Source organism: Modicisalibacter coralii, assembly GCF_004117855.1.
GTDB classification, from domain to species: domain Bacteria; phylum Pseudomonadota; class Gammaproteobacteria; order Pseudomonadales; family Halomonadaceae; genus Modicisalibacter; species Modicisalibacter coralii.
In genome coordinates, this window is sequence record NZ_QWBW01000007.1 from 57,197 (window position 1) to 114,867 (window position 57,671).

Annotated in this window: 49 protein-coding genes and 1 other RNA gene (1 of these 50 cut by a window edge); 19 read left to right on the top strand and 31 right to left on the bottom strand. The window is 67.8% G+C overall.

The annotated features are described in order from the left end of the window. The 5 genes from hrpA to D0901_RS02355 all read right to left on the bottom strand — a co-directional run. Positions 1–2,697: the 5' portion of an ATP-dependent RNA helicase HrpA gene (hrpA, locus tag D0901_RS02335; RefSeq protein ID WP_233440340.1), read on the bottom strand. It extends 1,233 nt beyond the left edge of the window; only the first 2,697 of its 3,930 coding nucleotides appear in the window; the start codon lies at positions 2,695–2,697; its stop codon lies beyond the left edge, outside the window. A 290-nt stretch (positions 2,698–2,987) separates the two neighbouring features. After that, positions 2,988–4,643: an AMP-binding protein gene (locus tag D0901_RS02340; protein WP_129138682.1), complete on the bottom strand. Its 1,656-nt coding sequence runs from the start codon at positions 4,641–4,643 to the stop codon at positions 2,988–2,990. Between the two features lie 160 nt (positions 4,644–4,803). Further along, a complete protein-coding gene (locus D0901_RS02345; RefSeq protein ID WP_129138683.1) occupies positions 4,804–5,619 on the bottom strand; it encodes a class II glutamine amidotransferase in 816 nt (271 codons plus the stop codon). Then, a complete protein-coding gene (locus tag D0901_RS02350) occupies positions 5,612–7,435 on the bottom strand; it encodes a vWA domain-containing protein (protein ID WP_129138684.1) in 1,824 nt (607 codons plus the stop codon). Before D0901_RS02350 ends, D0901_RS02345 begins: the two co-directional genes overlap by 8 nt. A gap of 9 nt (positions 7,436–7,444) precedes the next feature. Continuing rightward, positions 7,445–7,873: a hypothetical protein gene (locus D0901_RS02355; RefSeq protein WP_129138685.1), complete on the bottom strand. Its 429-nt coding sequence runs from the start codon at positions 7,871–7,873 to the stop codon at positions 7,445–7,447. Between the two features lie 53 nt (positions 7,874–7,926). Here D0901_RS02355 and D0901_RS02360 point away from each other — a divergent pair, with 53 nt between their 5' ends. Further along, positions 7,927–10,056: a S9 family peptidase gene (locus D0901_RS02360; protein WP_129138686.1), complete on the top strand. Its 2,130-nt coding sequence runs from the start codon at positions 7,927–7,929 to the stop codon at positions 10,054–10,056. A gap of 109 nt (positions 10,057–10,165) precedes the next feature. On the opposite strand, the gene D0901_RS02365 is transcribed toward D0901_RS02360, so the two are convergent. From D0901_RS02365 to ffs, 8 genes are all read right to left on the bottom strand, one after another. After that, positions 10,166–10,615, bottom strand: a complete 450-nt coding sequence (locus D0901_RS02365) for a YcgN family cysteine cluster protein (RefSeq protein ID WP_129138687.1) — start codon at positions 10,613–10,615, stop codon at positions 10,166–10,168. After that, positions 10,615–10,905: a YcgL domain-containing protein gene (locus tag D0901_RS02370; protein ID WP_129138688.1), complete on the bottom strand. Its 291-nt coding sequence runs from the start codon at positions 10,903–10,905 to the stop codon at positions 10,615–10,617. Before D0901_RS02370 ends, D0901_RS02365 begins: the two co-directional genes overlap by 1 nt. Before the next feature lie 3 nt (positions 10,906–10,908). Continuing rightward, positions 10,909–12,063, bottom strand: coding sequence for a ribonuclease D (gene rnd, locus D0901_RS02375; RefSeq protein ID WP_129138689.1), 1,155 nt, complete (start codon positions 12,061–12,063; stop codon positions 10,909–10,911). Between the two features lie 33 nt (positions 12,064–12,096). Next, positions 12,097–12,702, bottom strand: a complete 606-nt coding sequence (gene recR / locus D0901_RS02380; protein WP_129138690.1) for a recombination mediator RecR — start codon at positions 12,700–12,702, stop codon at positions 12,097–12,099. 109 nt (positions 12,703–12,811) lie between these two features. Next, the gene (locus D0901_RS02385; RefSeq protein WP_129138691.1) at positions 12,812–13,138 is read right to left on the bottom strand and encodes a YbaB/EbfC family nucleoid-associated protein; all 327 of its coding nucleotides are present in this window, start codon (positions 13,136–13,138) and stop codon (positions 12,812–12,814) included. Between the two features lie 44 nt (positions 13,139–13,182). Then, the gene (gene dnaX, locus D0901_RS02390; protein ID WP_129138692.1) at positions 13,183–15,279 is read right to left on the bottom strand and encodes a DNA polymerase III subunit gamma/tau; all 2,097 of its coding nucleotides are present in this window, start codon (positions 15,277–15,279) and stop codon (positions 13,183–13,185) included. A 127-nt stretch (positions 15,280–15,406) separates the two neighbouring features. Beyond that, the gene (locus D0901_RS02395) at positions 15,407–15,679 is read right to left on the bottom strand and encodes a hypothetical protein (protein ID WP_129138693.1); all 273 of its coding nucleotides are present in this window, start codon (positions 15,677–15,679) and stop codon (positions 15,407–15,409) included. A gap of 340 nt (positions 15,680–16,019) precedes the next feature. Further along, positions 16,020–16,116, bottom strand: an RNA gene (gene ffs, locus D0901_RS02400) — signal recognition particle sRNA small type. 250 nt (positions 16,117–16,366) lie between these two features. Here ffs and D0901_RS02405 point away from each other — a divergent pair. After that, entirely contained in the window at positions 16,367–17,590 is a 1,224-nt protein-coding gene (locus D0901_RS02405; protein WP_129138694.1) for a carboxylate--amine ligase, read from the top strand. Between the two features lie 32 nt (positions 17,591–17,622). Beyond that, positions 17,623–19,647, top strand: coding sequence for a hypothetical protein (locus D0901_RS02410; protein WP_129138695.1), 2,025 nt, complete (start codon positions 17,623–17,625; stop codon positions 19,645–19,647). 125 nt (positions 19,648–19,772) lie between these two features. On the opposite strand, the gene D0901_RS02415 is transcribed toward D0901_RS02410, so the two are convergent. The 3 genes from D0901_RS02415 to D0901_RS02425 are packed head-to-tail and all read right to left on the bottom strand — an operon-like array spanning position 19,773 to position 22,728. Continuing rightward, entirely contained in the window at positions 19,773–21,287 is a 1,515-nt protein-coding gene (locus tag D0901_RS02415; protein ID WP_129138696.1) for a tripartite tricarboxylate transporter permease, read from the bottom strand. Continuing rightward, positions 21,287–21,739 (bottom strand): tripartite tricarboxylate transporter TctB family protein, encoded by a 453-nt coding sequence (locus D0901_RS02420; RefSeq protein WP_203234782.1) that lies wholly within the window; start codon positions 21,737–21,739, stop codon positions 21,287–21,289. Before D0901_RS02420 ends, D0901_RS02415 begins: the two co-directional genes overlap by 1 nt. Before the next feature lie 2 nt (positions 21,740–21,741). Beyond that, a complete protein-coding gene (locus tag D0901_RS02425) occupies positions 21,742–22,728 on the bottom strand; it encodes a Bug family tripartite tricarboxylate transporter substrate binding protein (protein WP_129138698.1) in 987 nt (328 codons plus the stop codon). 212 nt (positions 22,729–22,940) lie between these two features. Between D0901_RS02425 and D0901_RS02430 the strand changes: the two genes are divergently transcribed. Genes D0901_RS02430 through D0901_RS02450 form a run of 5 tightly spaced genes read left to right on the top strand, consistent with a single transcriptional unit; the run spans position 22,941 to position 27,460 of the window. Then, a complete protein-coding gene (locus tag D0901_RS02430) occupies positions 22,941–23,564 on the top strand; it encodes a helix-turn-helix domain-containing protein (protein WP_129138699.1) in 624 nt (207 codons plus the stop codon). Then, on the top strand, positions 23,561–24,226 hold the full coding sequence (locus tag D0901_RS02435; protein ID WP_129138700.1) for a response regulator transcription factor: 666 nt from the start codon (positions 23,561–23,563) through the stop codon (positions 24,224–24,226). Before D0901_RS02430 ends, D0901_RS02435 begins: the two co-directional genes overlap by 4 nt. Beyond that, positions 24,223–25,587 carry a sensor histidine kinase gene (locus tag D0901_RS02440; RefSeq protein WP_129138701.1) on the top strand — a complete coding sequence of 455 codons (1,365 nt, stop codon included), beginning with the start codon at positions 24,223–24,225 and terminating at the stop codon, positions 25,585–25,587. The genes D0901_RS02435 and D0901_RS02440 overlap by 4 nt, the downstream gene beginning before the upstream one ends. Further along, positions 25,584–26,696 carry an ABC transporter substrate-binding protein gene (locus tag D0901_RS02445; protein ID WP_129138702.1) on the top strand — a complete coding sequence of 371 codons (1,113 nt, stop codon included), beginning with the start codon at positions 25,584–25,586 and terminating at the stop codon, positions 26,694–26,696. Before D0901_RS02440 ends, D0901_RS02445 begins: the two co-directional genes overlap by 4 nt. Continuing rightward, complete coding sequence (locus tag D0901_RS02450; RefSeq protein WP_129138703.1) at positions 26,693–27,460, top strand: TlyA family RNA methyltransferase; 768 nt, start codon at positions 26,693–26,695, stop codon at positions 27,458–27,460. Before D0901_RS02445 ends, D0901_RS02450 begins: the two co-directional genes overlap by 4 nt. A gap of 42 nt (positions 27,461–27,502) precedes the next feature. Here D0901_RS02450 and mscK read toward each other — a convergent pair whose 3' ends face one another. Next, complete coding sequence (mscK, locus tag D0901_RS02455; protein ID WP_425256166.1) at positions 27,503–30,853, bottom strand: mechanosensitive channel MscK; 3,351 nt, start codon at positions 30,851–30,853, stop codon at positions 27,503–27,505. Between the two features lie 154 nt (positions 30,854–31,007). Between mscK and D0901_RS02460 the strand changes: the two genes are divergently transcribed. The 7 genes from D0901_RS02460 (at position 31,008) to D0901_RS02490 (ending at position 35,948) form a co-directional block, all read left to right on the top strand. Then, positions 31,008–31,958 (top strand): phospholipase A, encoded by a 951-nt coding sequence (locus tag D0901_RS02460; protein WP_233440332.1) that lies wholly within the window; start codon positions 31,008–31,010, stop codon positions 31,956–31,958. Positions 31,959–32,015: 57 nt separating this feature from the next. Continuing rightward, positions 32,016–32,357 carry an ElaB/YgaM/YqjD family protein gene (locus D0901_RS02465; protein WP_129138705.1) on the top strand — a complete coding sequence of 114 codons (342 nt, stop codon included), beginning with the start codon at positions 32,016–32,018 and terminating at the stop codon, positions 32,355–32,357. Next, complete coding sequence (locus tag D0901_RS02470) at positions 32,357–32,752, top strand: phage holin family protein (protein WP_129138706.1); 396 nt, start codon at positions 32,357–32,359, stop codon at positions 32,750–32,752. The genes D0901_RS02465 and D0901_RS02470 overlap by 1 nt, the downstream gene beginning before the upstream one ends. Next, the gene (locus tag D0901_RS02475) at positions 32,739–33,032 is read left to right on the top strand and encodes a YqjK-like family protein (protein ID WP_129138707.1); all 294 of its coding nucleotides are present in this window, start codon (positions 32,739–32,741) and stop codon (positions 33,030–33,032) included. The genes D0901_RS02470 and D0901_RS02475 overlap by 14 nt, the downstream gene beginning before the upstream one ends. 239 nt (positions 33,033–33,271) lie before the next feature. After that, entirely contained in the window at positions 33,272–34,045 is a 774-nt protein-coding gene (locus D0901_RS02480; RefSeq protein ID WP_129138708.1) for a phosphatase PAP2 family protein, read from the top strand. Next, positions 34,042–35,685, top strand: coding sequence for a phosphoethanolamine transferase (locus D0901_RS02485; RefSeq protein ID WP_129138709.1), 1,644 nt, complete (start codon positions 34,042–34,044; stop codon positions 35,683–35,685). Before D0901_RS02480 ends, D0901_RS02485 begins: the two co-directional genes overlap by 4 nt. A 53-nt stretch (positions 35,686–35,738) precedes the next feature. Beyond that, on the top strand, positions 35,739–35,948 hold the full coding sequence (locus tag D0901_RS02490; RefSeq protein WP_129138710.1) for a hypothetical protein: 210 nt from the start codon (positions 35,739–35,741) through the stop codon (positions 35,946–35,948). A gap of 1 nt (position 35,949) precedes the next feature. On the opposite strand, the gene D0901_RS02495 is transcribed toward D0901_RS02490, so the two are convergent. The 4 genes from D0901_RS02495 to D0901_RS02510 form a co-directional block, all read right to left on the bottom strand. Beyond that, positions 35,950–37,809, bottom strand: a complete 1,860-nt coding sequence (locus tag D0901_RS02495) for a DUF3413 domain-containing protein (RefSeq protein WP_129138711.1) — start codon at positions 37,807–37,809, stop codon at positions 35,950–35,952. A 133-nt stretch (positions 37,810–37,942) separates the two neighbouring features. Beyond that, positions 37,943–39,247 carry an ergothioneine biosynthesis protein EgtB gene (gene egtB, locus D0901_RS02500; protein ID WP_129138712.1) on the bottom strand — a complete coding sequence of 435 codons (1,305 nt, stop codon included), beginning with the start codon at positions 39,245–39,247 and terminating at the stop codon, positions 37,943–37,945. A gap of 129 nt (positions 39,248–39,376) precedes the next feature. Beyond that, positions 39,377–39,781, bottom strand: a complete 405-nt coding sequence (locus D0901_RS02505; RefSeq protein ID WP_129138713.1) for a nucleoside-diphosphate sugar epimerase/dehydratase — start codon at positions 39,779–39,781, stop codon at positions 39,377–39,379. A 40-nt stretch (positions 39,782–39,821) separates the two neighbouring features. Next, complete coding sequence (locus D0901_RS02510) at positions 39,822–41,015, bottom strand: BaiN/RdsA family NAD(P)/FAD-dependent oxidoreductase (RefSeq protein ID WP_129138714.1); 1,194 nt, start codon at positions 41,013–41,015, stop codon at positions 39,822–39,824. Positions 41,016–41,201: 186 nt separating this feature from the next. Between D0901_RS02510 and D0901_RS02515 the strand changes: the two genes are divergently transcribed. After that, entirely contained in the window at positions 41,202–41,624 is a 423-nt protein-coding gene (locus D0901_RS02515; RefSeq protein WP_129138715.1) for a SpoIIAA family protein, read from the top strand. 3 nt (positions 41,625–41,627) lie between these two features. On the opposite strand, the gene D0901_RS02520 is transcribed toward D0901_RS02515, so the two are convergent. Further along, positions 41,628–42,155: a hypothetical protein gene (locus D0901_RS02520; RefSeq protein WP_129138716.1), complete on the bottom strand. Its 528-nt coding sequence runs from the start codon at positions 42,153–42,155 to the stop codon at positions 41,628–41,630. 257 nt (positions 42,156–42,412) lie between these two features. On the opposite strand from D0901_RS02520, the gene fnr reads away from it, so the two are divergent. Both fnr and D0901_RS02530 read left to right on the top strand, forming a co-directional pair. Next, positions 42,413–43,168, top strand: a complete 756-nt coding sequence (gene fnr, locus D0901_RS02525; protein ID WP_129138717.1) for a fumarate/nitrate reduction transcriptional regulator Fnr — start codon at positions 42,413–42,415, stop codon at positions 43,166–43,168. A gap of 266 nt (positions 43,169–43,434) precedes the next feature. Next, on the top strand, positions 43,435–45,084 hold the full coding sequence (locus D0901_RS02530) for an FMN-binding glutamate synthase family protein (protein WP_129138718.1): 1,650 nt from the start codon (positions 43,435–43,437) through the stop codon (positions 45,082–45,084). 31 nt (positions 45,085–45,115) lie between these two features. Here D0901_RS02530 and D0901_RS02535 read toward each other — a convergent pair whose 3' ends face one another. The 6 genes from D0901_RS02535 to D0901_RS02560 form a co-directional block, all read right to left on the bottom strand. Next, a complete protein-coding gene (locus D0901_RS02535; RefSeq protein WP_129138719.1) occupies positions 45,116–45,712 on the bottom strand; it encodes a DUF4202 domain-containing protein in 597 nt (198 codons plus the stop codon). Positions 45,713–45,847: 135 nt separating this feature from the next. Further along, positions 45,848–46,753: an ectoine hydroxylase gene (gene thpD, locus D0901_RS02540; protein WP_129138720.1), complete on the bottom strand. Its 906-nt coding sequence runs from the start codon at positions 46,751–46,753 to the stop codon at positions 45,848–45,850. A gap of 180 nt (positions 46,754–46,933) precedes the next feature. Beyond that, positions 46,934–48,778, bottom strand: coding sequence for a protein kinase domain-containing protein (locus tag D0901_RS02545; protein WP_129138721.1), 1,845 nt, complete (start codon positions 48,776–48,778; stop codon positions 46,934–46,936). 19 nt (positions 48,779–48,797) lie between these two features. Beyond that, entirely contained in the window at positions 48,798–50,429 is a 1,632-nt protein-coding gene (locus D0901_RS02550; RefSeq protein ID WP_129138722.1) for a dihydrolipoyllysine-residue acetyltransferase, read from the bottom strand. Between the two features lie 25 nt (positions 50,430–50,454). Next, on the bottom strand, positions 50,455–51,432 hold the full coding sequence (locus D0901_RS02555; RefSeq protein ID WP_129138723.1) for an alpha-ketoacid dehydrogenase subunit beta: 978 nt from the start codon (positions 51,430–51,432) through the stop codon (positions 50,455–50,457). Beyond that, complete coding sequence (locus D0901_RS02560) at positions 51,425–52,636, bottom strand: thiamine pyrophosphate-dependent dehydrogenase E1 component subunit alpha (protein ID WP_129138724.1); 1,212 nt, start codon at positions 52,634–52,636, stop codon at positions 51,425–51,427. The genes D0901_RS02555 and D0901_RS02560 overlap by 8 nt, the downstream gene beginning before the upstream one ends. A gap of 379 nt (positions 52,637–53,015) precedes the next feature. On the opposite strand from D0901_RS02560, the gene D0901_RS02565 reads away from it, so the two are divergent. Then, positions 53,016–54,950, top strand: a complete 1,935-nt coding sequence (locus D0901_RS02565) for an aconitate hydratase (RefSeq protein WP_129138725.1) — start codon at positions 53,016–53,018, stop codon at positions 54,948–54,950. 45 nt (positions 54,951–54,995) lie between these two features. Here D0901_RS02565 and D0901_RS02570 read toward each other — a convergent pair whose 3' ends face one another. The 3 genes from D0901_RS02570 to D0901_RS02580 form a co-directional block, all read right to left on the bottom strand. After that, positions 54,996–55,478 carry a LabA-like NYN domain-containing protein gene (locus D0901_RS02570; protein WP_129138726.1) on the bottom strand — a complete coding sequence of 161 codons (483 nt, stop codon included), beginning with the start codon at positions 55,476–55,478 and terminating at the stop codon, positions 54,996–54,998. Positions 55,479–55,499: 21 nt separating this feature from the next. After that, positions 55,500–56,336, bottom strand: coding sequence for a transglutaminase-like domain-containing protein (locus D0901_RS02575; RefSeq protein WP_129138727.1), 837 nt, complete (start codon positions 56,334–56,336; stop codon positions 55,500–55,502). A 127-nt stretch (positions 56,337–56,463) separates the two neighbouring features. After that, on the bottom strand, positions 56,464–57,573 hold the full coding sequence (locus D0901_RS02580) for a cobalamin-independent methionine synthase II family protein (RefSeq protein WP_203234778.1): 1,110 nt from the start codon (positions 57,571–57,573) through the stop codon (positions 56,464–56,466). Positions 57,574–57,671 lie beyond the last annotated feature (98 nt).

Consider the following 57,671-nt stretch of genomic DNA (forward strand, 5'->3'; position numbering starts at 1 on the left):
CTCGAGGCGATGGCGCGGCAGTTGCGAGAGCATCGCGGCGGGTACGGTCAGGGTCACCCCATCGTCCTCGGCGCCTGGCGCGAAATGATAGCCGAGCGGATAACTCACCCCGCCCAGCGTCAGGGTATCCGGATATTGCGCCTCGCTGACCTCGTCCGCCGCGCGGGCCATCAGCGCGGCCTTGTCGAGCTTGAGCACGTCCGGGTCGTCACGCTCCGCCTCGCGCCGCCAGTGCTCGAACCCCTTGCCGTTGACGACGTCCTCGGGGAGCCGCTGATCGTAGAAATCGAACAGCGTTTCCTCGTCGACGAGAATATCACGCTTGCGCGCCCTGTCCTCCAGATCCTCGACCTCGCCGATCAGCGCGCGATTGTGCGCGAAGAACGCCGCCTGGGTGCGGTACTCGCCCTCGACCAGCGCGCGGCGGATGAACAGTTCACGGGATTCGCGCGGGGCGATGGGCCCGTAATGCACCTTGCGCCGGGCGACGATCGGCAGGCCGAACAGCGTGACCTGCTCGAAGGCCACCACCTGGGCGCGCTTCATCTCCCAGTGCGGCTCGCTGTAGCTGCGCTTGACCAGATGGCCGGCCAGCGGCTCGACCCACTCCGGCTGGATACGCGCGACGTCGCGGGCGAACAGCCGCGAGGTCTCGACCAGTTCGCCGGCCATCACCCATTTGGGTGACTTCTTGGCCAGCCCCGAACCGGGATGGATCAGGAACTTGCGGTTGCGCGCCCCGAGGTATTCGCGATTCTCGACCAGTTGCCCGAGATTCGACAGCAGCCCGGCGAGCAGCGCCTGGTGGATCGAGGCGTAGGCCTGGCGGCTCGCCTCGCGCGCCGGGGCCTCGCCGTCGGTGTCGCGTCGGGTGAGCTGGGTAGCGCCGGGCACGACGATGTCCATGTCGCGCAGCAATTGACGCAACTGGCGGAAGGTGTCGTGCCACTCGCGCAGGCGCAGGTAGCTGAGGTACTGCTCGCGACACCAGCGACGCAGCTGGTTGCCCGAGAGTTCCTCGCGGGCGGCCTCGAAGCCGTGCCACAGGTTGAGCCAGGCGACGAAGTCGGAATCCGGGTCGTTCCACTGGCGGTGTTTCTGGTCGGCGGCCTGGCGCTTGTCGGCGGGCCGGTCCCGGGGGTCCTGGACGGCCAGCGCGCTGACCACGATCAGCACGTCGCGCAGGCACTGCTGCTCGGCCCCCGCCAGCACCATGCGCGCCAGACGCGGATCGATCGGCAGCCGTGCCAGACGGCGTCCCAGTTGGGTCAGGCGATTGTCGGCATCCACCGCGCCGAGCTCGAACAACAGCCGGAAACCGTCGCGCACGAAGCGCGAGTCGGGGGCGTCGACGAACGGGAAGGCCTCGATGTCGCCGAGCCTGAGCGAGAGCATCGACAGGATCACCGACGCCAGGTTGGTGCGCTGGATCTCCGGTTCGGTATAGGCGGGGCGCGCCAGGTAGTCCTCTTCGCTGTAGAGGCGCAGGCACACCCCCTCGCTGATGCGCCCGCAGCGTCCCTTGCGCTGATCGGCGCTGGCCTGGCTGCCCGGCTCGATGGGCAGGCGCTGGACCTTGGCGCGATAGCTGTAACGGCTGATGCGCACCAGCCCCGGGTCGATGACATAACGGATGCCGGGCACGGTCAGCGAGGTCTCGGCGACGTTGGTGGCGAGCACGATGCGTCGCCCGGCATGGGACTGGAAGACCCGGTTCTGCTCGGCGTTGGACAGCCGCGCGTAGAGCGGCAAGATCTCGGTACCCTTGAGATCGGCACGCCGCAGGGTGTCGGCGGTCTCGCGGATCTCGCGCTCGCCGGGCAGGAAGATCAGCACGTCGCGCGGGCCGCTGTACCAGCGTTTCTCGCGCTCGATCGCCTCGATCTCCTCGACGGCGTGGAGGATGCCCTCCTGGAGGGTGCGATCCTCCTCGTCCTCCGTCTCGCGCACCAGCGGGCGATAGCGCACCTCGACCGGATAGGTGCGCCCGGACACCTGGACCACCGGCGCCGGCTTGCCGTCGCGGGCGAAGTGCCGCGAGAAGCGTTCGACGTCGATGGTCGCCGAGGTGATGATGATCTTGAGGTCGGGACGCCGCTCGGTGAGCCGCTTGAGGTAGCCGAGCAGGAAGTCGATGTTGAGGCTGCGCTCGTGAGCCTCGTCGATGATGATCGCCTCGTAGCGCTCGAGATCCGGATCGTGCTGGGTCTCGGCGAGCAGGATGCCGTCGGTCATCAGCTTGACCAGGGTGGTATCCGCGGTGTGATCGGTGAAGCGCACCTGATAGCCGACCTGCTCGCCCAGCGGCACCGCCATCTCCTCGGCCAGACGACCAGCCACCGAGCGCGCCGCCAGCCGGCGCGGCTGGGTGTGACCGATCAGCCCGCGCCGCCCCAGGCCGAGCTCCAGGCACAGTTTGGGCAACTGCGTGGTCTTGCCCGACCCGGTCTCGCCGGCCACCACCACCACCGGATGCTCGCGCAGCGCGGCGAGGATCGATTCCCGCTTCTCCGCCACCGGTAACGACGGCGGGTAGTCGAGGGTCAGCGGCAACTGGCGGCGGCGTTCCAGCAACGCCCGGGAAGCGGCCAGGCGCGCATCGACATCGCGCAGCGCACGATCGATCGGCTTGCCGCCGCGGGCGCGACCCGCCAGCTTGGCCAGGCGACGGCCCTGATCATGGGCATCGCGCAACATGCAGTGCGGCAACTGGCGGCGACGGGTTTCCAACGCCTTGAGAGAATCGGGCTTCGAAGCGGTAGCGCTCAAGTCATCCTCGCTGAGTTCAACAGACGGCCGGCCCGCCCGGCACTCTCGACGCGGCATCGTCACGTGGCGACGCAGACACCTCGTCCACCGCCGTGGACGAGGTGTCGATGCCGGGGCATGCTGCCGGATCGTCGGTGCGACGGTCCGGATTCTCGGAAACGGGCAAGCCCCCTATTGTATCGCCTAGGGGCCGCCGGGGGCCAACTCGTCGGTCGCTCTCAGGAATCGCGCAGTTCGCGACGCAGCACCTTGCCCACGTTGGTCTTGGGCAATTCGTCGCGGAACTCGACGAAGCGGGGCACCTTGTAGGCGGTGAGCTCGCGCTTGCACCACGCGCGCAGTGTCTCGGCATCCAGGCTCTCGTTGCGCGCGACCACGAACAGCTTGATCGCCTCGCCGCTGTTGTCGTCGGGGATGCCCACGGCCGCGACCTCGGCCACGTCGGGGTGGGCCGCGACCACGTCCTCGATCTCGTTGGGATAGACGTTGAACCCCGAGACGATGATCATGTCCTTCTTGCGATCGACGATGCGGATGTAACCGTCCTCCTGGAAGACGGCGATGTCGCCGGTGCGCACCCAGCCGTCGGCATCGAGCGTCTCGGCGGTGTCCTCGGGGCGATTCCAGTAGCCTTTCATCACCTGCGGCCCCTTGACGCAAAGCTCCCCGGGCTCGCCGAGCGCCAGGGTGTTGCCGTCGGTATCGACGACCTTGACCGATGTCCCCGGCACCGGCTTGCCGATGGTGCCCAGTTGTGGCGACGCCGGCGGGTTGAAGGAGACCACCGGCGAGGTCTCGGTCATGCCGTAGCCCTCGGTGATCGGGCACCCGGTGACCGCCTCCCAGCGCTCGGCCGTGGCCTTGGTCAACGCCATGCCGCCGGAGATGGTCAGTTTGAGCGCCGAGAAGTCGAGGGCCCGGAAATCGTCGCGATTGCACAAGGCGTTGAACAGCGTGTTCAGACCCACGAAGCCGGTGTACGACTGCGCCTTGAGCGTCTTGACGAAACCGGCGATGTCGCGCGGGTTGGGAATCAGCACGCTGTGGTTGCCGGTTTCCATCAGGAACAGGCAATTCACCGTGAAGGTGTAGATGTGATAGACGGGCAGCGGCGCGATCACCGTCTCGCAGCCCTCGCCCAGTACGTCGCTGATCACCGCGCGGGCCTGGAGCATGTTGGCCACCAGATTGCGGTGGGTGAGCATGGTGCCCTTGGCGGTGCCGGTGGTGCCGCCGGTGTACTGCAACGCGGCGATATCCTCGGGAGCCCGCGCGACCGGCTGAAAACGGGTCTTGTGACCGGCGGCCAGGGCCTGGCGAAAGCGCTGGGCCCCGGGCAGCGAATAGCGCGGCACCAGCTTCTTGACGTGGCGCACGACAAAATTGATCAGTTCCCGTTTGGGGAAGCCGTGCAGGTCGCCCATCTCGGTCACCAGCACGTGGCGGATCTCGGTCTTGTCGAGAACCGCCTCGAGCTTGGACGCCATGTTGGCGAGGATCACGATCGCCTTGGCACCGGAGTCGGCGAACTGGTGACGCATTTCACGCTCGGTGTAGAGCGGGTTGGTATTGACCACCACCAGCCCCGCACGCAGCGCTCCGAATACCGCCACCGGGAACTGCAGCACGTTGGGCAACTGGATGGCGATGCGGTCTCCGGGTTCGAGGTCGGTCTGCGTCTGCAGCCAGGCCGCGAAGTCCGCCGACAGCCGATCGACGTCCCGGTAGCTGAGAACCTGGCCCATGCAACTGAACGCCGGCTTGTCGGCAAAGCGTTCGACCGAGGCCTCGAAGACATCGGTGACCGAGGCGTATTCGTCGAGGCCCTCGAGAGGCGGGCCGGAGAGGATGGCATCGCTGGCGTGCTGGTTCATGAAGATCTCCGCAGGTTCGCTCGACGAGGTCGATACGCTGTCTTTTTGTGCGGCTCTCGGGCAGTCCCCCGCTCACTCATCGGGAGAGGCGAAAACCCGGGCCGGGATCGCGTTGCCACCTTAGCGCAGGCACCACGCGCTGTAAAACGATCGATTGAAACTACCGTTCACTTACTGTCTCCTTCCCCGATGCCTCTTTCGCAGCATAGCGAGCCACGATCTCACCGTCCCGCCACACCAGCAAGTCGCCGGGCGCCATGCGCGTCCAGTCCTCGTTGGCGGTCAACGGCTCGGTGGCCATCACCGAGACGATGTCGTTCGGCGTGGTGTGCTCGTTGAAGTCGACAGTCAGCTCGGTATCGCTGAGCTGGGCACGACCGAACGGAGCACGCCGGGTGATGTGCGCCAGCTTGGTGGAACAGTAACCGAACAGATGGCGGCCATCGGAGAGCAGCAGGTTGAACACGCCCAGCCCGCGCAGCCGCTCGCACAGGGCATGGAGTGTCGCCCACAGCGCATCGGGCGAGGCCGGAGGCTCGGGGAAGCGACGTCGCAGCTCGCCGAGCAGCCAGCAGAAGGCGTGCTCGCTGTCGGTGCTGCCCACCGGGCGATAGAACGACAGCGGCAGGGCCTGCCAATCGCCTAGCTGACCATTGTGAGCGTAGCACCAGGGCCGCCCCCACATCTCGCGGGTGAAGGGGTGGGTATTGGCCAGCTCGATGGCGCCGACATTGGCCTGCCGAATGTGGCTGATCACCACATGGGACTTGATCGGATAGTCACGAATCAGGCGGGCGATCGGCGAGTCCACCGAAGGATGGGGGTCGCGAAAGTCGCGATAGCCGCCCTGCTCGTAGAAGGCGATCCCCCAGCCGTCGCGATGCGGCCCGGTGCCGCCGCCGCGACGCAAGAAGCCCGCGAAGCTGAAGCAGATGTCCGTGGGCACGTTGGCACTCATGCCCAAGAGCTCACACATGGGGCTCCTCCCGGCGGGTGGTGCGCTGGCGATGGCGACGCCGGCGCAGCCCCACCAGCAACAGTATCGCCACCAGCAGACCCGCGATCAGCAACGCCCAGGCCAGCGGATCGTGGCGATGCGACGCCACGTAGTCCCTGAACGGTGGCGGGGCCGCCTGCCATAACGACCGCACCCCGGACGGCAGCGCATCCAGCCACTGGTCGACGCTGTCGCCGAGCCGGTCCAGCGACGAGGATGGCGGAGCGGCCTGCCGTTCCTCTTCCTCGTCGAGCGTCTCGATGTGGCCGCCCGGCCGATCGAGACTGACGCCATGCAGCGACGTGGCCGCCCCGGGATTGAGCGTCACCTCGGGCAGCGTAAAGCGGCGGGTCTCGCCATCCAGCGTGACCCGCGCCCAGACCGTCAGCGGGACCGCCACGTCCCTGGCCACATCGGGCAGATCGATCCGCCAATTCCTGTCGCCCTGTGGCACAACGTCGAGCATCTGCCCCTGGAGGGTCGCCGTCAGTTGGGTATTGTCGACATCGAGCCGGGGATGCTCGGCGTGCAGGTCGACCCGCGCGTTGTCACCCACGACCCGGGCGGTGATCGGCGACAGCACGTTGACCGCCTGGCGCCGCTCGCGAATGAAGTCGTCATTCTCGGCGACCACCACCAGGCGCGCGTTGCCCGCCTGTTCGGGCGGCGCCAGCACGCCGCGGTAATGATCGCCCTGGGCGGTCAACGGCACCGTCTGGCGAACCCTGCCGTCGATGTCGCGCAGCTCGGCACGCAGCGAGACCGGCGAACCGCTCTCGTCTTCGCCGACCCCGCCATCGGGCCGGGTCAGCCAGGCCTCGATGGGCGTCTCGAAACCCTGGTACAGGGTGGTCGGCAGCTCGCGGGTGCGCAGGGCCAGCGGCGACTCGACGCTGATCCGGCTGTCCGGCCCCACCTCGCCCTCGACACGCCATTGCCCCGCGATGGGCGCCGGCATGTGGATGATGTCGAACAGCGGCTGGTGCTGCCAGCGGACGTCATCGGGATGGTCATCGGCGGTGTAACGCGTGCCGTCCGGGGCGATCAACGCCAGCGGCGGGGCCTGCGGACCGTGAAAGAGCAGCGACGAGAAGGCGTCGACCCGCTCGTCGATGGGGAAGCTCCCCGCCTCCAGGGGCACCTGGTCGCGCGGGAAGATACGGTCGAAGACATCGAGGAAGGCGCGCAGCAGCGCTTCGGGATCCTCGGCGACGGCGGTCAGCCCCTGCGTCTTCTGGGCCAGGTTCTCGAGCAGATCGAGATCGACGTTCGGCGAGAAGGCGATGGTGTGGACCACCACGTCGTCGTCATGCAGCACCGGCGCGAGCTTGTCGATCAGGCGCTTGCGCGAGGCCTCGTCGCGCGCCGCCTTGTCCGCCCCGCCCGGGGTATCGACCATGCCGTCGGTAAGCAGGATCAGGTGCCGCTTGCCGTCGGCCGGCGGGGCATCGGCCGCCTGACGGACCGCCCGCTCGATGTCGGTATACTGCTGATAGTCCAGCAGGGCCGGCTTGAGCGAGAGCGCACGCTGGCGCCAGGCGTCATCGATCGTCGTCGGCGGCAAGGGGTTGGCCACCTCGCTGCCGAAGGTCCAGAGGCCGCCACGGGCGCCCGAGGGCAACAGGGTGACGATCAGCTCCAGTGCACTGGCACTCAGCCGGTTGGGGTCGTTCTGCTTCATGCTGCCGGAGACGTCGAAGACCAGGCGCACGTCGGCAGTATCCGGCGCCTGCGCCCGGGCCGTCGCGTTGACCAGCAACGACAGTGCCAGCGCCGCCGTCATCAACCATTGCATGGCGTTTCCTCAGCCGATCACCGGCTCCTGACGTCGCGTCGAGGCCGCCGTTCCGCCCCCATCATCGTCACTGTCGTCGTGTCGTTGCGCCTGCCGGCGGCCGAGCCAGAACGCCAACCCAGCGGCAGCGGCCCCGCCCAGCGCGATGCCCAGGATCAACAGCGGGACGGCCGACGCCAGCGCCGCGCCATCGTGCTGCAGCACGGCGATCCCGGCTACCACCACCGCCGGGGCCATGCCATGATAGGCGGCATCCTTGTCCAGCAGCGGCAGCGTGAAGCTGCAGGGCATCCAGATCAGTCCGGCGACCAGTCCGGTCACCACGAAACGCGGCAGGCGGGGCAGCCAGCGGATCGCCAGGTAGCCAGTGACCAGCACGACCAGCGACAATGCCACGTAGCTCAACCACAGCAGCGGCATCGAGTCGGATATCAGCATCGCCTTAGATTCTCCCTCTATACAATTCGTTTCATCATGGTACACCGCGTCCAATGAAAGCACAGCCGCCAAGCTCACCGCCCGTCAGCACCTTCCAACGTTCCGAGGACCCGCAGTGGCATTGGCTCGAGCAGCGCGACGACCCCGCGGTGCGCGCCTTCCTGGAAGCCGCCAACCGGGAATGCGACGCCTGGTTCACGCCGCTGGAGCCCCTGGTCGACGCCCTCTACCAGGGGCATCTGACACGCCGCGAACTGGCGGTCACCGGCCTGTCCACGCCGCTGGAACGTTTCACCTACTGGAGCGAGACCGCGTCCGACGCCGACTATCCGGTCTGGTGGCGTCACCCCAATGACAACGCCGAACGGCGAGAGTGCCTGCTCGACCTCGAATCCCGCGCCGGCGAACACCACTTCCTCGAACTCGGCGACATGGCCATCTCCCCCGACGAGCAATGGCTGGCCTGGACCCAGGACACCCGCGGCGACGAGTACTTCGATCTCTACCTGCGGCATCTCGCCAGCGGCGAGGAGCGCTGCCTGCTCGCCGGCATCGGCCCGGAGCTGACCTGGGCCGAGGACGATCGCACGCTGTTTTTCACCCGCTACGACGCCACCCAGCGCCCGGCCAGCGTCTGGCGTCTCGACAGCCGCGCCGAGGATGCCGAAAACGCCAGCGTGGCGATCTTCGAGGAAACGGACCCGGAATTCTGGGTGGGCCTGGGCAAGACCCGTTCGCGGCAATGGCTGGTGCTCGAGACCGCGTCCAAGGACACCAGCGAGTGCCACCTGATCCCCGCCCGATCGCCGGAGACACCACCGCGCTGCGTGCGAGCGCGAGAGGCCGGGGTCGAATACGGCATCGACCACCGTCCGGGGCGGTTCTACATCCTGCACAACCGGGAGGCGCCCCACTTCCGTCTGGACGTGGCCGACGAGGACGTGGCCGACGAGGACGTGGCCGACGAGGACGTGGCCGACGAGGACGTGGCCGGCGAGTCCTCTCCCGGCGAGTGGCGCCCCCTGCTGGCCCATCGCGACCAGCACACGCTGGAAGGCGTCGATGCCTTCGCCTGGGGGCTGGTGGTCACCGAGCGCGACCACGACGAGGCCCAGGTACACCTGCGCGTCATCGACCTCGACGCCGACGGTCGTATCGTTCGCGACCATCGACTACCGCTGCCCGAGGCGCCCTGCAGCCTGGCGCTGGGCGATACGCCGGACTTTCACGCCCGACGCCTGCGCCTGCGCGAGGAGTCCTTCACCCTGCCGGTACGCTGGATCGAGCACGATCTCGACAGCGACGCCCGGCGCCTGCTCAAGGCACAGCCGATCCACGGCGACCTCGCCCCCGAGCAATTGCATTGCGAGCGTCTCTGGGCCACCGGCCACGACGGCGAACGCATCCCGGTCTCGGTGGTGGCACGCGCCGACCTCTGGGGCCAGGCGCCGCTGCCCACCCTGCTCTACGGCTACGGCGCCTACGGTGAAGTGCTCGACCCCTGGTTCTCGGTGGCCCGGCTCGAACTGCTGTCGCGGGGCGTGGCCTTCGCCGTGGCCCATGTGCGCGGCGGCGGCGATCGTGGCGAACCCTGGTACCTGGCCGGCAAGCTGGAACACAAGACCAACAGCTTCCGCGACTTCCTGGCCGCCCGTGAGGCGCTGGTCGCCACCGGCATGGCCGACGGCGAGCGGATCGCCGCCTACGGCGCCAGCGCCGGCGGCCTGCTGGTCGGGGCGAGCCTCAACCTCGACCCCGGCGCCTTCCGTGCGGCGGTGCTCGACGTGCCCTTCGTCGACGTGCTGCGCACCATGGAGAACCCCGACCTGCCGCTGACCACCGCGGAGTACAGCGAATGGGGCAATCCCGACGAGCCCGCGGCACGCCGACGCATCCGCGCCTACTCGCCGCTCGACAACCTCTCCGAGCAGGCCTATCCGGCGATATTCCTGCAGGGCAGCTGGCACGACTCGCGGGTGCCCTACTGGGAACCCGCCAAGCTCTACGCCAGGCTCACCGAGCTGGACGCGTCACGTCCGTCCGACCCGCGCCGCCCGCTGCTGCTGCGGACCGACATGACCTCGGGCCACGGCGGTGCCTCGGGACGCTTCAAGGCCTGGCGCGACAACGCCCGCCAGGATGCCTTCCTGCTCTGGGCGCTGGGGCTGGCGAACGTCGAATGAGGGACGCACGCCCGAAACACGACCGGACGCGGGCCATCGGCTCGCGTTCGGCGGCGGGCGAAGCGATCGCGACAGGACCCGGTAAGGAGCGTCGAGGTCGACGAGCCCGTCAATCCTCGCAGGGCAGCACGTCGATGATGTGATCCTCCCACTCGGCTTCCGGGACCGTCGTCTCGGACACCGCAAAGGGCGCCACGCTGATGCCGGCCCGCCGGACACTGTCGGGATCCCCCGACACCAGCGGATGCCACTCGGCCAGCCCGCGCCCCTCGCTCAGGCGCCGGTAGGCACAGGATTCCGGCAGCCAGCGGAATTCCTCGATGCGCGCCAGGGTCAGCGGCACGCAGCCGGGCACCCGGGCGCTGCGATTGGGATAGTCACTGCAGTGGCAGGCGCCGATATCGAGCAGCTGGCACGCCACGTCGAGGGTCGCGATGTCGCCGCTCTCCTCGTCCTCCAGCTTGAGCAGGCAGCAGCGTCCGCAGCCGTCGCACAGCGCTTCCCACTCCGCGCCGTGGAGTTCCGCGAGCGGGTAGCGCTCCCAGAAGCGCTCGCGCATCAGTAGCGGCCCTCGGTGGGCGTGCGATAGAGATCCAGCAGGTAGGCGTCCTTCGCCGGCGGCAACTGCAGGTAGTAGCCCTTCTCGGCGATGGCCGCGATGACCCGCGCGGTGTCGACACGCGCCAGCTTGCGCTCGGTGCCGAGCAGCAGGGTCATGACCGGTTGCGGCTTGCCGAAGCGCTCGAGCAGTTCCTCGGGCACCGGCTCGAGACCGCGGCGCTTGTCCACGTAGAGATACATTTCCTCTTTCCGCGGGCTGCGGAAGATCTCGCAAAGGGTCTTGTCCATAGCTTACTCGTTGACCGGGTTCTGGGCCGTGTCGGCCGCGGATTCGAGCGCGGCGACCAGCGCATCGCCGAGCAGTTCGCCCCGCCAGCCCTCGGGCAGCGGCAACGGCTGGCCTTCCAGATCGGCGACCACCAGGGCCTCCAGGTCGCGGCGCCGAGCCAGCACCTCGGGGGCGATGCCCAGATCCTCGGCGATCGCGCCCACCGCACGCTTGAGCGCCTTGAGACGACGCTTGAACGGCGCCGACAGCGGCGACGGCAGCGCCGGCGGCAGTTCGGCCTCGTCGAGCTGGGCGGCGTCGCGCACCAGGCCCAGCAGGCTATCGCCCTCGCGCTTGACCAGGCTCGGCTTGACGCCCTCCACCGCGGCCAGTTCGTAGCGGCTACCGGGCATCGACTCGGCGATGGCGAACAGCACCTTGTCGCTGACCAGCCAGTTACGCGGCAGGTCGCGGCGGCGCACCTCGGCCTCGCGCCATGCCGTCAGGCGCTGATAGGCGGCGATCGCCCGCGCGCCCAGACGCCACAACTGGCGATGCCGGCGATACCATTCGGCATCGCCCTGGGCACTGCGCAGTGCCTGGTCGACCAGCGCCGCACAATCCGCCTCGAGCCACGCCAGACGCGCGTCGGCGAGCAGGGCCTCGCGCTGAGCCGCCCAGACCCGCGGCAGATAGATCACGTCGAGTGCCGCATAACGCTGCTGGGCCTCGGAGAGCGGCCGCGCCAGCCAGTCCGAACGGGTCTCGTCCTTGGGCAGGACGTCGCCGGTCCAGTGCTCGACCAGACGCTGATAGCCCATCGACGGGATCTCCGAGATCAGCGCCTGGGCCACCTGGGTATCGACCAGCGGCTCGAGTACCACCCCGCTCCAGTTGTGGAGCACCTCGAGATCCTCGCTGCTGGCGTGCAGCAGCTTGGTCGGCCCCTCGGGCCCCAGCAGGCGCTGCAGAGCCGGCGTCGCCGCGACGGCCTGAGGGTCGATCAGGTAGGCGACGTCACCGCGGGAAAGCTGGACCAGCGCCGGCACCGGATGAAAGCTGGTCTCGCGGAAGAACTCGGTGTCCACGGCCAGCCACTCGGCATCGGCGAGGCGGCTGCAGACGGTATCGAGTTCCTCGGGGGTGTCTATCCAGTGACTGGTCGGTTCTAGGGACATGGGATTCCTGGAGTTGGGGCGCGACAAGGCGATTCACTCGCCGCGGAACGGCAGACGGCCGTTGAAGGCGCGACTGAGCGTGCCGCCGTCGACGTACTCGAGTTCGCCGCCCATCGGCACGCCGTAGGCCAGCCGCGACAGACTGAGGCCACGCTCGCGGATCTGCTCGGCGATGTAATGGGCGGTGGCTTCGCCCTCGACGGTCGGGTTGGTGGCCAGAATGACCTCCTCGACCCCGCCCTCGTCGAGGCGGGTGTCAAGCTGGTCGAGGCCGATGTCCTCGGGACCGATGCCGTCGAGCGGCGAGAGGTGGCCGTGGAGAACGAAGTAGTGGCCGTGGTAGCCGCCGGCATCCTCGATCGCCAGCATGTCGGCGGGCGACTCCACCACGCACAGCAACGCCGGGTCGCGCCGGGGGCTGCGGCACAGCGCGCAGACGCTCTCCTCGGTCAGGGTCCGGCAACGCTGACAGTAGCCGACCTCCTCGAGGGCCCGGCCGAGCACCTCGACCAGGCGGCGCCCGCCGTCGCGGTCACGCTCGAGCAGGTGCAACGCCATGCGCTGGGCGGTGCGCGGCCCGACGCCGGGCAACACGCGCAACGCCTCGAGCAGACGGTCGACAAGCGGCGAAAAACTCATGGATGGTCTCTTTCCGATACGGGCATCGAGGGGCGTCCTTGGCGGCCTCCGTCACCGCCGATGGCGTGCTCGGCGGCGACGCGAGGACGAGACGCGGGGCAGCAGCGGCTCAGAACGGCATCTTGAAACCCGGCGGCAGGTTCATCCCCTCGGTGGCTTCTTCCATGCGGGCACGGGAGTTGTTCTCGACCTTGCGCACGGCATCGTTGACCGCCGCGGCGAGCAGGTCCTCGAGCATCTCCTTGTCCTCCTCGAGGATGCTCGGGTCGATGTCGACCTTGCTGACGTCATGGCGACCGTTCATGGTCACCTTGATCATGCCGGCGCCGGCTTCGCCGGTGACTTCGGCACGGGCGATCTCCTCCTGCACCTGCTGCATCTTTTCCTGCATTTCCTGGGCCTGCTTCATCAGGTTGCCCATTCCGCCCTTGAACATGCTGCACCTCGTCGTGGAGTGTTGGCCGCCTTGGCGGCGATGGTTCAGTCCGATGCGGACTGCGGCGATACGCTCTGCTCGATCAGCCGCGCACCGAAGGCCTGTTCCAGTTCCTGGATATGCGGGTCATGGCGCAAGGCTTCAACCGCCTCGGCGTGACGTTCGCGGGCCTCGCGATCGCTGCGCGCCTTGGGCGTCTCCACCCCCGGCGGCAGTTCGCCCGGCTCGATGACCACCCGCCGTTCGACGCCCGCCGCGGCCAGCGCCTGGCGCACGCGCTCAATGTGGACCTCGGCGAGCATCGCCGCCTGACCGGGATCGAGACGCAGCGTCAATTGCCCACCGTCGTCGCCGTCGACCAGACAGTGCGCCGCCAGGTTGCGCGTCAGACCGGCGAGCCCCAGGCGCGGAAACAGCGCCAGCCAGTCGGCCTGGGTCAGCGCCTCGCCGGGCGACAGCGCCGCTTCGGCCCCGGCGGATACCCCGGCGTTCGCCTCGGCCCCGGCGCTCTCGGCATGGCCGGTTTCGGCATCGAGCGGCGCCTCGGGGCGCATCGCGACCTCCGGCTCGCTCTCGTCACTCGGCGGCGCCGGTACAGCGCTCGCGTGGGTTACCGGCGCCTCATCCATGGCGACGCCGGCCTCGCTGACATCGCTTGCGTGGTCGCGCGCCTCGACAAGCGCATCGGGAGGAACGTCCCACGGCGGCGGCGCCTCGTCGACATCGGGGCCCGCCCCCGCGTCAGGGAACGCTGGCGACCCCGTGTGAGCCTCGGGCTCGGGCTCCGCGGGCGGCGCGTATCGCGACTCGCTGGGAGCCGCCGGGTCGGCGGCGCCCTCGCCGCCATTCGTCGAAGCTGGCGACAGCGGCGCCGCGGGGGGGGCATCGAGGACCTCAGGGGCGACGTCCGGGGCCGGTTCATCGGCCACCGCCTCGGCGGCCGGCGCGGGCTCGACGCCCCCCGACGGCGGCGGCGCGTCGGATGGCGCGGGCGGCGTATCCGATCCGGAACGCTCGCCACGCAACGGCAGCGGGGTCTGCGGCGGCTTGGGAACGCCCTGCGGGCGGAACGCGAGCATGCGCAGCAGGGTCATCTCCAGCGCGGTGCGCGGGTCGGGCGCGTGTTCCAGGTCGCCACGTCCCTGCAGACCGATCTGGTAGTAGAGCTGGACATCCTCGGCGGTGAAACGGGCGGCGAGCGCCAGCAGGGTGTCGCGATCGCCATGCCCGTTGTCGAGTGCCTCGGGCACCATCTGGGCGATCGCCAGACGGTGCAGGATGCCGGTCAGGTCGTCGAGCACGCCGGCAAAATCGGGGCCCTGCTCGGCGAGGCTCGCCACTTCGGCGAGCGCACGCGCCGCATCGACCTCGGCCAGCGCCTCGACCAGCGCCAGCAGATGGCGATGATCGAGAGTGCCCAGCATCGCCGAGACATCGGCGTGGCGCACCGCGCCCTGACCGAAGGCGATCGCCTGGTCGGTCAGGCTCATGGCGTCGCGCATCGACCCCTGGGCGGCCTTGCCCAGCAGCCACAGCGCCGGTTCCTCGTAGCTCACCGACTCTGCCTCGAGCACTCGCTGCAGGTGGTCGACGATACGCTCGGGCGGCATGTTCTTGAGCGAGAACTGCAGACAGCGCGACAGCACCGTCACCGGCAGTTTCTGGGGGTCGGTGGTCGCCAGCAGGAACTTGACGTGAGGCGGCGGCTCCTCGAGGGTCTTGAGCAAGGCGTTGAAGCTGTGCGTCGACAGCATGTGCACCTCGTCGATGAGGTACACCTTGTAGCGCCCCTGGGTGGGGGCATACTGGACGTTGTCGAGCAGCTCGCGGGTATCCTCGACCTTGGTGCGCGAGGCCGCATCGACCTCGATCAGGTCGACGAAGCGCCCCTCGTCGATGTCGCGGCAGGTGGTACAGACGCCGCAGGGCGACGAGGTCACACCCTGCTCGCAGTTGAGGCACTTGGCGAGAATCCGCGCCAGTGTCGTCTTGCCGACGCCGCGCGTGCCGGTGAACAGATAGGCGTGGTGCAGGCGGCCCTGATCCAGGGCATTGACCAGGGCACGCTGGACGTGCTCCTGACCGACCAGTTCATGGAAGGTGCGCGGCCGCCATTTGCGGGCCAGTACCTGATAGCTCATGCAGCGCGGAAGTCCTTGCGGCTGGAGACCGGGCCGGTACGTGACCGCCCGTTGAGAATGCGTGGACGCACAAAACGTTCATTCTAGCGGTTCGCAACGGGAGCGGAAAGGCGCCGGACACCACCGTTCAATGGCAGACCCGCGGCAGCCACCTGTCCAGCCAGCCGCCACACTGGGTACCCACGCCCGACCAGTCCTCGCCGACCCGACAGACGAAAAGCACATCATGGTAGTCGATCAGCGCCATCAGGCCCCGACGCAGCTCGGTGGCACTTTCCGGGGTCCTGACGAGGCATTGACCCTGCATGGCCCAGCAGTGCTCGTAAGCCGCCAGGCGCTCATGGAATTCGTGGTATTCGCGGGACTGATAGAGATCGTAGCTCACTGAATAAATGGCCATACCGGGACCTGCGTACCTGTAATAACCGTTGGTTTGCTATAAGAATGCTCAGTTGCCGGACGACAACGCAGCACCCTAGCACCCCGGCGCACAGGGTCAACGCGCGGGGCGAACCGAGCCTCTGTTCACAGGGCCTGGCGCCGGCAACCCGTGGACCCCTGCACGGATGAAGGGTGCCGCCTCGGCGGTGGGGGAAATTGTCGCACCCAGGGCACGACGCAACGCCGCCAGAGGATGGCGAGCGAATCAGGGAGAGGGGGAAAAGCCAGGCACCCGGGGACTCGAACAAACGGCCCGCAGAAGAACGGGGCACGGAATCCGGGGCCTGAAATGGAGGCGGCCCCGCCAGCCACATCCCGGCACACGCAGCCACCACTACCGTTGCTCCCTTCCGGGCCTGGCGGGGTTTGCGGTTTAGCGTTGCGGGAGGACCGACGGGGCCACCACAGTCATCGACCAGCGTTGAAAACACGAAAAATTCGTCAGCACGGTCGAAACACTCGGGCTTCAAGGCCTTGAACACGATTGCATTCAAGCACTTGCCTCGAGCGCCGCAGCACTATAACAGCGCCGGACCGGGCCCGCAAGCCTGTAGAACATCGCTGATCGAGCGCAGGCAGCCGGCGGATTTCGTCTAGGCTGTGGGGTAAGGTGACAGACGCAACTCGACTGCAAGGAGACATTGTCATGAACAAGGACCCCAACAAGGGCTACGTCGCACTGCTTGGCTGGAGCCTGAATGCCGTCGAGGCCGCCGAGGACTTCGATCGACGCTACGTGGTGGTCGCCCCGGACTGGGCGGAGGACTACTGCAAGCAGCATGACATTCCGTATCTGTCATGGAACTTCGAACGCCTCAACGACCGCTCCCTGGAGATCGCCGAAACGCTCCGCGACATGGGCGTCGACGTGGCGATCCCGCTGTTCGAGGAGACCGTGGAATGGGCCGGCGCCATCAACTCGGTGCTGCTCGACAACCCCCGGCTCTACGGCCAGGCCCTGCTGCTGCGCGACAAGGCACTCATGAAGCGGCGCGCCCAGCTGGGCGGGATCCGCGTGGGCATCTTCGAGGAGGCCCACGACAAGGAGGACGTGATCCGCTTTCTCAAGCGCGTCAACCAGACCCTGCTCAAGCTCGACGGCGATCCCAACGACCCCATTCACCTCAAGGCCTTCGACAAGGCCGGCTGCCTGGGCCACCGGGTAATCCGGACCCCGGACGAAGTCGACACCATCCCCGAGGAGGAATTTCCGGTCCTCATGGAATCGCACCTCGACGGCTGGGAGTTCGCCGTGGAAGCGTGGATCCACGACGGCAAGATCGCCTTCCTCAACATCTCCGAATACGTGACGCTGGGCTACTCGGTCTTCGTCCCGGCCACGCCGGAACTCGAGAAATATCGCCCCCAGATCACCGCGCAGATCGAGAAGTTGATCAAGGCCTTCGACATCGACTTCGGGCTGATCCATCCGGAATACTTCGTCACCAGCGATGGCGAGATGTACTTCGGCGAAGTCGCCTATCGACCGCCCGGCTTCAAGGTCTTCGAGCTGCTCGAACGCGCCTACGGCTTCAACGCCTATCAGGCGACCATCATGGTCTTCGACCCCAAGACCACCGAGGACGAGGTCAAGGCCTTCTTCCCCAAGGAGGTGGTCGATGCCAAGGGCCATGCCGGCTGTTTCGGCGTCTACCCGCGCCGGCGCGTGGTGAGTCGCCTGGAAATCCCCGAGGAGACCGAGGATCACCCCTACTTCGAGTCCCACGAACTGACCGCACCGCTCGAGGAAACCGTGACCAAGCGCACGGCGTTCGGCACCCACTGGGGGCTGGTCTACTTCTTCGGTGACGACCCTCATACCATGCGCGATCTGCTCAAGCATCAGGAAGAGCTCGACTTCTATGTATAATCGCGCCATATCCTCGGGGACAAGGAGTCCGTGTGACGACCCATAACGGCGACCAAGACACGGAGGCCGGCAAGCTGGACGGCTTGCTGGCCAAGCTGGACGAGGCGACCGAGTTACTGGCCAACGCCCGGGACTTCGCCAAGCCCGGCAAGGTCCGGCGGGTCTTCGACACCGCCAAGCGCGTGATGCTGCAGGACGGGGGTTGCGCCGCCATCGAGCGGCGCGCCCGGGCCCTCGAGGAAGCCGGTGTCTTCAACGGCTCCGACTGGGCCTACCCCCAGATCCTGATTCCATCGCTGACACCGCATTCCCTCAAGAGCGGTGACCCCGACACCGTGGTGCTCGAGGCGCTCAGCGAACTGCGCCTGCTGGCGGTGGCACGCGCGGCCTACGAGCATCCGCAGATCTCGGCCGAACAGGCGCATCACTACCTGACACAAGTGCTGGCGATCAATCTCGAGCTACTGTTCACTGCGCCCAGCGAGGCGGAACGCGAGACCCAGGGGCGGCTGGCGCTGCTGACCCGCGCCCTGTTCGCCCACCTGGCGGACACCATCGGCTACGAGCACGTCATCGACCAGTTGATCGACGAGATCTGGCGCATCCTCCAGCAGCGCCCCATCCAGGTCGATGCCGTCAAGCGCATGATCACCCAGATCGCCGTCTGCCAGGCCAACCCCGACATCGACCTCGGCACCAGCGGCCAGGGCGCCGACCGCCTGGTCAGCAGCCTGTTCGGCCCCACCCAGGCCTGCCGCGAGGACCCCGGGCTCGAGGTCTATGCCGAACGCCTCCAGCCGATGGACGCCAACGCCCTGCAGTACGAGGCCACCGGCTTCGCCCGGGCGATGCACGACACCGGCCTGGTCTCGGCCTATCATCCGGTGCTGCTGCGCCACCTGCTCGACCATGGCGACCACCTGCTCGCCGAGGCGCTGGGCCTGTCGGCGACCGGCCGCGACTGCCTGCTGTGCTACCGGCAACTGGTCCAGGCGCTGATCGAGGAAGGCGTGCATCCGGCCACCCCGCAGGCCGTCTATGGCCTGGCGCTGATGCTCGAGCGCGGCATCCTCTACCAGCCGCCGGTGGCGCCGGCGCTGTGGCGCCAGATCGGCCTGCCGCTGTCGGCCTGGTCGCAGGAACGCATGCGCATGGCCTACGGCGATGCCGTCTCGCCACGGGCCCGGCTGCTCGAAGGGGTGCTGTGCATGCTGGGCCTGCCGCTGGGCGTCGGCCAGGGCAACAACCCCACCTGCCAGTCGGCAAGGGCACTGTCGATGTGGGCCTACAACGACCCCGACTATCTGCTGCAGATGGTCGCCTGGGCAGCCCGTGACGACGAGATCATCATGCACTTCGAGGGCATGCCGCTGTCGTCGATGGCCAGCCTTTCCGGGGTGGCCACCAACCTGCCGATGGACCTCGACCCGGTCTCGCTGCTGGTGGTGCCGCATCTCGACCGCATCTACGCCGAGATGGGTCGGCGCTGCATCGGCCGCGAGGGCGACCCCCACCGCTGGGTCAACCCGGAGTTCCACGGCTGGTGGGCCGGGCGCGGCTTTCGTATCAACGTCGACGTCGAGACCGGTCAGCTCGATCAGCTCGAGGATTTCCTGCGCCACTTCTACGCCAGCTACCACCCCTTCTACAACGGCAATCAGCCGCTGATCCATCCGCAGCCGGCGGGCATCGCGGTCACCGACAGCGCGGCGCGGTTCATCGGCTGGCACGCCATCACCCTGCTGCGCGTCAACCTCGACCCGCAGGACACCATGCGCGCCTACTTCTTCAACCCCAACAACGACAGCGGCCAGGACTGGGGCGACGACGTCAAGGTCAGCACCGCCGGTCACGGCGAACGCTTCGGCGAGGCCTCACTGCCCTTCGAGCAGTTCGCCTCGCGCCTCTACATCTTCCACTACGACCCGCTTGAGCGCGGTGAGCTGGCCAACGTCACCCAGCAGGAGCTCGACCGGGTGATCGGCTACATTCATCGCAGCTGGGGCGCCAACCGGGTCCCCGCTGCCGATCTCCAGGCCCATTCCGGCCCCGCCTGACGCCGCCGGCCAGGACGCGCCGCGGGCCGCATGTCGCGCGCCAAGAACCCACCATGCAAAGACCCCGCCGGGAAAACCCGGCGGGGTCTGTCATTCGGCGTCGAATGACGCCATCGATTCGGCGCTCAGTCGGGCTGGTTGCCGGCCTTCATGCGACGCCGCAGGATCGGCCCGACGATCACCGGCAGGACCAGGCCGGCGATGGCGACCGCCCACAGGGTGATCGACAGCGGGCTGCTCCACAGGATCGTCCAGTCACCGTCGGAGATCTGCATCGCGTGACGCAGGTTCTTCTCCATCTCCGGGCCCAGCAGCATGCCCAGGATCACCGGCACCAGCGGGATCTCCAGCTTGCGCAGGAAGTAGCCGGCCACGCCGAAGGCCACCATGAAATACAGGTCGACAGCCGAGTGGCTGATCGAGTAGATCCCCACGAAGGCGACCATGGTCACCATCGGCAGCAGGTACATCGGCGGCACCGAGAGCAGCTTGACGAACACCCCGACCAGCGGAATGTTGAGCACCAGCAGCAGGAAGTTGCCGATCAGCAGCGCCGCGATGACACCCCACACCACGTCGGCGTTCTGGGTGAACATCAGCGGCCCGGGCGTGATGTTGAAGGAGATCAGCATCGCCAGCAGCACCGCGGTGGTACCGCTGCCCGGCACGCCGAGGGTCAGCATGGGCACCAGCGCCCCGCTCGAGGCCCCGTTGTTGCCGGATTCCGGCGCGGCCACGCCACGCGAATCGCCTTCACCGAAGCGGTTCTTGCTGCCCAGGATCTTCTTCTCGAGGGTGTAGCTGATGAAGCTGCCCAGCGAGGCGCCGGCACCCGGCAGCACGCCGGAGACGAAACCGATCACGCCGCCGCGGAACGAGGTGGGCAGGATCTCGCGGATGTCCTTCCATTTCAGCGAGAGCTTGTTGACCTTGATCATCTCGCGACCGGCGCCGGCCTTCTCCTCGATGAACACCAGCAACTCGGAAACCGCGAACAGACCGACGATGGCGATGATGAAATCGACGCCCTCGTAGAGCTCCAGGGTACCGAAGGTGAAGCGCTGCACGCCGGTCGACAGGTCGATGCCCACGGTGGCGATCATCAGCCCCAGCGCGGCGGCGAGGATGGTCTTGACCGGATTCTTGCCGGTAATGCCGCCCAGTGTGGCGAAGGCCAGCACGAACAGCGCGAAGTACTCGGCCGCGCCGAAGGTCAACGCGAACTTGGCCAGCAGCGGCGCCAGCAGGATCAGGCCCACGGTGGCGATCAGACTACCGATGAACGAGGCCACCGCGGAGATCGCCAGCGCCTCGGCGGCGCGCCCCTGCTTGGCCATCGGGTAACCGTCGAGACAGGTCATCATCGCCGGCTCGTCACCGGGAATGTTGAGCAGGATGGACGAGATGCGCCCGCCGTACATCGCCCCGGCATAGACCGCGGTGAGCATGATCAACGCGGTTTCGGGACGCAGCCCCAGGGTGAACGCCAGCGGGATCAGGATCGCCACGCCGTTGGCCGGGCCGAGCCCGGGGAGTGCGCCGATCAGGGTCCCCAGGAAGGCCCCCATCAGCGCGAACATCAGGTTGTGCGGCTGCAGGGCGACGCCGAAGCCGTCCATCAAGTAATTGAGGGTATCCATCAGTGTCCCTCCAGGAAGGCCAGCACGCCCCAGGGCAGCGGCAGCTCGAGCACGTAGTTGAATAGCGCGAAGACCGCGATGCCGCCGATCAGGCCGCTCAGATAGGCACGCAACGGCGGCGCGCCCATGCGCCAGCACAGGGTGCCGATGGCCAGCATGGTGGCCAGGACGAAGCCCACCGGTTCGAGAATCAGGGTATAGGCGATCAGCACCGCCACCGCGATCAGCATCTCCAGCGCCGTGCGTCCCTTCGGCCAGGGATTACCGGGGTCGGGCCGCACGATCAGGTAGAGACTGCAGGCCGCCAGCACCACGCTGAGAATCGTCGGGAAGGTCTTGGGTCCGACGGCCTCGGCGCCGCCGAACGGCTCGGGAAACTGCTGGGCGCCCCAGCCGTACGCGACGGCCAGGGCGAGCATCAGCAGACCGAAGACCCGGTCGTTGAGACGCAGCATTACTTGATCAGCCCGATTTCTTTGGACAGGTTCTGGATGTCCTGGATCTGGCTCTTGACGTACTGCTCGAACTGGCCTTCACCCGGATGGAACGGCATCAGCCCGTTCTTCTGCATGACGTCCTTCCACTCGTCGCTCTTGTAGAGCGTGTCGATGGCGTCGACCCAGTACTGCTTGGCGTCATCGGAGACCTTGCCCGGCATGTAGAAGCCACGCCAGTTGGCGCCGATGGAATCGATCCCCTGCTCCTTGGCGGTGGGGATGTCCGCGAACTTGCCCGGCAGACGCTCGTCGGAGAGCACCGCGAGCACGCGCAGGTCGCCGGACTCCATGAAGCCCTGGGCCTCGGAGATGTCGCCGGTGAAGGCATCGACGTGACCGCCGACCACCTGGGTCATCGCTTCGCCGCCGTTGTTGTACGACAGGTAGGGAATCTTCGGCAGATTCTCGACGCCGGCCTTGTTGGCGGTGATCAGGACCTTGAGGTGGTCCCAGCCGCCGTTGGCGCTGCCGCCGGCGAACTTGACCGACTTGGGATTCTTCTTCAGCGCGTCCATCAGGTCGTTGAGGTTCTGGTACTGGGAATCCTTGGCCACGGCGATGACACCGTAGTCGGCCCCCACGGCCCCGATCCAGTTGACGTCATCGGCCGTCATGCCCGGGAACTGGCCCTGGGCGAGACGCGTGGTGGTGGCGGTGGACGCCGCAACCAGCAACTGCGGATCGTCGTCGCGCTTGCTGACGGTATGGGCATAGGCCACCCCGCCGCCGGCGCCGGCCATGTTGGTGGTCTGGACGCTGGCCGGCACCAGATCGAGATCCTCGAGCACCTTGCCCACGCTGCGGCAGGTGAAATCCCAGCCGCCGCCCGGATCGGCAGGCGCGATGCAGTCGACCTTGCCGGACGGCTGGAAGGCCATCGCCAGGCCGGCGCTGAGGGTCAGCGACGCGGCGGCGAGAAACTTGAGAGGCGTTCTCATCGACATTGTTCTAGTCCCCTGAGAAAAGTGGATCAGGAATGAAGGCTCACTTGCAGGACGCTGTCAGCCACCTTACAATTCTGTAAGGAAGAACGGCGTTCCTTAGGGTGGAAACTAGGCAGTTCACCATAGCGCGTCAACGCCTATCCCACGACTTGCGACCAAAGTTCAATGACGGATGTTTCAGATCACGCGATCGCACGAGGCACACTGACACCATGGCACAGGACCGCGTTGAGGCGGTGGAAAGAGCGTTGACGATCCTCGAGGTCTTCGATGCCCCGCAGGAGCGTTTCACGCTCGCCGAACTGGCCGCCGCCACCGGCTTCTACAAGAGCACCCTGCTGCGCCTGCTGGGCTCGCTGGAGCGCTTCGATTACGTGCAGCGCGACCGCGACGGGCGCTTTCGGCTGGGCCGGTCGCCGGTGCGTCTGGCACGCCGCCACCTGCCCAACCGCCGCCTCGAGACCTGGATCCAGCCGGTGCTGGAGGGGCTGGCCGAAGCCAGCGGCGAAACCGCCGCACTGCTCGAGGCCGACGACGATCACGTCGAATGCCGGCTGGTCGCCCTGCCCGCCTGCGGTCTGCGTCACGACCTGCGCCCCGGCACGCGCTGGCGGGCGACGGCGGACGCGCCGGCCCTGGACTTCGCCGGTGGCTGCATGGTCTGCCGCCCGATCGCTGACGACGCCGACCAACGCGCGCTGTGGCTGGCCCTGTCGGGGCCCGCGGGGCGGCTCGACCCGTCACGCGCCGCCCGGCAACTGGACGCCGCCCTGGCCGAACTGGCCCGCCGCCCGGGCGACGCGCCCCGCGCCGAACGCGCCGAGGCCGCGCCGTGACGAGGCTGCTGCTGGTCGAGGACGACACCCTGCTCGCGGAGACCCTGCAGGATGCCCTGCGTCTCGAGGGCTACGCGGTGGCCACCCTCGCCGACGGCGACCAGGCCCGCGAGCGCCTCGCCGAGGCGCACGCCTTCGACCTGATCCTGCTCGATCTCAACCTGCCCGGCACCGGTGGCCTCGACGTGCTCGAGACCCTGCGTCGCCACGATCGCGACACGCCGGTGCTCATCCTCACCGCCCGCGGGGCGATCGAGGACCGCGTGCGCGGCCTCGATCTGGGGGCCGACGACTACCTGGCCAAGCCGTTCGCCCTCGACGAGCTCGAGGCACGCGTCCGGGCCCTGCTGCGCCGCCGCCAGAAGAGCGGCGGCCAATTGCAGGTCGGGGCGCTGGCCTTCGACGCCTTGGCGCAACGCTTCACCCTCGGCGATGAACCGCTCAACCTGCCGCCCCGCGAACAGCGGCTGTTGAGCTGCCTGATGCGCCACGCCGGCGAGCCGGTCGACAAGGCCCAGCTCGCCGGGGAGGCCTTTGCCGGCGAAAGCCTCGGCGACAACGCCATCGAGGTCTACGTCCACCGCCTGCGGCGCCGCCTGGCCGACAGCGGCGTCGAGCTGCGCACGGTGCGGGGCCTCGGCTACCTGCTGGCCACCCCGTGAGCGCCACCCACAGCCTCTACCGGCGCCTGGCCACCTGGCTGCTGCTGCCGCTGCTGGGGCTGGGCACGCTGATGCTCGTTCAGGCCTACCTGAGCGCCCGCGACGCCGCCGACCGGGCCTTCGATCGCCTGCTCGAGGCCTCGTCGCTGGCCATCGCCGAACAGGTCAAGTGGCAGGACGACCAGCTCTGGCTCGACCTGCCGCCGGCGGCGCTGGCCATGCTCGCCACCGACGCCCAGGAACGGGTCTTCTACGCCCTCTACGACGACCGCGACAACTTCATCACCGGCAACGCCCGGCTGCCCGGGCTGACGGCATCGGACGACACGGCGTTGCACTACGGCGATATCCGCTGGCACGGCATGGCCCTGCGTCTCGGCGTGCGCGCCTCCCGTCTGGAGGGCTGGAGCCAGCGCGAGCGCTTCGAGGTGCGCGTCGCGCATACCCGCGAGGGTCGCGACCGGCTCGCCCTGTCGCTGTTCGCCGGCAGCCTGGGCCGGATCGCGATCATGGCCCTGCTCGCGGTGGCCGTGGTACTGCTGGCGGTCCGCGCCGCCCTGGCTCCGCTGACCCGCCTGCGCCGGGCGATACGCGGACGCGATCCACGCACCCTGGCACCACTGGCGCTGGAGCTGCCCCGCGAGCTGGCCGAACTGCGCGAGACCCTCAACGACCTGCTGGCCCGCATGCGCCGCGTGCGCGCCAACCAGGAACGCTTCGTCGGGGACGCCTCGCACCAGCTGCGCACGCCGCTCGCCGGGCTCTCGGCACGTGCCGAACTGGCCCTGCGCCAGGACGACCCGCAGGCCTGGCGCGCCGCGCTGGAAGCGATTCAGAGCGCCAGCGCGCGTACCGCGCGGCTGGCCGTGCAGTTGCTGTCGCTGACCCGCCTCAACAATCCCGAAGCCACGCCCGCCCCGGCCTGTCTCGACCTGGTCGAGACCGCCCGCAGCGCCACGCGCCATGCCCTGGCCGCCTGCCATCGTCGGGGCATCGACCTGGGCCTGGAGGCCCCCGACGACGCGGTGATGATCGACGGCATCGACTGGCAGCTCGAGGAAGCACTCAACAACCTGATCGACAATGCCCAGCGCTATGGCGCCAGGCGCATCACCGTGCGCGTCGGCGCCCTGCCGCCAACCCTCGAGGTCGAGGACGATGGCCCCGGCATCCCCGCCGAGCAGCGCCTGCTGATGCTGCGCCCCTTTCACCGTGGCGCCGAGACCGGCGACGGCTCGGGGCTGGGCCTGGCGATCGTCGACGGCATCGCCCGCACACACCATGCCCGGCTGACCCTCGCCGAGGGCCATGGTGGCCGGGGCCTGCGTGCCACCCTGCTGTTCCTGGGAGACCGCGAATGAGAGCCGCCCTTGCCCTGTTCCTGAGTCTGCTGCTGGGCCTCGCCCCGGCCGGCACGGCCGGCGCCCAGTCGCGGCTCGACTACCCGGCCCGGGCCGGCGGAACCGGCACGGCGCTGACCATCAACGGCGCGCTGGACACGCCGCTGATCGCGCCGCTGCTCGAGGACTTCCACCACCGCAACCCCGACATCGCGCTGCGCTACGACAACCTCACCACCCTGGCGGTCTACAGCGACTTCCTCGACGACGAGACCGACCCGCGCCCCGACGTGGTGCTCTCCTCGGCGATGCCCTGGCAATACCGGCTGGCCAACGACGGCTATGCCCAGCCGCTGGAGAGTCCCGCCGCCCGTGCCTGGCCCGAATGGGCCCGCTGGCGCCATGAGCTGTTCGCGATCACCTTCGAGCCGGTGGTGATCGTCTACCGGCGCGAGCTCGCCGAGCGTTTCGGCGCGGTGACCAGCCACGCCGGGCTGCTCGACCTGCTCACCGAGCACCGCCAGGCACTCGAGGGCCGGGTGGTCACCTACGACCCGACGCTCAGCGGCGCCGGCTACTCCTACGCCATCGAGGAAGCCCGCCTTTCGCCACGCTACTGGGAACTGGTCGCCGCGCTTGGTAGCGTCGACACCGCCCTGGTCGGCACCACCCGCGAGATGCTCGAGGGCCTGGCCGCCGGTCGCTATCTGCTCGGCTACAACCTGCTCGGCAGCTATGCGCGGGACTTCGTGAGCAGCCATCCGGGCCTGGAGATCGCTGTGCCCGACGACTATGCGCTGGTCACCCAGCGGCTGGCCTTCATCCCCCGCGATGCCCCGCACCCCCGGGCCGCACGGCGGTTCCTGGACTACCTGCTGAGCGAGGCCGGGCAGCGTGCGATCAGCGAACTGACCACCCTGGGCGCGATCCACCCGGCCCTCGACGGCCCCGGCACCGCCAACGCCCTGCGCGAACGGCTCGGCGACGCCCTGCGGCCGATCCGCATCGGCCCGGGACTGCTCGCCACCCTCGACCGGCTCAAGCGCGAGGCGCTGCTGGCACGCTGGACACGCGAATTCCGACGCGGCACGATCGGCGCCGCCGCCCCCCAGGAGACGACCCCGCCATGAAGCGCCTCGACCAGTTGCTGCTCGCCCAGGGCCTGGTACGCTCGCGGACCCGCGCCCAGCGGTTGATTCGCCACGGCCGGGTGAGCCTGGCCGACACGCCCCAGCGCGTTCTCACCCGCCCCGGCGAGAAATGGCCGGAAGATACCCGCTTCGCGATCGCCGACGACCCCGAGGAGCGTTACGTCTCGCGGGCCGGCCTCAAGCTCGAGGCCCTGCTCGACGATCTCGCCCTGCGCCTCGACGGCCGGCTGGTGCTGGACGTCGGCCAGTCCACTGGCGGCTTCACCGACTGTGCCCTGGCCCGGGGTGCCCGACACGTGATCGGCATCGAGGTCGGCCACGACCAGCTCGACCCCGCCCTGCGCGCGGATGTCCGCGTCACCTGCCTGGAAGGCCTGAATGCCCGGGCGATGAGTACCGACACGCGGCTCGCCGCCGCCCTGGCACGCCACGCCGGTGAGCGGCCACGGGTCGCGGTGATGGACGTGTCGTTCATCTCCCAGACCCTGATCCTCCCCGAGCTGGCCCGGGTGCTCGGCGAGGGCGGCGAGCTGCTGTCGCTGGTCAAGCCGCAGTTCGAACTGGGCCCGGGGCGGGTCGACGCCCGCGGCATCGTCACCGACCCGGCCGCCTATGCCGAGGTCGAGACGCGCATCCGCGGTTGCTGCGCCACGCTGGGTTTCACGCTCGCCGCCTGGCGGGAAAGTCCGATCCGCGGCGGTGACGGCAACCGGGAATTCCTGCTTCACGCCCGGCTCGACTGAGCCGGGCACGGATCCCATCGCCTGCCGCGGGACAGGCCCCGCTCAGCGGCCGGCGTCGTTGTCCTCGACGCCGGCCGCGCCGGGATCGGTCAACGGCGGCGAGCCACCCGGCGCCGTGCCCGACGGAGAGGCGCTGCTCTCGATCCGGGCGACGGTGCCATCGGCCCGGTGCAGCCAGACATCGAGCTGGTTGAAGGCGATCTCGATACCGTGCTCGGCGAACAGCTCGCCGACCCGGCCGTTGATCTCGTCGGTGGCCAAGAGCCGGTCGCCGAGGGTGTTGACGAAGATGCGCAGCTCGAAGTCCAGCGTGCTCGCCCCGTAGGCCATGAAGAACACCTGCGGCTCGGGGTCGGCGAGGACCCGCGGGTTCTCGTCGGCGGCCTGGCGCAGCAGCGCGTGAACCCGGCGATGGTCCGAGCCGTAGGCGACGCCGAAGCTCAGCACCACACGGGTGATGGTGTCCGACAGCGACCAGTTGATCAGCTGGTCGGTGACGAAGGTCTTGTTGGGGATGATGATTTCCTTGCGGTCGAAATCGGTGACCGTGGTGGCGCGGATACGGATGCGGCTGACCGTGCCGTGCAGATTGCCCAGGGTGATGGTGTCGCCGATACGCACCGGCCGCTCGAAGAGGATGATCAACCCCGAGATGAAATTGGCGAAGATCTCCTGCAGGCCGAAGCCCAGCCCCACGCCGAGCGCCGCCACCAGCCACTGCAGCTTGCTCCAGGACACCCCCAGCGTGCCCAGCGCGGCGACCACCCCGCCGCCGACGATGGCATAGGAGAGCAGCGACGACATGGCATAGGCACTGCCCTGCTTGAGCGACAGCCGTGACAGCACCATCACCTCGAGCAGCCCCGGCAGGTTGCGCGCCATCAGGAAGGTCAGCACCACCGTCACCAGGCTGGTCAACACGTCGGCCATGGTGATCGGCGTCTGGCTGATCGCCTCGCCCGCCCCCTGGGTGATCGTCCACACCGCGATGTGATCGAGATAGGAAAGCGCGGTCAGCAGATCGGCCCACACCAGATAGAGCACCAGGGTGAAGCCGAGAAACAGGATCAGCTTCGACAGGCGCAATGACTGCTGATTGACCTGATCGAGATCCAGCGGCGGCTCCTCGACGACTTCCAGGCCGCCCTCGGCGCCCTCCTGGACCTGGGCGCGGCGCCGCGCCACCGCCCGGCGGTAGGCCAGACGCCGGGCCGCCACTGCCAGCCCGCGCACCACCGCGGCCTCGACCAGGATCCAGCCGCCCAGGATGTAGAGGCTGATCACGAAGCGGCCGACCAGTTGCAGCGCGGTGTACTCGTAGCCCAGCACGATCAGCCCGGCCAGCACCAGATTCACCGCCGCCAGGGCCAGCCCCAGCGCCAGGCGGAACACCTTGACCCCGAAGAACGGCGTGTGGGCCAGGATCAGCCGCGCGATGACCACGCTCATCGCCAGCAGCCCGGCCAGCAGCACCAGCAGTGCCAGCGGGCGCGACTCCAGCGAAGCGCCGCCGTCCTGGGCCAGCGTGCTGATCAGCAGGACCGGCACCAGGGCCATACCCAGCCACCAGAGCAGGCGACGCAAGCGGGCGGCGTACTTCGCCGGCCAGTGGAAGTGACGGATCGCCACCCCGTCGCTGACCAGCAAGCGGCGGGCGAGTTCGATCACCGCCCAGGCCAGCGACAGATGCAGGACGGCTTCGCCGAGCCGGGCGAGCAGCCCCATGCCACCGAGCCACAGCGCCAGACCCGCACCGCCCAGCAGCAGCGGCCAGGGGATCGCCAGCAGCATGTTGAGCACGATCGCCCGCGGGGTGTGCATCTGGGTATCGCGCTTGAGGCGGCCGATCTCGTCATGCAGCGTCAGCAACTGGCGCTTGATGGGCCGGCGGCGCAGCAACAGGACCCCGGCCAGCAGCCACAGCGGCACCCCCCACAGCGCTCGGGCGCCCAGCGGCTGCCAGAGCGCGTTCGCCTCCTGCCGCCAGGCCTCCGGGGCCAGGTTGCCGGCGACGGTCGCCGGCAGGTGGCGCAGCCAGCTCAGGTTCAGCGGGCTGCGATTGGCCACCCAGAACAGCTGTTCCTCGATGGTCGCGCGCAGCGAGCGGCTGATCGACAGCAACTGCTGCTGATTGAGCTGCAGATCGATCGACGCCGTGAGCAGCTCGCCGTATTCCTGTTCGAGCTGATCGACCAGTTCGCGGCGCGACTTGTAGAGCCGCTCCAGGGAATCGATCAGCGCCGGGGTGGCCTCGACGCCGGCCGCGTCGAGCTGCTGGCGGGCCAGCGCCTCGACATCCAGCAGATCCTCGCGCTGACGGCTCAGCTCGAACTGCTTGAGGCGGATGTCGGCGATCTCCTCCTGCAGGCCGTCGAGGGCCTCGACCTTGGGAAGCTCGCGGCGCTGCTCGCGCAGGATCCGCGACAGCAGCAGGCTGCCGCGGATCGCCTCGATCTGCTCGTTGAGGGTGCGCTGCACCTGGCGTACCCGATCGAGCTGGGTGCGCACCTTGATACCCTCGCGCTCGTAGGTGTGGTGACGATCGATCGCCTCGAGCAGCGTCTGGCTGAGTTCGCGATTGAGCGACTGGGCCTTCATGACCACCGGGTGGCCGGCGGCGATCAAGGGATCGCGGCTCGCCGCCTCGGTCACCGCCGACTCGAGCTGCTGACGACGTCGCTGGTCGAGCACCGCCTGCATCAGGTTGAGGGTATCCTGGACGGTGTCGATCTGGCGGTTGAGGGCGTCGCGGCGACGCTCCGCCAGCGCGTTGAGGCGCGTATTGGTGGCCAGCTGCCGGCGATTGAGGGCCAACTGGCTCTCCGCCAGCTGCATCTCGGCCTGGTCCAGCCAGGCCTGGGGGGAATCCTCGGCCGTCGCGGCGTCGCTGTCGGCCAGGCGCAGGTCCTCGAGCTTCTGCAGGGCCTCGGTGATGTTCTGCTGGGCCCGCTCGGGCAGCGTCTGGGTGGCGATCAGCCGCGAGTTGGCATCGGCGAGCCGATTCTGCAGGCTCTGCAGCTCATCGAGGGTCTGGGCGAGATCGGCCTCCAGGGTTTCCTGGGAGCGCTGCTCGAGCGCCTTGGCGCTGGGCACGCCTCGATTGTCGGCCTCGCTGGCCGAGCGCTCGAGCCGCTCGATCTCCGCCGGCGCCTGTTCGAGGCGTTGCTCGAGATCGGCGCGTTCCTTCTCGACGGCGGCGATCTTGTCGAGGGTGGCGAGGACCGCGCTCAAGGTGTCCATCGTCTGCTGCTGGCCGGCGTCGGGCTTGGCCACGTCCTCGAGGGTCTTGAGGCGTTGCTCGACCGTGTCGCGCTCGGGCAGGTCCGGGGCTTCCTGGGCCCGGGCCGTCAGGGCGGCCGGCAGGACCATCAGGATCGCCGCCAGCATCGTCATCCATCGCCGTTTGATCACATCCGCCCCTCGTCCACTCGCTTCGCCGCAGCGATTGTGCGGCGACCGGCGACCCTTGGCAATCGAGGCGATAATTGACTTGCCGGCGAAGCGTGGTAGAAACGGACCTCTGATGTCTCCTACAGGACGTATTTCTATGGCCTCGCCGACCGCGCTGAAGGCATTCCCCCTGTGCATGATCTCGCTGATGCTCGCCCTGCCGCTGACCGCCCACGCCCAGTCGAGCGACGTCGAGGACACCGCCGACCAGCCCAGCGACCCGGCCACGGAGGCCGTGCTCGAACAGGCACAGACCCGCCGCGAGCTGGAGCGCGACTCCAACCGCAATCCGCTGGCGATCACCGTCTATCGCCGCAACTACCTGCTGCCCTGGACCTACAACACCGACCCCAACCAGGCGGATTTCGACGCCATCAGCGACAACGCCAACGCCGACAACGCCGAGGTCAAGTTCCAGGTCAGCCTCAAGATCAACGTGCTCGAGGACATCTTCGGTCACAACGGCGATCTCTACTTCGCCTACACCCAGCGCAGCTGGTGGCAGGCCTACAACTCCGATGCCTCGTCGCCGTTTCGCGAGACCAATTACGAACCCGAGACCTTCGTCAGCTTCGACAACGACCTCACGCTGCTGGGCTGGACCAACACCATCAACCGGGTGGGCTTCGCGCATCAGTCCAACGGCCGCTCCCAGACCCTGTCGCGCAGCTGGAACCGGCTCTACGCCGACATGCTCTTCCAGCGCGGCGAATGGGCGCTGAGCGTGGCGCCTCACTGGCGGATACCGGAAAGCGACGCCGAGGACGACAACCCCGACCTCGAGAACTACATCGGTTACGGCGACGTCACCCTGGTGCGCGCCTTCGGCGACCAGGAACTGTCGATGCTGGTCAGGGGCAATCCCGGCAAGAATCACTACGGCGTGCAGCTCGACTACTCCTTCCCGCTGGCCGGCAAGATTCGCGGTTACGTCCAGTATTACGACGGCTACGGAGAAAGCCTGATCGACTACGACAACGACGTGCAGCGGCTCGGGCTGGGCTTCAGCCTCAACACCTTTCTCGCCGGTATTCCGGGCAGCCGTTGAACCGTCAAATCACGCTGCTATGATGAAAGCGTCATTCACCGTCAAAGGAAGACACTCATGGCCATGTACCCCACCGGGCACTCCGATCGTGACACCAGCACGGCTCAACTGAAGGAAGATCTGCACAACCTGTCTCGCACGGTCGAGGAACTGGTCAATGCCACCGCGGAGGACTCCCGCGGCAACATCAAGGAAATGCGCGATCGTGCCCAGCAGCGCCTGCATGAAACGCGCGCCCGGCTGGAAGCACGTGGCGAGAAGCTCTATCACGATACCCGCGACAGCATGCTCGACAGCGCCGACATCTGCGATCGCTACGTCCACGAGAATCCCTGGACCAGCATCGGCATCGGCACCGCCGTCGGCGTCGTGGTCGGTCTGCTGCTCGGACGTCGCTGATGGCGGCTCGCCAAGGACCGGCGGAACGCGTCATCTCGGCGGCCCGCCGCCTGCTCGCCACCCTGGTCGCCACCGGCGAGTCGCGTCTGCGGCTCGCCGTGCTGGAGCTGGAACTCGAGCGGGACCGGCTGGTCTCGATTCTGCTGATGGCGGGCGCCAGCCTGATCCTGTTCTCGTTCGGTATCGGCATGCTGCTGCTGCTGGTCGTGGTGGTCTACTGGGAAGATCACCGCCTGCTGGCCATCGCGCTGTGTGCCGGGGTGTTGTTGCTGCTCTCCGCGGGGCTGGCGATCAAGGCCAAGCGCACCGCCAGACAGCGCCGGCTGATGGAAGCGACACTCAGCCATCTCGGTCAGGACCGGCAGATACTGGAGTCCTCTCATGAATCATCGTGAGCGGCTCGCGTATCGCGACCAGCTGGAAACCCAGATTCTCCAGCAACGCCTCGACATGGCCATGGCCCTGCGCGACTGGCGCGACGCCACGGCCCCCGTCGACCACGGCTGGGAACGGCTCATGCAGTGGCGAGCGCCGACCCTCGCCGCCTTGGGCATGGTCTCCTGGCGGGGCCTGCGTCGGCCCCGTTCGACGGGTCGGCTGATACGGCGCCTGATGACCGGACTGCTGCTCGCCAACCGGGTCCGCGCGGTATATCGCTCGATGCACCGCCACTAGCCTGCCACGTGGCGATCCCCCGGATCGCCACCCCTACCCGCTCCCCGAACTGTCGCTGCGCCCTCTCCGTCGGATCACACCATAGAGGAACCGATTGTCGCCTCGCGTGGCCGACACCTTCCCGCGGATGCGTTAAGTCCGGCTTAAGTTAACCGGCGCAGACTCCCTCGCATGTTCGTTGCGGTGCCCGTTCTCGATACGGGGCCGCCGAGATGTGAATTCGCGGAGCGCGCCCCGTCATGCCCGACCGACCCGACCTTTTCTCGTCTTCGCCGTCTCGCACACGGCGCGGGCAGGCCGTGCGCCAGCTGATCGTCGCCTGGCTGATCTTTGCCGCGATGATGACCCTGTTCGCCGAACTGGGGGTCGACTTTCGCCTGGCCGATCTGTGGTACGCCCTGGAGGGTGGCCGCTGGTCCCTCGAACACGCCTGGTGGACCCAGCGGGTCTTGCACGACGCCGGCCGCACGCTGAGCATCTCGATGGGGGCGGTGCTGATCGTGGCCCTGGTCCTGAGCGGAGTCAGTCCGCGGTGGCGCCGTTGGCGCAGGCCGCTGGGCTATCTGTTCCTGGCGGTCGCCGCCTCGACGCTCAGCGTCTCGCTGCTCAAGCAGACGATCAGCATGGACTGCCCCTGGGATCTCGCCCGCTACGGCGGGGATCGCGACTCCATCGGCCTGTTCGCCGCACGCCCCGCCGACTACCCGGACACCGCCTGTTTTCCTGCCGGACACGCCAGTGCCGGCTACGCCTGGATCGCGCTGTACTTCTTTTTCGCCCGCGTGGCCCCGCGCTGGCGCCGTGCCGGCCTCGCCGTCGGCCTGGGACTCGGGCTGGCCTTCGGCATCGCCCAGCAACTGCGCGGCGCGCATTTCCTCTCGCACGATCTCTGGACCCTGATGATCTGCGTCACCTGGAGTCGCCTGCTGGCCCTCTGGCTGCTGCCGCAGCCCCACCCCGGCCATCGCTTCCGGCCCGCCCATCCCACGCTACCGGGAGCCCCCGACACATGACCTCGTTCGTTTGGCTGTACCGAAACCTGGATCGCCGACTGCCACGCCCGACCCTGAGCAGCGAACGCCTGACCCTGATCGTCGCCCTGGCCTTCACGTTCTTCTACAACGGGGCGTTCTGGCACGGTGCCACGGCCGACCTCGACCTTTCCGCGCCGAACGGCTGGCTGACCCTGATCGGCTACGCCGTGGTCCTCACCGGCCTGCAATATGTCGTCTTCCTGCTGGGCGTCGCCCGCTGGAACGTCAAGCCTTTGCTCAGCGTACTGATCCTGATCGCCGCGGCGGTCAGCTACTTCACATCGACCTATGGCACCTACTTCGATACCACGATGATCGACAACGTGGCGCAGACCGATGTCGCCGAGGCCAGCGAGCTGATGACGCCGGGCTTCGTTCTGCATCTGGTGCTCTACGGGGTCCTGCCGGTACTGCTGGTGTGGCGGGTGCGCGTGCCACGACAAACCTGGAAACGTCGGCTCGGCGGGCGCCTCGCCTACCTCGCCTCCACGGCGGTCGTGCTGGTGGCGGCGATCCTGCTCGGCTATTCGCACCTGTCGCCACTGATGCGCAACCACAAGGAGCTGCGCTATCTGGTCACGCCCGGCAACTATCTGGTCTCCTCCGGTCGGGTACTGGCCGACTCCCACGAAACCGGTCCGCAACAGCGCCTGCCGCTCGGCGAGGACGCCACCCGCGACGTCCACTCGGGCAAGCCGAGACTGCTGGTGATCGTGGTCGGCGAGACGCTACGGGCCGCCAACTGGGGGCTGGATGGCTACCAACGCCAGACCACGCCCCACCTCGCCAAACGCGACCTGGTCAACTATTCGGACGTGCGTTCCTGCGGCACGAGTACCGCGGTCTCGGTGCCCTGCCTGTTCTCGCCCTGGGGGCGTGACGACTACGACGCCGACGCCATCGCCTCGCACCAATCGCTGCTCGACATTCTTCAGCACACCGGCATCGACGTCACCTGGATCGACAACCAGTCGGGCTGCAAGGGCGTCTGCGACGGCGTCGACAGCGTATCGATCGGTGCCGACGCCTATCCCCGATGGTGCGACGGCGGCCGCTGCCTCGACGAAGCCCTGGTCGAGGCGCTGAGACGCCGGCTCGACGGCCAGCCCCACGACCGGGTGATCGTGCTGCATCAGCTGGGCAACCACGGTCCCAGCTACTTCGAACGCTACCCGCCGGCCTACCGGCACTTCACGCCCGAATGCCGGGACCCCGACCTCAGTCAGTGCGAGGCGCGGACGATCGTCAACGCCTACGACAATGCCGCGCTCTACACCGATCACGTACTGGATGCGCTGATCGGCACCCTGCAGGCTCAGAGCAGCTACGACAGCTCGCTGATCTACCTCTCCGATCACGGCGAGTCACTCGGCGAACACGGCCTTTACCTGCACGGGCTGCCGTATGCCATCGCCCCCGACGAGCAGACCCATGTGCCGATGATCTGGTGGCTCTCGGCGGGATTCCGCCAGGCACTAGGCATCGACGAACAGTGCCTCGAGGCCGACGCCGGCGCGCCGCACAGCCAGGCCAACCTGTTCCATACCGTGCTCGGGATCAGCGACGTGAAGACTCGCGTCTATCGTCCCGAACTCGACCTGAGCCGAGCCTGCCGATGAGCGCAACGCGTCCCACGGTCGGCCAGCCTCCGGCAAACCAGCGAGGTTTCGACATGGCGATACCGAGACTCCTTCACCGTCTTGCGGCGCGCTTCGAGCGCCTCGCCGAGCGTCTCCTGCTGCTCGACATCGGCGTGCTGCTGGGTCAGCTGCTCGCCGTGCTGCTGATCCTGCCCTTCGCCATGCTGCTCGGCCTGGGCCGGGCCACGCGCTGGCTGTATCGTCGCCGCTCGCGCAAGGTCCCGCGCCCGCTCAGACGCTGAGTCAACGGGCGTAGAACCGGCGCATCGTCTGCATCGCCGCCTGCACGGCCGGTGACACCTGCTCCTCGAGCGGCTCGAGACGGCGATCGACGACCTTCCAGTCACCGGCGCCGTCGATCACCGTGATCCGGTCGTCCTCGATGATCGCGGTATCCAGATAGCTGCTGGCCGTGACCCAGTCGTGATCCAGCCCGGGGTCGAGCAGGTCGCGGCCCTGGCTGTAGTCGTCGACGGGATTGCGACACCCCAGGGCGTGGCGCATCAGCATCGGTACCACGTCGAGATGACTGGTCATGCCCTCGACCTCGCCGGGTTCGACGCCGGGGCCGTGGAGGAGCATCGGCACCTGGGTCTGCGGCGGCGCGAAATGGCTGTTGTGTCCCCAGTAGTTGTCGCCGAAATCGTCGAAGGATTCGCCGTGGTCGCCGGTGATCACCAGCAGGGTGTCGTCCCACTCGCCGTGGCGCTTGAGATCCTCGATGACCCGCGCGATGCGCCGGTCGACGTTGTAGACGGCGTTGCGGTGCAGGTTGAAGTACGGCGCGGGATCGGTGTTCGGCCCCAGGGCCAGGTAGTCCATGTGCGCCGCCGAGGGCGTGAAGGGGGTCTCGCCGCCCTCGGGCACGCTGTAGCCGTGCGGGGCGTCGTAGAACAGCATGCCGAACCACGGCCGTCCCGCGTCGTCCTCGCGACGCCGGGCCTGCCAGTCGAGCCAGTGGCGGGTCATCTGCCGGTCGCGTTCGGCCGGCGTATCCCCCGACGGCGCCGACGGCAGCTCCGGCACGGAGGCGAAGATCGAACGGTCGAAACCCACGCTGTCCAGGCTCGCCGAGGCGAAGATGCCCAGCCGATAATCCTGGGCCTGCAACTGCTCGATGAGCAGCGACGGCGTCTGCGAGTTCTCCAGGCGATGGTAGTAGTTGCCGGTGAGTCCGTAGAACAGGCTCATCACCCCGGTGCGCGTGCTGTTGCCGCCACTGAAGTGATGCCGGTAGCGGCGCCCCTCCCCCTCCAGTTCACTCAGGATCCGTGGCGTGATCTCCGGACCGACCTCGTCGTGCCGCCAGGTATCCACCAGGATCACCATCACGTTGGGCGGCGAAGTGCCGGGATCGCACTGCAACGGTGCCTTCGGCCAGTCGATGTCGTCCGGGGCGTCGTGAACGATATCGGCACGCGCGGCACGCATCGCCCGCGGATCGAGCCAGCCGTGCGCCTTCATGAAGCCCTTGGCGGTGGCCGGGAACAGCAGCGGGAAGATGTTGACCTGCTGGGTCACGCTGCGCTGGTAGCGCGCATCGGCGACGATGTGGATCGCATGACTGGCCAGCAGCGCGACGACGAGGACGCCGACGCTCCGCCACAGCGGCAGCCGGCGAACGCCATCCGCGCGCAGCAGGCGCCGGGCCAGCCAGCTCTCGACGAGCAGCAGCCCCGTCACCACCCCGGCGACGATCAGCCAGGTCGAGCCAGTGAAGCTGAAGATCTCGCCGTTCTTGTCGTCGAGGAACAGCGAGACCATGAAGTGGTTGATGTGAAAGCGATACTGGGCGAACACCACGGTGTCGACCAGCATCAGCGCCAGGCCCGCCGCGGCCAGCACGGCGGCTGGCAGCCACAGCACGCGGCGGGGCAGCACCAGCCCCAGGACGGCCAGTACCAGCCAGGCCAGCAGCACCAGCAGGCCGAAATGACCGACCCAGGTGACGATCAGATAGGCGATGCCCATCGGGTCGTGGGGCACCGCCAGAAACGGGGTATAGCGCAGGGCGATCAGCCACACCGCGACCAGGTTGATCAGCGCAAAGGCCAGGGTGCCACGCAGACGTCGGCGGTAACCAGCGAGGAATGTCAGGGTCATGAAGCGGTAACACGATTGACTCGAAAGGCGCGTAGTATGTCACGCCCTCCGGGCGATGCACACGGACCGCCATCGACCGCTGCGCCCGGTACCGCTTTTCCCGACCCTCGCTCGCCCGGCGTCGTCGACCGCGTCAGGCCTCGCGGGCGAGCCGTACCCCGGAAAAGGCCCAGCGCGCGTGGGGCGCAAAGAAATTACGATAGGTCACCCGCTGGTGCGCCTGCGGTGTCGCGCAGCAACCTCCGCGCAGGACCATCTGCCCCGACATGAACTTGCCATTGTATTCGCCGAGACTCCCCGGCAGGGGTCGAAAGCCCGGATAGGGTCGATAGGCGCTGCCCGTCCACTCCCAGACGTCACCGAACAGCTGGCCCGGCCGGTGCGGTGTTGGCACCGCGGCCATCGGCTGAAGGTGGTCCTGCTCGACGAAATTGCCTGCCAGTGCCGCGTCGCGGGCGGCGATTTCCCATTCGGCCTCGTCGGGCAGCCGCGCACCCGCCCAGCGGGCATAGGCATCGGCCTCGAAGAAGCTCACGTGGCATACCGGCGCCGCGGGATCCAGCGCTCGCAGCCCGCCGAGCGTCATGTGCCACCAGGCACCATCCTGCTTCCGCCAGTAGAGCGGCGCCTGCCAGCCGGCGGCGTTGACCTGCTGCCAGCCGTCCGCGAGCCAGTGATCGGGCCGCCGGTAGCCGCCGTCCTCGATGAAGGCCAGGAATTCGCCGTTGGTCACCGGCCGGCTGGCCAGCTCGAAGGCCTCGAGAAAGCGCCGGTGGCGCGGCGTCTCGTTATCGAAGGCGAAGCCGTCCTCGTGCGGGGCGTGGCCAATGTGGTGCAGGCCGGCGGGATAGCCCAGCCACTCGACGGGACCCGGGTCGGCAGACGGGCATGTGGCGAGATCGTCGCGATACACCGGGTCGAGGGGGCTCTGGGCCAGGATGTGCTTGATGTCCATCAGCAGCAGTTCCTGATGTTGCTGCTCGTGGTGCAGGCCCAGCTCGACCCGACGCAGGATCTCGTCCAGATGCTCGGTAGGCGGCGCTTCCAGAAGCTCGCCCATGGCTTGGTCGACGTGAGCCCGATAACGGTATACATCGGCCACCGTGGGGCGGGAGATCACCCCGCGCCGCGGCCGCGGAAACGGCGTGCCGTGGGTCTCGTAATAGGAGTTGAAGAGAAAGTCGTAGGCCGGGTCGAGGGTGCGGTAGCCGGCCAGGAAGGGCGTCAGGAGGAAGGCCTCGAAGAACCAGCTGACGTGGGCCAGATGCCACTTGGGCGGGCTGACGTCGGGCATGCTCTGCACGACGTGATCCTCGGTCTCGAGGGGCGCGCAGATCGCTTCGCTGGCCGCGCGGACACGCTGATAGCGGCGCAGCCACTCCTTGAGGTGACGATTTTCCAGGGTATCGCCATCGAGGCGCCGGGCGGTGGAAGGCATGGTGACGCTCCTGTCGGGGGATTCATCCGTGAAGGATCGCTGCTCACTCAGCGTAGGTGCTCGTCATGGACCTTCAAGCCATGCCCTCAGCCCGCAGTAATCCGCTCCCCCATGAGCGCGCGGACGAGATCAGTGGCCGCGTGCCGCGCGCAGCTGCGTCTCGAGCGGCTCCGGCGCCGCGCCGGACAATCGCACCACGGGCACGCCCGCCTCGCCCAGGGCGTCGCGGGTCGCGCTGTCGAACATGGCGAGCGTCGCCGGGTCGTCATGCACCACGGCGACCACGCCATGCCGACGGGCCAGCGACGCGGCCTCGCTCGGGTAATGGACGCGCACGCCTTCCACCTCGGTGCCGTGGTTCCAGGGCTCGTCGTCGATCACCGCCACCGCCGTGTAGCGTCTCGAGGCGGCGATGCGTGCCAGCAGCCGGTAGCTCGCGTAGCCCAGACCGCAGACGATCAGCGCCTGGCGGTCGCCGCGGTCACGACGACCCAGGCGGCCCAGCACCCTCAAGCGCTTGCCGATCCGCCTCATAAGCGCCCGTCCTTCCCGGAGCGCGCCGTTGCCCGCCCCCTCACAGCGCCAGCCCGCAGGCCACGCCCGAGGCCCAGGCCCACTGGAAGTTGTAACCACCCAGCTCGCCGGTGACATCGAGCACCTCGCCGATGAAGCGCAGTTGCGGCAGCTCGCGAACCGCGAAGGTCTTCGACGACAGGGCCCGGGTATCCACGCCGCCCAGGGTGACCTCGGCGGTGCGCCAGCCCTCGGTGCCGGCGGGCTTGATCGACCAGCGGTTGAGGCGTTCGCCCCAGGCCTCGAGCTGGGCGTTGGAAGCCTCGGCGAGCACACCGTCGTCGCCGTGCCATTCGATCAGTGCCTGGGCCAGCCGCCGGGGCAGACGTTCCGCCAGCCAGCTCGACACGTGGCGGCGCGGGGTGGCCTCGCGGGCCTCGCGCAGCGCCGCGAAGGCGTCGACACCGGGCAACAGGTCGATGTCGAGGGCGTCGCCCGGCTGCCAGTGACTGGAGAGCTGCAGCATCGCCGGCCCGGAGAGGCCGCGATGGGTGAACAGCAGCGGCTCGCGGTAGCGCCCGTTCCGGCAGCGCGCCTCCACCTCGCAGGCGACACCGGACAGCGCGGCGGCGCGCGCCTTCCATTGCGAGGTCAAAGTGAACGGCACCAGGGCGGCACGAGTCTCGGTCACCGCCAGGCCGAACGAGCGGGCCACGTCGTAGCCGAAACCAGTGGCGCCCATGGTGGGGATCGACAGCCCGCCAGTGGCGATCACCACCGCGCCGGTGTCGAGGGTTCCCGCCGACGTGGTCAGTCGCATCCCGTCGCCATGGCGCTCGACGCGCTCGATCGTCGTCGCGAGCTGGATGTCCACGCCCGCCCAGTCGCATTCGGTGAGCAGCATGTCGAGGATCGGGCGCGACGAGTCGGCGCAGAACAACTGGCCCGGCGCCTTCTCGACCGGCTCGATGCCGTGACGTTCGACCAGTTCGAGAAAATGCTCGGGGCGGTAGCGCTTGAGTGCCGAGATGCAGAAATGCGGGTTCTGCGAGAAGAAGTTGTGCGGCCCGGTGTCCATGTTGGTGAAATTGCAGCGCCCGCCGCCGGACATCAGGATCTTCCTGCCGGGCTTGCTGGCGTGGTCGAGCACACGCACGCGCCGCCCGGCGTAACCGGCGGTCAGGGCGCACATCAGGCCGGCGGCACCGGCGCCGACGACCACCACATCGGGATTGGGACAGCTCCTGGCGCTCATCCGAGGACTCCGGGGTCATGGCGTGACGAGGCCGGCATTCTACCAGCCCCGCCGCGTCGCGACAGCGCGGCATGTCTTTCGCGGCCTGAGCGCCGCGCCCGCGTTCGGGCCCAACGGCGGCGGCGGTCGATGCCCGAGCGCAGACGCTCTGCTACGCTCAATGAAACCTCGCCAGGAGTCGTCATCATGCTCGAGATGATCACCGCCCCAGCGCCGCATGTCGTCGCCCTGCGCCTGAGCGGTCGACTCGACGCCAGCGAACTTCAGAAGGCGATCGACGCCATCGAGGCCGCCAAGCAGGACCATCCCCGGGTCAGCCTCTACACCGAACTCGATGCCCTGCGCTGGATGACCGCCTCTGCGCTGCTGCGCGACCTGGGCTACGGCCTGACCCAGGTCGGCCAGCTCAGTCACTTCCATCGCGCCGCGGCGGTGTCCGACCATCTGTGGATGCGCCCGCTGGCCGCGCTGGAGAACCACCTCTTCAAGCCGCTGGAAGTTCGCGTCTTCTCCAACGACCACAAGCACGAGGCCATGGCCTGGGTCTGCGAACTGCCCGACGGCCAGGCCGGCCAGGAAACGCCGCCGACCTCGCGGCAGGCGGGCTGACCGCTAGGCCCTGCGACGGCGCAACAGGGGCATCAGCGGGATGACGGCCGCCTCCCGCCAGCCCGGCTGGCTTTCCTGCAGAATCCGGCATTCGGCGCTTTTCTGGGTGACGATCGTCTCGAGCAATGCCTGCCAGGCGGTGACCGCGTTGACCCGCAACCAGGCACGGTAGTGCGCCAGCGAGGCCTCCGCCCGTTGCTGGGCGTCGGCAAGCAGCGCCGAGGCCATCGCCTCGTCGGTGACGAAGAATGGCCCGCAGGATGGCGCTTCGGCCGTGGCGCGATCTTCGGAATCCAGCGAGGTCCAGTCGAGCAGTTGCAGCCCGCGGGCCGTGCTCGCCAATGCCAAAGCCCGCCGCCGACTCTCCTCGGCCAGCGTCTCGAGCAGGCGGCTGAGGGCGGGGTGATAGGTCAGAAAGCGCAGGGCCAGTTGGCGATAACGCGCTGTCTCGCCGGCTTCATGCGCGATGGCCGGGAAGCGCCCCTCTTCCGGCAGGATAGCTCTTGTCTTGTTATCGAACGCGCACGGCATCGTCGGTCTCCCTGGTGAACAGGTCTGTCCGGGCGCGACAACAGGTCATGCCCGATCCCGAAAGGGTCTTGAGGCCCTCTCATGGCGCGCAATGTACTCAGCGAATACCAAGTAAACTTTGATGGACGTCATGCGTCCGGCAATGAAGGGCAAGCAACCAGCAAACTCAGCCCGGTCCAGGTGGCAAATACCAGTCTTTTTACTCGTTCATGCTCTTCCATACTCACCGTGGGACAGAGCATCAGGGAGTGTCTGACATGACCAAGCCGAGCCGCCTCATGCGATTCGCCGGCTCGCACGACCTGCGCTGCCAGACGTGCAGTCTGAGCGCGCTGTGCGTTCCCTCGACCCTCACGCTACGGGATGTCGAGCGGTTCGAATCGCTGACCCGCCAGTGGCCGCCCTTGCACAAGCGGCAGATATTGCTCCATCAGGAGTCGCCCTTTTCCAGTCTGTTCGTCGTGCGCTCGGGCAGTCTCAAGCAGACCTCGCGCTGCCCGTCGGGAGACGATCAGATCACCCACTTCTTCCTGCCGGGCGAACTGGTCGGACTGGATGCCATCGGCGCCCACCACTACCCGGGGACGGTGACCGCCCTCGAGACCACCACCGTCTGCGAGATTCCCTATCACCATCTCGACGGCCAGAGCGATAGCGTCGTCGGACTCAGGGAACATCTCTTGCAGGTGATGAGCCGCGAACTCCATAACGAGCGCATGCTGGTACGCGTATTGTTGCGACGCACCTCCGACGTGCGTCTGGCAAGCTTCTTCGTGGCCATGTCGGCCCGCTTCCAGCGCCGCGGCTATTCACCCCACTGCTTCCGGCTGGCCATGTCGCGGGCCGATATCGGCAGCTACCTGGGGCTGGCGGTCGAGACCGTGAGCCGCCTGCTGGGGCGCTTCCAGCAGTCGGGGTTGATGACCACCCGCGGGCGCGAGTTCGAGATCCACGACCTCGACGCCCTGAGCCGTCTGGCGGAGGGCGAAGGCCGTCAGAGTGCGCTTGGCTGACCGGTCGGACGGCACTACCCCGAGCGGGTAAGCCACGATGCGCCACGTATCGCGGCGGATGGGGCCATGCCTGCGATGGAGATGCGTCATGGCCTCGACGACGCCCCTTTTCAGTCTGGCGACCGAGAGGGCGTGGGTCGTATCGGTGACGGTACTACTGGGACGACGGAACGACACGGGGGATAATCGGTCCTCTCATCATGACGGGCTGACAACGCGTGACGGCCTGTCCTGGACTGCCCCGCATCGTCGACAGGAGCCCACCGATGCACCAACCTTCGCTGTTGAGTCGCCTCCCCTTCCGCTATGCCCCCTATATCGTCAGTCTGATCGGCCTGGTCGTCTCGCTGGGGCTGTGGCCCGTGGCGTCGGGGTGGGGCTGGGCGGCCACGATCTTCGCCGCCCTGGCCGCGCTGGGCACTTACGATATCCGGCAGAAGTCTCACACGGTGAGCCGCAACTATCCGATCCTCGCCCACTTCCGGTACGGCCTGGAGTCCATCGGCCCCGAGATTCGTCAGTACTTCATCGAGTCGGACACCGACGCCCAGCCGTTCTCCCGCGAGCAACGCTCGCTGGTCTACCGGCGCGCCAAGAACGTCTCGGACAAGAAGGCCTTCGGCTCGGTCCTGGATCTCTACGCCGAGGGCTACGAGTGGATGAGCCCCTCGCTGCATCCGGCGACGATCGACGATCACGACTTCCGGCTGGTAATCGGTGCCGACTGCGACAAGCCCTACTCGGCGAGCGTGTTCAACATCTCGGCGATGAGCTTCGGCGCGCTCTCGCCCAATGCGATCAGCGCCCTCAACCGGGGCGCGCGCGACGGCGGCTTCTACCACGACACCGGCGAGGGGGCGATCTCGCCCTACCACCGCCACGGCGGCGACCTGGTCTGGGAAATCGGTTCGGGCTACTTCGGCTGCCGCAACGACGACGGCAGCTTCAGCGAATCGCGCTTCGTCGAGAACGCCACGCTCGAGTCGGTCAGGATGATCGAGATCAAGCTCTCCCAGGGGGCCAAGCCCGGGCACGGCGGCATTCTGCCGGCCGCCAAGGTGACCCCGGAGATCGCCGCCACCCGCGGCGTGCCGATGGGCCGGGACGTGGTCTCGCCGGCCGGCCACAGCGCCTTCACCACGCCCCTGGAGATGATGGCCTTCATCGCCCGGCTACGCCATCTCTCCGGCGGCAAGCCAGTGGGCATCAAGCTGGCCATCGGCCACCCCTGGGAGTGGTTCGGGCTGGTCAAGGCGATGCTCGAGAGCGATACCCGCCCGGACTTCATCGTCGTCGATGGTGGCGAGGGTGGCACCGGCGCGGCACCGCTGGAGTTCATCAATCGGCTGGGGATGCCGCTGACCGAAGCGCTGCTGCTGGTCCACAACACCCTGGTCGGCGCCGGGCTGCGCGAACGGATTCACGTCGGCGCCTCGGGCAAGATCATCTCGGCCTTCGACATCGCGCGGACCATCGCCCTGGGGGCCGACTGGTGCAACGCCGCCCGCGGCTTCATGTTCTCGCTGGGCTGCATCCAATCGATGTCTTGCCACACCGACCGCTGCCCCAGCGGCGTGGCCACCCAGGACCCGCAGCGCGGGCGCAAGCTGGATGTCGCCGACAAGTCGCAGCGGGTCCGGCAGTTCCACGAGAACACCCTCGAGGCACTGGCCGAGATGCTGGCCGCCGCGGGCCTGACCCATCCCGGCCAGCTAGGCCCCGAACACGTCCTGCGGCGTGCCTCGCCAACCGAGGTCCAGACCCTGGACACGCTCTATGCCTATCTCGCCCCGGGCGAGCTGCTGGAGGGGACGCCGACCCACCAGGTGTACCGGCATTTCTGGGACAGCGCCCGCGCCGACGCCTTCCGGCCCCCCGAGGAGGAGCTGGAGCGGCGCCAGACCAAGCTGCGCTGAAGCGCCGGAGAAGGCATGGCCGAGGCACTCTTCAGGCGGCGCCCAGGGCGCGCTGGACCAGTGCCCGCGCCGCCTCCGGCAGGTCGATGGTCATCGCCAGCTCGTGGCCCCGCGGCGACATCTTGGCCCAGGTCTTGCGCAGGATACGCAGGATCTTGTCGTCGTCGTGTCGGGCCGCGAACGCGGCGAACTCGTTGTCGAGAAACACCAGGCAGGCGGTATCCTCCAGCGCCTGGGTCTCGGGATCGCGGCGCAGCCCTTCTTTGCGGATCAGGCTCGCGACCCGCTCGCCGGTCGCCGCGTCGTACCCCACCGCCTTCAGGATCCCGGCCGCCATTTCCGCCTGACGCCGCCCCAGATCGCGACGCCAGGTCAGATAGCCGGGTCGGTCACGTGGGTAATCGTCGCGAGGAACCTGCCAGCGTTGCAGATGCTGAGCGCGAACCGCCAGGCGCAGGGCCTCGGAGGCCTCGGGCAGTACCCGGTCCAGCCAGGCGCTCATGCAGCGGGCATAGTGCAGTTCGTAGGGCAGCGTCTCGCCCTCGACCCGCACGGTGCGCGGATCCTCGGCGTGCAAGGCATCGAGTCGTGCGATGGCGCGCGTGAAGCGGGTGTCGGTATCGAGCATGCCGATCTCCTCCTGGGCCAACCCGCCCTCCACCTTACGGCATGCCGTGGAGAGCGCCAACGCCGGGGGCGCACAGACGCGACGGGCACCCCGTGGGGTGCCCGTCGCATGGGATCGGCGATCGCGGTGTGCGATTCACTCGACCGGGGTCAGCGGACGCCAGTCCTTGCGATTGGCGAGGAACTCCGGCCGCGGACGATTTCCGCAGTAGGGGTCGTGCAGGGTGTTCTCGACGCTGTTGTAGACGAAGAACAGGTTACTGCGCGGCCAGCAGGACATGTTGATGTTGGACCCGTGCAGAGTATTGCACTCGAACATCACCAGCGAACCGGCCGGTCCCTTGGGCGCCTCGATGTCACCCTCGACCATCAGGTCGCGCAGGCTGGCGTCGTCCGGTACGCCGATGTCCTGGCTCTTCAACGACTCCTTGTAGTTGTCCTCCGGGGTGCGTCCCACGCAGGGCACGAAGTAGTTGTGCGAACCGGGGACCAGCATCAGCGGGCCATTGAACTCGCCGTTGTCGGTGAGGATGATCGAGCAGCTCACCGAGCGCATGCGCGGCATGCCATCCTCGCTGTGCCAGGTCTCGAAATCCGAATGCCAGTCGAAGCCCTTGCCCTTGAAGCCGGGCTTGTAGTTGATCCGCGACTGGTGGATGTAGACATCGCTGCCGAGGATCTGCTGAACCATCGCCAGCAGCCGCGGGTCGCGAGTCAGCCGGCTGAAACGCTCGGATACCTCGTGGATACCGAAGATCGAGCGGATTTCCTCCTTGCCGGGCTCGAGGATGGTCCCCTCGGAGAGCTTGAGGTCCGCGTCGTCCTCGTAATCGCGCAACTCCTGCAGAAAGCTCTCCATCTCCTCCGGCGAGAAGAAACCCTCGAAGGACAGAAAGCCCTTTCTGTCGAACTCGTCGAGTTGCTCTTCGCTGAGCGGCCCCTTGCGCTGTTCACCTTCGCTGTGAACCACGGGGTCGATGCGCTCGAACATGCCCAGTTTTCGTTCGAGCCGGGTCGGGAAAAGATCCTGGGTCTCTTTCATCGCAAACTCCTCCATTAGTCTGCTTGCTACAGCGTCACTTTCGGCTGCTTGACCTTAAACGTAGACGTTGCATAAAGCCTCAACAATCACAGCCGGTGACGGCGTCGGATGTCGTCCGATGCCGCCACGGTAACCCCCTAAGCACGCTTTGTATTTAATATAGGTTAAATCGACAACGACTCAGGTATCGCGCTGTCGCGCCTGCCCTTCACCCCGCGGGTCCCGGGGATAGAACCGCGCCGGCAGTTGCTCGATGTGCGAAAACACCTTGGTGTCCTTGTAGGGCATCTTCATGTAACCGGACACCCCCAGTCCGCGGATCAACGGCACCGCGGCGAGCATGGCGTCGAGACAGGCCCGGAATTGCGCCTCGCGTGGCGGGTCGAGCAAGCGGTAATAGCTGTGGATCTTGAGGTGGTTCGGCAACGCCTCGAAGATGATCAGGCCGGTGTGGTGGATCGCGTTGAGTGCTTCCAGCTGCTGCATGATCGCCTCGGGGAGCTGCAGGAACTCCTCGGGATCCGGGCCGTCCTCGAAGTAGGAGTGAATGCGGGTGCGATCCTCGAGATCGGGCGCGGCACTCACCTCGTAGGGCAGCGTCATGTCCGGCCCGGGATGAAACGGCTCGTCGGGCCCCGCGCGGTCGATGTGCAGGGTATCGCGGGCATTGAACAGGCAGCTCTTGAACACGCCGCGGCGGTAGATCGCCCGCGCCAGGGTCACCATGTTGTTGACCGCGGCGATGAAGGCCGTGCGGCGCGACAGGTCGTGCAGGTTGAGCACGCTGTCGATGTAGACCCCATCGCTTTCCCAGCGTACCGCCAGCCCGCCCACCACCGGATAACGACCGAGGCGGCTGACCGCGGCGAGAAAGGCCTTCTCGGTCTCGCCCATGCCCTGCATGAAGTTCTTGTAGTAGCGATCGAGCTGGACGTCGTTGACCGCGCTGAGGGTGTCGGTGGCGGCCGCCGCCTCGCGCAGGAACGACTTGCGCGAGCTGTAGACCACGGTATCGATCTCGCGCCGGCTGGGCCGCACCCAGACCGGCACCAGCGCCGGCTCGGGCGGCTCCGGCAGATCGAGCATCACCAGCCGCGACAGACGCGGCATCTCGGCGAGGAAATAGTCACCGGCCCGACGGCGACGCTGCGGGTCGTCATCGAGCATGCCGTCGAGCACCCGGGCGAACTCGACCGGCAGGCCCAGCGCGGTGGCGGGTATCGCCCGATGGCCGAAACGACACGACTGCGCCGAGGCCAGCGCGTAGAGCGTGCCGGCCGCGCCCTGCTCGTCGAAGCGCGGCGACGACAGCCCGCCGCCCAGTTGCTCCTCGCCGATGAAATAGACGTCGCCCAGCCGGGCATTGGTGTGCTGCAGGTCGTCGGACATCAGCTCCATGACGCTGGTCGAGATGAACTGGCCGTTGGCGTCGAGCTGGGCGAACACCGACGAGCCCCAGTCGATCAGCGCCACGGTCTCGCTGCGCGGATCGAAGACCAGGTTGGAGGGCTTGATGTCGCCATGCACGATCGGCTTGCCGTGGGGGCCGGATTCGCGACGCAGGCCGCGCAGGATGTCGGCGATCTGGGCGGCGATGCGCACCACCAGCCGCGGCGGCAGACGACCGTGGCGCAGCGAATACTCCTCGAGGTTGATGCCCGGCGCGCGTTCCATGACCAGGATCGACTGCCGGCGAATGCGCTGGAAGGCGACCAGCCGGGGAACCCGCGGGTGATCGACCTGCTCGAGCATGAACGCCTCTTCCTCCAGGCGATCCTGAAGGTGCTGCGGCAGGGTAATCCGCGAGAACTTGAAGACGTGATGCGTCTCATGCGCCGAGACACCGGCGAAGACGAAGCCGTAGGCCCCCTTGCCGACCAGTTCGATGTCGCGATAGCCGAGCTGCTCGAGCTGGGTGCGGCACAGCGCGACCCAGTCCTTGAGCTTGCGGGCGTCGTCGTGACTGAGCAGGTAGATCGACTGCTCTTCGGGGATGTAGAACTGTTCGAGCGTATCCCGGGCCATGCCGCCCTCTATCTTGCGTTCACGTCATGTCGAGCAGCATCGTCTGCGGTGCCTCGAGGTACTCCTTCCAGCGATTGCAGAAGCGCGAGATGGTGCCGCCGTCGATGATCCGGTGGTCGCCCGACCAGGTGATGGTCATGATCGACCGCGACACCACCTTGCCGTCGGCATCGAAGCGCGGCAGGGTCTGGACCCGCCCCAGGGCGACGATCGCCACCTCCGGCGGGTTGATGATCGGCGCCGCATAGGTGCCGCCCAGCGCGCCGATGTTGGAGATGCTGATGGTGCCACCCTGCAGGTCGGCCTGACTCACCCGCCCCTCGCGGGCGGCCTCGGTCAGCCGCGCCACCTCGTCGGCGATCTCGCGGATGCTCAACCGCTCGACGCGCTTGACGTTGGGCACCAGCAGCCCCGCCCGACTATCCACCGCCATGCCCACGTTGCAGTGCGGCTGGTAGTGGATCTCGCTGCCGTCGTCGCTGATTCGACTGTTGAGGATCGGATAGGCCGTCACCGCCAGCCCCAGCGCCTTCATGATCAACGGCATCAGCGTCAGCCGGGTACCGTCGCGCTCGGCCATCGGCTTGAGCCGTTCGCGCAGCGCCAGCAGCTCGGTGACATCGATCTCGTCGCCGTAGCTGAAATGGGGGATGGTCGACGCCGCCTCGCTCATGCGCCGGGCCATCGCCGCACGCACCCCGCGGATCGGCTCGACGCGGACCTCACCCTGCTCGGCCCGCTCGGTCGTGGCGGTTGCCTCGCTGGATCCGGCCGGTGCCGGGGTTTCGTCGCGCCGCGACTTGTCGAAGGCGAGGATGTCCTCCTTGAGCACCCGGCCGTGCTTGCCGGAGCCCGGCACGTCCTCGAGCCGCACGCCGAGTTCGCGCACCAGGCGTCGCACCGCCGGGCTCGCCGGAATCCGCCCGTGGGGCCCCTTGCCCGTACCGGCGGCGCGCTCGGCCCCAGGCGACGCCTCGCTCGGGGCGCGGCCCGCCGGCGCGTGTCGCGCCGGTGTCGAGGGACGCTCGACCCGCCCGTCACGCGGCACGTAGGCGAACAGCGGCGAATGCACGCGGGCATTCTCCCGCGGCTGGTGGTAGAGCCGCGTGACGCGCCCCGCCCTGGGCGCGGTGATCTCGACCAGCGCCTTGTCGGTCATCACGTCGACCACCGGCTGGTCTTCTTCGATCTCGTCACCCTCGCGGATGCGCCACTCGACGACCTCGCACTCGACGATGCCCTCGCCGATGTCCGGCAGGATGAAATCCTCGCTCGCCGCCGCCTCGTCCGCGGAACCGGGCGGGTCCTGCGTGGCGTCGCTCGATACGTCGGATGCGCCCGTCGCGCTCGGCGCTTCATCGGCCCGACTCGCCGCCTGGTCGGCCGGCGAAGTCGCCTCGTCGGGCGAGGCGCTTTCCAGCGGCTCGACGGCGAACAGCGGAGCATGCACGCGGGCGGTCTCGCCCTCGCGATGGTAGAGCCGGGTCACACGCCCCGCGTGAGGGGCGGGAATCTCGACCAGCGCCTTGTCGGTCATCACCTCGGCGACCGGCTGGTCCTCCTCGATGGTGTCGCCTTCCTGGATCAGCCACTTGACCAGCTCGCACTCGACGATGCCTTCGCCGATGTCCGGCAGAATGAAATCACTCATGTCCTGTCTCTCCCGAACGCGCCGCTCAGTAATCGATGGTGGCCTTGATCGCCTCGAAGATCTTCAGATGATCCGGCAGGTACTCCTTTTCCAGCGTCAGCGGAAACGGCGTGTCCAGGCCGGTCACCCGGGCGATGGGCGACTCCAGGTAGAGAAAGCAGCGGCTCTGGATGGTGGCGGCGATCTCGGCGGCGAAACCACCGGTCAGCGGCGCCTCGTGGCTGATCACCAGCCGCCCGGTCTTGAGCACCGACTCAGCCACCGTCTCGACATCCCAGGGCAGGATGCTGCGCAGGTCGATGATCTCGCAGGAGATGCCCGCCTTTTCCGCGAGCTCCGCCGCCTTGCCGAGCACCTCCATCTGCGCGCCCCAGGCGAGCAGGGTGATGTCCGAGCCCGCCTGGGTGATTTCCGCCTCGCCCAGCGGCAGCTCGTAGTCCTCGTCGGGCACCTCGCCCACGGCGGCGCGGTACAGCCGCTTGGGCTCGAGAAACAGCACCGGGTTGGGATCGCGTATCGACGCCAGCAACAGCCCCTTAGCCTGGTGCGGGTTGCGCGGTACCACGACCTTGAGCCCCGGGGTATGGGCGAAATAGGCTTCCGGCGACTGGGAATGGTAGTGGCCACCGGCGATACCGCCGCCGTAGGGCGTGCGGATGGTCAGGCCGCCGACGTCGAACAGGTTGCCCGAGCGATAGCGGAACTTGGCGGTCTCGTTGACGATCTGGTCGAAGGCCGGAAAGATGTAGTCGGCGAACTGGATCTCCGCCACCGGCACCGAGCCCTGCGCCGCCAGGCCGTTGGCGAAGCCGATGATACCCTGCTCGACCAGCGGGGTGTTGAAGCAGCGATCGCGACCGTACTTTTCCTGCAGATGACTGGTGGCGCGGAACACCCCGCCGAACACGCCGACATCCTCACCGAAGCAGATCACCTTGTCGTCGGCGGCCATCGCCGTGTCCAGGGCGCTGTTGATGGCCTGCAATAGGTTCATCTCAGCCATGATCGCGCCCTCCTGCCGCCTTGTCGTCATCCAGATAGGGGGCACTCTTGGGGTAGGCGTCCGGGTACTTGCGAACGTGGACCTCGAGATCGGCGAGCTGCTGCGCGAGGGCCGGCGTCACCCGGTCGTAGACGTCGGTGACCAGGGTCTCGAGGGCCGGCGGGCGGCGCTTCTCGGCGGCCTTCATCGCCTCGAGCACCTCGCGGCGCCGGCTCTCCTGCTCGCGCTTCTCGTCATCGTCGCTCCACCAGCCCTGCCCCTCGAGCCACAGCCGCATGCGCAGGATCGGGTCCTTGTCCCGCCAGGCTTCTTCCTCCTTGCGGCTGCGGTAACCGGAGGGGTCGTCCGAGGAGGAGTGGGCGGCGAGCCGGTAGGTCATCGCCTCGATGAGCACCGGCTGGTTGTCCTCCACCGCCAGCTTGCGGGCCTCACGGGTCGCCTGGTAGACGGCGAGGATGTCGTTGCCGTCGACACGGATCACCTTCATCCGGTAACCGAAGGCGCGCGGCGCGATACCGTCGGCCGAGAATTGCTCGTGAGCCGGCGTGGAGATGGCGTAGCCGTTGTTGCGACACAGGAAGATCACCGGCACGCGATGCACCGACGCCATGTTGAGCGCGGCATGGAAGTCGCCTTCCGAGGCCGCGCCCTCGCCGAACACGGTGATCGTGCAGTGCCCCTCGCCGGCCATCTTCTGCCCGTAGGCATAGCCGGTGGCCTGGGGGATCTGGGTGGCCAGCGGCGAGGAGATGGTCAGGTAGTTGAGCGCCTTCGAGCCGTAGTGGATCGGCATCTGACGGCCCTTGCCGTGATCGTGTTCATTGCCGAACAGCTGGTCCATGAACTCGTCGAGGCCGAAGCCGCGATAGGCCAGCGCGCCCTGCTCGCGATACTGGGCCATGATCATGTCGCCGTCGTCGAGGGCGGCGGTGCTGCCGACCACCGTCGCCTCCTCGCCGGTGGACTGCATGTAGAAGCTCAGTCGCCCCTGGCGCTGGGCCGAGAGCATGCGCTCGTCGAGCACGCGGGTGAAGAGCATGGCGCGGTAGATGCGCAGTGCCTGATCGCGGTCGAGCTCGGGCAGCCTGGCCTGCTTGTAGGGAGTGCCGTCCTGCTTGAGCAGCTTGAAGACGGGGATGCGGAACTCGTCGCCGTTCATGAACGACGGCTTGTGAACGATGGCAGTCTTGTTGGTTTGACTCATCTGGCGTTCCTTGTCTCGTCCCGGATCACGGGGTGAGCGATGCGCCGCGACGCACCGGCGGGAAGCGGCCACCTCGTGAGCGGCCGTCCGGGGAACGGATCACTGCCCCGGCCGGCGATCACGGCGCGTGCGGCGATCCCTCCCCGTCAATGTAGCCGGCCACGACGTCGAGGGTGGGACATCACGACCGCACGCCACGGGCCGGCTTTCAACGCTCGGCCTGCGCCATGGCTAATATTGACGTTTACGTAACATAGAACATGCGGAACCCCGAGTCAGCCACCCGGGCATGCAACGTTAGTCGACTCGGTCAGGTTTTCTACACTGGGGGTAGCGAACGTGACAGGACGCAGGAAGGACCCGCAAAAGGAGAAACATCATGGCCATGAACGTGGCGCAGAAACTGATCGACGCGCACCTGGCGCAGGGACGCATGCATCCCGGTGAGCCGATCGCCCTGACCATCGACCAGACGCTGACCCAGGACGCGACCGGCACGATGGTGATGCTGGAACTCGAGGCGATGGGACTCGACCGGGTCAAGACCGAGGTCTCGGCCCAGTACGTCGATCACAACCTGATTCAGGAGGACAACAAGAACCCCGACGATCACCGCTTTCTGCAGAGCGCCGCCGCGCGCCTCGGGGTGTGGTTCTCCCGGGCCGGCAACGGGGTCAGCCATCCCACCCACCAGCAGCACTTCGGCAAGCCCGGCAAGACCCTGCTCGGTTCCGACAGCCACACTCCCGCCGCCGGCTCGATGGGCATGCTGGCGATCGGCGCCGGCGGTATCGACGTGGCGATGGCCATGGCCGGCGAACCCTTTCACCTCAAGATGCCCGAGATCTGGGGCGTCAAGCTGACCAATGCGCTGCCCGACTGGGTCAGCGCCAAGGACGTGATCCTCGAGATGCTGCGCCGCCATGGCGTCGACGGCGGTACCGGGCGCATCATCGAATACTATGGCCCGGGGCTCGCCAGCCTGTCGGCCATGGACCGCCACGTGATCGCCAACATGGGCGCCGAACTGGGCGCCACCACCAGCGTGTTTCCCGCCGACGAGGCGGTGAGAGACTTCCTCGAGTCGGTGGGCCGCCGCGACGACTTCTCGCCGCTCGAGGCCGACGAGGGCGCTGACTACGACGTGCACGAGACCATCGACCTGGCCAACGTCGTGCCGCTGATCGCCAGGCCCTCGAGCCCGGGCAACGTGGTGCCGGTACGCGAGGTCGCCGGCGAGGAACTGACCCAGGCCTATATCGGCTCCTCCGCCAATCCCGGTTATCGCGACTTCGCCATCGCCGCGGAGATGGTCAAGGGCCGCCAGGTCAGCGACTGGGTGTCGTTCGACGTCAACCCCACCTCGCGCTCGATCCTCGAGACCCTGACCCGCGACGGTCACGTACTCAGCCTGCTGGGCGCCGGCGCCCGTCTCCACCAGGCCGGCTGCAACGGCTGCATCGGCATGGGCCAGGCCCCGGCCAACGACACCAACAGTCTGCGTACCGTGCCGCGCAACTTTCCCGGCCGTTCCGGCACCCGCGAGGACCGGGTCTTCCTGTGCAGCCCGGAGACCGCCACCGCCTCGGCGCTCAGGGGCAAGATCACCGACCCCCGCGATCTCGATTTCGACGTCCCCCGGGTCGGCAACCCGAGCGATCCGATCGTCGACACCCGCAACCTGATGCCGCCCCTGCCGCAATCGGAGTCCTCGCGGGTCCAGTTGATCAAGGGGCCCAATATCGCCTCGCTGCCCGAATTCGAGCCGATCGGTGACGACCTCGAACTGACCATCCTGCTCAAGATGGCCGACGATATCTCCACCGACGAGATCATGCCCGCCGGCAACGAGGTGCTGCCCTATCGCAGCAACATCCCGCGGATCGCGGACTTCTGTTTCGGGCCCGTCGACGCGGATTACGTCGGGCATGCCCACGACAGCGGCGACCATGCCGTGATCGCCGGGCGCAACTACGGCCAGGGCTCGAGCCGCGAACATGCCGCCATCGCGCCGCGCTATCTGGGCCTGCGCGTGGTGGTGGCCAAGGGTTTCGCACGCATCCACTGGCAGAATCTGGTCAACTTCGGCGTGCTGCCGCTGCGCTTCGACAGCGACGCGGACTACGACGCGCTGGAAGCCGGCCAGACGCTGCGCTTGTCGGGGCTGCACCAGGCGCTCGAGGACGGCGATACTGTGACCGCCGAGACGCCCCAGGGCGCGGTCACCCTGCGCCACGACCTGACCCCGCGGCAGGTCGAGGTGCTGCTCGAGGGCGGGTTGATCAACTGGATGAAACGCCACCGCGATGGCTGATCGGCCGGCGTCCCGGCGGCCGGCGATCCGGCGGTCAGCGTGCCGTCAGGAAGGCGTCAGCAGCAGGGACTCGTCGATGGCGATGAAGGCCGAGGCCGAACATCTCAGGGCCTCGGCGGTGAGGGCTTTCACGCCGTAGACCTCGACCGGGATGGCGAAACGTTCGCGCAGGCGCTCCGCCAGCAGCGCGAAATCGCCATCCCCCGAGACCAGTACCAGGCGCTCGATCCCGGGGGCGAGCTCGACGGCGTCGAGGGTGATCCCCACGTCCCAGTCGCCCTTGGCGGAACCGTCACGCCGCTGTATGAACGGCTTGAGCTTCACCGTGAAGCCGATCCCGCGGAGAATCTCCTGGAAGCGGCGCTGCTGCGCGTCGCCACGATCCACGGCGTAGGCGAACGCGGCGACGACCTCACGGCCGGCGGTGGCCCGGCGCCAGAACGCCCGGTAATCGAAATGCCGGCCGAAGGCCTGACGGGTGGTGTAGTAGACGTTCTGCACATCGACCAGGATCGCAACACGCTCCAAGGCTCACTCCCTCTCGTGGGGTCAGGACCGGCCGTGCGCCAGGGGCGACACGCCGTCGTCTTCATGGGTCCAGACCCGAAACGATACCAGGCTGTTGGGCCCGAAGGTGTTGGCGATCGGCACATCGGCGGCATCCCGCCCGTAGGCGATCAGGATACGTCCGACCCGGCGGTCGTTGTTGCGCGGGTCGAAGGTGTACCAGCCGCCGTCGAGGTAGGCCTCGAACCAGGCATGGAAGTCCATCGGGGCGTGTGGCGGGGGGATGTCGATGTCGCTGAGATAGCCGGTGCAATAGCGTGCCGGGATGTTCATCGCCCGGCAGAAGGCCACCGCCAGATGGGCGAAGTCGCGACACACGCCGCCGCGCTCGTGATAGACCTCCCAGGCCGACTTGGTCGCCCGGGCATACGGGTAGCCGAAGCTGATGTGCTGGTGCACGAAGTCGCAGATGGCCTGCACGCGCTGCCAGCCGGTGGGGCCGTTGCCGAACAGCTGCCAGGCGATGTCGGAGAGCCGATCGGTCTCGCAGTAGCGGCTGCCGATCAGGTAGAGCAGGGTCTCGGCCGGCAGCCGTTCCACGGGCAATTGCGGCGCCTGGGTATCCACCCGATCGGGCTGGCCGGGGTCGTCGATCACCGCATCGGTGGCGATCACGGTGCGTCCCGGCGGCGCCACCAGCCGCACGCACCAGTTGCCGAACGAGTCGCGGTAGGGCTCGCTGGGCAACGGCGGCAGCGTGACCAGATAATCCGGCGCCACCAGATCCGAGGCCCGCGAATAGTGCACGTGGGTCATCACGATCATCGGCACCGCCTGCGGGCACTCGTAGACGATCTCGTAGCCGATCCTCAGCCGCATCCTCGCGCCCTCCTGCGCCGTCCCAGAGCTAGAGCGTAGTCGCTGGAGGGAGCGAGAGCGCGATCTTTCGTCGCCCCGCAGGCCGGATCTAGGCGTGGCCCCGCACCGCGAGGCCGGGTGACGGCCGTCAGGCGTCGGGCCAGACGTCCCGGGCGATCTCCACCACCCGAGCCAGCTTGGCCCACTGCTCGTCCTCGCTGAGGCGGTTGCCCTCCTCGGTGGAGGCGAAACCGCATTGCGGGCTCAGGCAGAGCTGGTCCCGGGCGACGAAGCGCTGTGCCTCCTCGATGCGCCGCTCGATCGCCTCCGCCGGCTCCAGCTCGCCGCTCTTGGTGGTGATCAGCCCCAGCACCGCCTGCTTGTGGCCCTCCGGCAGAAAGCGCAGTGGCTCGAAACCGCCGGCCCGGTCGGTGTCGTACTCGAGGAAGTAGGCATCGACGTCGACCCCGCCCAGCAGCGTCTCGGCGACCGGCTCGTAGCCGCCCTCGCTGATCCAGGTCGAGCGGAAGTTGCCGCGGCAGACGTGCAGGCTGACATGCAGATCGTCGGGCCGTCCGGCCAGGGCGTGGTTGAGCACCTCGGCATAGATCGACTGCAGCCGCGACGGGTCGTCGCCACGCTCGCGCACCGCTTCCAGCTGCTCGGCGGAACACAGATAGGCCCAGACGGTGTCGTCGAGCTGCAGGTAGCGGCAACCGGCGGCGTGGAAGGCGCGCACGGCATCGCGATAGGTGTCGGCCAGATCGGCGAAGAAGCCGTCGAGGCTCGGATAGACGCTGGTATCGATGTTGCGCCGCCCGCCGCGGAAGTGCAGCACGCTGGGGCTGGGAATGGTCATCTTGGCGGTCGCCGAGGAGACCGTGTCGGCCAGGAAGCGGAAATGATCGAGCATCGGATGGTCGGCCGGGAAGCCGAGCTTGTCGGTCACCCGCACGCTGCGCGCCTGGGTGGTCACGCCCTGGAACTGGATGCCCTGCTCGGCCTGGTAGCCCTCGACGCCGTCGAGCCGCTCGAGGAAGTCGAAATGCCACCAGGCGCGTCGAAATTCGCCGTCGGTAACGGCCTTCAGGCCCAGTGACTCCTGACGCGCGACGACCCGGCGGATCTCCTCGTTCTCGACGTCACGCAGTGTCCCGGCGTCGATGCTGCCGTCATGGAAGCGCGCGCGCGCCTGCTTGAGGGAGTCGCTGCGCAACAGGCTGCCGACGGTGTCGGCACGGAAGGGAGGCATCGGCATGGTACGGCTCCATCGTTCGAGTGTGGAGCGCACTATGCCGAGCGAATGATGAGTTGGCTAACGGAGACTTTTCAGGATGATCATGAAAGCGGCTCATG

Bases quoted from the DNA above. Each gene is read 5' to 3' on its own strand.
- D0901_RS02355 (WP_129138685.1), bottom strand. From the start codon at position 7,873: ATGCTGATATCCGACTCGATGCCGCTGCTGTGGTTGAGCTACGTGGCA.
- rnd (WP_129138689.1), bottom strand. From the start codon at position 12,063: ATGTCCCTAGAACCGACCAGTCACTGGATAGACACCCCCGAGGAACTC.
- mscK (WP_425256166.1), bottom strand. From the start codon at position 30,853: ATGACGATGCTGGCGGCGATCCTGATGGTCCTGCCGGCCGCCCTGACG.
- D0901_RS02480 (WP_129138708.1), top strand. From the start codon at position 33,272: ATGCCCGACCGACCCGACCTTTTCTCGTCTTCGCCGTCTCGCACACGG.
- D0901_RS02385 (WP_129138691.1), bottom strand. From the start codon at position 13,138: ATGTTCAAGGGCGGAATGGGCAACCTGATGAAGCAGGCCCAGGAAATG.
- D0901_RS02490 (WP_129138710.1), top strand. From the start codon at position 35,739: ATGGCGATACCGAGACTCCTTCACCGTCTTGCGGCGCGCTTCGAGCGC.
- dnaX (WP_129138692.1), bottom strand. From the start codon at position 15,279: ATGAGCTATCAGGTACTGGCCCGCAAATGGCGGCCGCGCACCTTCCAT.
- D0901_RS02360 (WP_129138686.1), top strand. From the start codon at position 7,927: ATGAAAGCACAGCCGCCAAGCTCACCGCCCGTCAGCACCTTCCAACGT.
- D0901_RS02350 (WP_129138684.1), bottom strand. From the start codon at position 7,435: ATGCAATGGTTGATGACGGCGGCGCTGGCACTGTCGTTGCTGGTCAAC.
- D0901_RS02555 (WP_129138723.1), bottom strand. From the start codon at position 51,432: ATGGCTGAGATGAACCTATTGCAGGCCATCAACAGCGCCCTGGACACG.
- D0901_RS02415 (WP_129138696.1), bottom strand. From the start codon at position 21,287: ATGGATACCCTCAATTACTTGATGGACGGCTTCGGCGTCGCCCTGCAG.
- D0901_RS02445 (WP_129138702.1), top strand. From the start codon at position 25,584: ATGAGAGCCGCCCTTGCCCTGTTCCTGAGTCTGCTGCTGGGCCTCGCC.
- D0901_RS02470 (WP_129138706.1), top strand. From the start codon at position 32,357: ATGGCGGCTCGCCAAGGACCGGCGGAACGCGTCATCTCGGCGGCCCGC.
- D0901_RS02475 (WP_129138707.1), top strand. From the start codon at position 32,739: ATGAATCATCGTGAGCGGCTCGCGTATCGCGACCAGCTGGAAACCCAG.
- fnr (WP_129138717.1), top strand. From the start codon at position 42,413: ATGACCAAGCCGAGCCGCCTCATGCGATTCGCCGGCTCGCACGACCTG.
- D0901_RS02580 (WP_203234778.1), bottom strand. From the start codon at position 57,573: ATGCCGATGCCTCCCTTCCGTGCCGACACCGTCGGCAGCCTGTTGCGC.
- D0901_RS02515 (WP_129138715.1), top strand. From the start codon at position 41,202: ATGCTCGAGATGATCACCGCCCCAGCGCCGCATGTCGTCGCCCTGCGC.
- D0901_RS02485 (WP_129138709.1), top strand. From the start codon at position 34,042: ATGACCTCGTTCGTTTGGCTGTACCGAAACCTGGATCGCCGACTGCCA.
- D0901_RS02530 (WP_129138718.1), top strand. From the start codon at position 43,435: ATGCACCAACCTTCGCTGTTGAGTCGCCTCCCCTTCCGCTATGCCCCC.
- D0901_RS02370 (WP_129138688.1), bottom strand. From the start codon at position 10,905: ATGGACAAGACCCTTTGCGAGATCTTCCGCAGCCCGCGGAAAGAGGAA.
- D0901_RS02495 (WP_129138711.1), bottom strand. From the start codon at position 37,809: ATGACCCTGACATTCCTCGCTGGTTACCGCCGACGTCTGCGTGGCACC.
- D0901_RS02565 (WP_129138725.1), top strand. From the start codon at position 53,016: ATGGCCATGAACGTGGCGCAGAAACTGATCGACGCGCACCTGGCGCAG.
- D0901_RS02560 (WP_129138724.1), bottom strand. From the start codon at position 52,636: ATGAGTCAAACCAACAAGACTGCCATCGTTCACAAGCCGTCGTTCATG.
- D0901_RS02465 (WP_129138705.1), top strand. From the start codon at position 32,016: ATGGCCATGTACCCCACCGGGCACTCCGATCGTGACACCAGCACGGCT.
- D0901_RS02405 (WP_129138694.1), top strand. From the start codon at position 16,367: ATGAACAAGGACCCCAACAAGGGCTACGTCGCACTGCTTGGCTGGAGC.
- D0901_RS02535 (WP_129138719.1), bottom strand. From the start codon at position 45,712: ATGCTCGATACCGACACCCGCTTCACGCGCGCCATCGCACGACTCGAT.
- D0901_RS02425 (WP_129138698.1), bottom strand. From the start codon at position 22,728: ATGTCGATGAGAACGCCTCTCAAGTTTCTCGCCGCCGCGTCGCTGACC.
- D0901_RS02395 (WP_129138693.1), bottom strand. From the start codon at position 15,679: ATGGCCATTTATTCAGTGAGCTACGATCTCTATCAGTCCCGCGAATAC.
- D0901_RS02450 (WP_129138703.1), top strand. From the start codon at position 26,693: ATGAAGCGCCTCGACCAGTTGCTGCTCGCCCAGGGCCTGGTACGCTCG.
- D0901_RS02545 (WP_129138721.1), bottom strand. From the start codon at position 48,778: ATGGCCCGGGATACGCTCGAACAGTTCTACATCCCCGAAGAGCAGTCG.
- D0901_RS02575 (WP_129138727.1), bottom strand. From the start codon at position 56,336: ATGCGGCTGAGGATCGGCTACGAGATCGTCTACGAGTGCCCGCAGGCG.
- D0901_RS02505 (WP_129138713.1), bottom strand. From the start codon at position 39,781: ATGAGGCGGATCGGCAAGCGCTTGAGGGTGCTGGGCCGCCTGGGTCGT.
- D0901_RS02430 (WP_129138699.1), top strand. From the start codon at position 22,941: ATGGCACAGGACCGCGTTGAGGCGGTGGAAAGAGCGTTGACGATCCTC.
- D0901_RS02520 (WP_129138716.1), bottom strand. From the start codon at position 42,155: ATGCCGTGCGCGTTCGATAACAAGACAAGAGCTATCCTGCCGGAAGAG.
- D0901_RS02340 (WP_129138682.1), bottom strand. From the start codon at position 4,643: ATGAACCAGCACGCCAGCGATGCCATCCTCTCCGGCCCGCCTCTCGAG.
- D0901_RS02460 (WP_233440332.1), top strand. From the start codon at position 31,008: ATGGCCTCGCCGACCGCGCTGAAGGCATTCCCCCTGTGCATGATCTCG.
- thpD (WP_129138720.1), bottom strand. From the start codon at position 46,753: ATGAAAGAGACCCAGGATCTTTTCCCGACCCGGCTCGAACGAAAACTG.
- D0901_RS02550 (WP_129138722.1), bottom strand. From the start codon at position 50,429: ATGAGTGATTTCATTCTGCCGGACATCGGCGAAGGCATCGTCGAGTGC.
- D0901_RS02510 (WP_129138714.1), bottom strand. From the start codon at position 41,015: ATGAGCGCCAGGAGCTGTCCCAATCCCGATGTGGTGGTCGTCGGCGCC.
- recR (WP_129138690.1), bottom strand. From the start codon at position 12,702: ATGAGTTTTTCGCCGCTTGTCGACCGTCTGCTCGAGGCGTTGCGCGTG.
- egtB (WP_129138712.1), bottom strand. From the start codon at position 39,247: ATGCCTTCCACCGCCCGGCGCCTCGATGGCGATACCCTGGAAAATCGT.
- D0901_RS02345 (WP_129138683.1), bottom strand. From the start codon at position 5,619: ATGTGTGAGCTCTTGGGCATGAGTGCCAACGTGCCCACGGACATCTGC.
- D0901_RS02365 (WP_129138687.1), bottom strand. From the start codon at position 10,615: ATGCGCGAGCGCTTCTGGGAGCGCTACCCGCTCGCGGAACTCCACGGC.